Origin of the sequence: Bacillus sp. FF-1, from assembly GCF_028548245.1 — a bacterium.
Taxonomy (GTDB): Bacteria; Bacillota; Bacilli; order Bacillales; family Bacillaceae_G; genus Bacillus_A; species Bacillus_A paranthracis.
Map to the genome: position 1 here is coordinate 57672 of NZ_JAQQGG010000011.1, position 57671 is coordinate 115342.

The 57671-nt window shown below is 31.8% G+C and carries 54 protein-coding genes and 3 pseudogenes (1 of these 57 only partly in view); 16 read left to right on the top strand and 41 right to left on the bottom strand.

The genetic code is table 11. From position 1 onward, the window contains the following. The 4 genes from PQF83_RS25615 to hfq form a co-directional block, all read left to right on the top strand. Positions 1-552: the 3' portion of a Rap family tetratricopeptide repeat protein gene (locus PQF83_RS25615; RefSeq protein ID WP_046648662.1), read on the top strand. 543 nt of this gene lie to the left of the window's left edge; the window shows 552 of its 1095 coding nt (coding positions 544-1095); its start codon lies off the left edge, out of view; the stop codon is at positions 550-552. After that, positions 549-680, top strand: coding sequence for a Phr family secreted Rap phosphatase inhibitor (locus tag PQF83_RS25620; protein ID WP_086706967.1), 132 nt, complete (start codon positions 549-551; stop codon positions 678-680). Before PQF83_RS25615 ends, PQF83_RS25620 begins: the two co-directional genes overlap by 4 nt. Before the next feature lie 420 nt (positions 681-1100). Beyond that, complete coding sequence (locus PQF83_RS25625) at positions 1101-1523, top strand: hypothetical protein (RefSeq protein ID WP_046648660.1); 423 nt, start codon at positions 1101-1103, stop codon at positions 1521-1523. A gap of 264 nt (positions 1524-1787) precedes the next feature. Further along, complete coding sequence (hfq, locus tag PQF83_RS25630) at positions 1788-1973, top strand: RNA chaperone Hfq (protein WP_046648658.1); 186 nt, start codon at positions 1788-1790, stop codon at positions 1971-1973. 306 nt (positions 1974-2279) lie between these two features. On the opposite strand, the gene PQF83_RS25635 is transcribed toward hfq, so the two are convergent. The 7 genes from PQF83_RS25635 to PQF83_RS25665 all read right to left on the bottom strand — a co-directional run bounded on the left by PQF83_RS25635 (position 2280) and on the right by PQF83_RS25665 (position 9888). Then, entirely contained in the window at positions 2280-2573 is a 294-nt protein-coding gene (locus PQF83_RS25635) for an ArsR/SmtB family transcription factor (protein WP_000207870.1), read from the bottom strand. Positions 2574-2659: 86 nt separating this feature from the next. Next, positions 2660-3088: a disulfide oxidoreductase gene (locus PQF83_RS25640; protein ID WP_046648657.1), complete on the bottom strand. Its 429-nt coding sequence runs from the start codon at positions 3086-3088 to the stop codon at positions 2660-2662. Positions 3089-3164: 76 nt separating this feature from the next. Then, positions 3165-3452, bottom strand: a complete 288-nt coding sequence (locus PQF83_RS25645) for a hypothetical protein (RefSeq protein ID WP_000078380.1) — start codon at positions 3450-3452, stop codon at positions 3165-3167. A gap of 76 nt (positions 3453-3528) precedes the next feature. After that, complete coding sequence (locus PQF83_RS25650; RefSeq protein WP_044797021.1) at positions 3529-3729, bottom strand: hypothetical protein; 201 nt, start codon at positions 3727-3729, stop codon at positions 3529-3531. 33 nt (positions 3730-3762) lie between these two features. Further along, on the bottom strand, positions 3763-4407 hold the full coding sequence (locus tag PQF83_RS25655) for a thermonuclease family protein (RefSeq protein WP_000708129.1): 645 nt from the start codon (positions 4405-4407) through the stop codon (positions 3763-3765). A 428-nt stretch (positions 4408-4835) separates the two neighbouring features. Beyond that, positions 4836-7499, bottom strand: a complete 2664-nt coding sequence (locus tag PQF83_RS25660; protein ID WP_046648653.1) for a type IA DNA topoisomerase — start codon at positions 7497-7499, stop codon at positions 4836-4838. Positions 7500-8526: 1027 nt separating this feature from the next. Continuing rightward, positions 8527-9888, bottom strand: coding sequence for an RNA-guided endonuclease TnpB family protein (locus PQF83_RS25665; protein ID WP_080344570.1), 1362 nt, complete (start codon positions 9886-9888; stop codon positions 8527-8529). A 308-nt stretch (positions 9889-10196) separates the two neighbouring features. Here PQF83_RS25665 and PQF83_RS25670 point away from each other — a divergent pair, with 308 nt between their 5' ends. Together PQF83_RS25670 and PQF83_RS25675 are read left to right on the top strand one after the other, a co-directional pair. Then, positions 10197-10625: a hypothetical protein gene (locus PQF83_RS25670; protein ID WP_046648649.1), complete on the top strand. Its 429-nt coding sequence runs from the start codon at positions 10197-10199 to the stop codon at positions 10623-10625. 187 nt (positions 10626-10812) lie between these two features. Continuing rightward, positions 10813-11022, top strand: a complete 210-nt coding sequence (locus tag PQF83_RS25675) for a hypothetical protein (RefSeq protein ID WP_071713415.1) — start codon at positions 10813-10815, stop codon at positions 11020-11022. A gap of 887 nt (positions 11023-11909) precedes the next feature. On the opposite strand, the gene PQF83_RS25680 is transcribed toward PQF83_RS25675, so the two are convergent. The 7 genes from PQF83_RS25680 to PQF83_RS25710 all read right to left on the bottom strand — a co-directional run bounded on the left by PQF83_RS25680 (position 11910) and on the right by PQF83_RS25710 (position 18740). Next, entirely contained in the window at positions 11910-12374 is a 465-nt protein-coding gene (locus PQF83_RS25680; protein WP_225991071.1) for a hypothetical protein, read from the bottom strand. 326 nt (positions 12375-12700) lie between these two features. Then, positions 12701-13729: a BtrH N-terminal domain-containing protein gene (locus PQF83_RS25685; RefSeq protein ID WP_046648648.1), complete on the bottom strand. Its 1029-nt coding sequence runs from the start codon at positions 13727-13729 to the stop codon at positions 12701-12703. After that, the gene (locus tag PQF83_RS25690; RefSeq protein ID WP_046648680.1) at positions 13707-15371 is read right to left on the bottom strand and encodes an ABC transporter transmembrane domain-containing protein; all 1665 of its coding nucleotides are present in this window, start codon (positions 15369-15371) and stop codon (positions 13707-13709) included. Before PQF83_RS25690 ends, PQF83_RS25685 begins: the two co-directional genes overlap by 23 nt. Further along, on the bottom strand, positions 15361-16185 hold the full coding sequence (locus PQF83_RS25695; RefSeq protein ID WP_046648647.1) for a SagB/ThcOx family dehydrogenase: 825 nt from the start codon (positions 16183-16185) through the stop codon (positions 15361-15363). The genes PQF83_RS25690 and PQF83_RS25695 overlap by 11 nt, the downstream gene beginning before the upstream one ends. 29 nt (positions 16186-16214) lie before the next feature. Beyond that, entirely contained in the window at positions 16215-17504 is a 1290-nt protein-coding gene (locus PQF83_RS25700) for a YcaO-like family protein (RefSeq protein WP_046648645.1), read from the bottom strand. An 11-nt stretch (positions 17505-17515) separates the two neighbouring features. Continuing rightward, entirely contained in the window at positions 17516-18475 is a 960-nt protein-coding gene (locus PQF83_RS25705) for a hypothetical protein (RefSeq protein WP_046648643.1), read from the bottom strand. Positions 18476-18569: 94 nt separating this feature from the next. After that, positions 18570-18740: a hypothetical protein gene (locus PQF83_RS25710; protein WP_162837638.1), complete on the bottom strand. Its 171-nt coding sequence runs from the start codon at positions 18738-18740 to the stop codon at positions 18570-18572. Between the two features lie 321 nt (positions 18741-19061). Between PQF83_RS25710 and PQF83_RS25715 the strand changes: the two genes are divergently transcribed. Beyond that, the gene (locus PQF83_RS25715) at positions 19062-19727 is read left to right on the top strand and encodes a CPBP family intramembrane glutamic endopeptidase (protein WP_046648641.1); all 666 of its coding nucleotides are present in this window, start codon (positions 19062-19064) and stop codon (positions 19725-19727) included. Between the two features lie 448 nt (positions 19728-20175). On the opposite strand, the gene PQF83_RS25720 is transcribed toward PQF83_RS25715, so the two are convergent. Then, positions 20176-20814: a nuclease-related domain-containing protein gene (locus PQF83_RS25720; protein WP_000866032.1), complete on the bottom strand. Its 639-nt coding sequence runs from the start codon at positions 20812-20814 to the stop codon at positions 20176-20178. 16 nt (positions 20815-20830) lie between these two features. Further along, entirely contained in the window at positions 20831-21214 is a 384-nt protein-coding gene (locus PQF83_RS25725; RefSeq protein WP_071713414.1) for a hypothetical protein, read from the bottom strand. Positions 21215-21339: 125 nt separating this feature from the next. Between PQF83_RS25725 and PQF83_RS25730 the strand changes: the two genes are divergently transcribed. Together PQF83_RS25730 and PQF83_RS25735 are read left to right on the top strand one after the other, a co-directional pair. Beyond that, on the top strand, positions 21340-21930 hold the full coding sequence (locus PQF83_RS25730) for a hypothetical protein (RefSeq protein ID WP_046648638.1): 591 nt from the start codon (positions 21340-21342) through the stop codon (positions 21928-21930). Between the two features lie 19 nt (positions 21931-21949). Beyond that, positions 21950-22528 carry a hypothetical protein gene (locus PQF83_RS25735; protein WP_003305759.1) on the top strand — a complete coding sequence of 193 codons (579 nt, stop codon included), beginning with the start codon at positions 21950-21952 and terminating at the stop codon, positions 22526-22528. 50 nt (positions 22529-22578) lie between these two features. Here the strand turns inward: PQF83_RS25735 and PQF83_RS25740 are convergent, their stop codons facing one another. From PQF83_RS25740 to PQF83_RS25795, 12 genes and pseudogenes are all read right to left on the bottom strand, one after another. Continuing rightward, entirely contained in the window at positions 22579-23214 is a 636-nt protein-coding gene (locus PQF83_RS25740) for a hypothetical protein (protein WP_000817512.1), read from the bottom strand. After that, the gene (locus tag PQF83_RS25745) at positions 23214-23843 is read right to left on the bottom strand and encodes a hypothetical protein (protein ID WP_046648635.1); all 630 of its coding nucleotides are present in this window, start codon (positions 23841-23843) and stop codon (positions 23214-23216) included. The genes PQF83_RS25740 and PQF83_RS25745 overlap by 1 nt, the downstream gene beginning before the upstream one ends. Positions 23844-24178: 335 nt before the next feature. Then, positions 24179-24877, bottom strand: a complete 699-nt coding sequence (locus tag PQF83_RS25750; protein ID WP_046648633.1) for a hypothetical protein — start codon at positions 24875-24877, stop codon at positions 24179-24181. 16 nt (positions 24878-24893) lie between these two features. Continuing rightward, positions 24894-25610, bottom strand: a pseudogene (locus PQF83_RS25755) (hypothetical protein); the annotation flags it as partial. Positions 25611-25768: 158 nt separating this feature from the next. Continuing rightward, positions 25769-27667, bottom strand: coding sequence for a group II intron reverse transcriptase/maturase (ltrA, locus tag PQF83_RS25760; RefSeq protein WP_172656215.1), 1899 nt, complete (start codon positions 27665-27667; stop codon positions 25769-25771). Between the two features lie 851 nt (positions 27668-28518). After that, positions 28519-30330, bottom strand: coding sequence for a group II intron reverse transcriptase/maturase (ltrA, locus tag PQF83_RS25765; protein ID WP_046648629.1), 1812 nt, complete (start codon positions 30328-30330; stop codon positions 28519-28521). A 571-nt stretch (positions 30331-30901) separates the two neighbouring features. After that, positions 30902-33487, bottom strand: coding sequence for a hypothetical protein (locus PQF83_RS25770; protein WP_272792349.1), 2586 nt, complete (start codon positions 33485-33487; stop codon positions 30902-30904). A gap of 59 nt (positions 33488-33546) precedes the next feature. Then, a complete protein-coding gene (locus PQF83_RS25775) occupies positions 33547-33738 on the bottom strand; it encodes a hypothetical protein (protein WP_046648625.1) in 192 nt (63 codons plus the stop codon). 15 nt (positions 33739-33753) lie between these two features. Further along, positions 33754-34845 (bottom strand): DUF6094 domain-containing protein, encoded by a 1092-nt coding sequence (locus PQF83_RS25780; RefSeq protein ID WP_046648623.1) that lies wholly within the window; start codon positions 34843-34845, stop codon positions 33754-33756. A gap of 103 nt (positions 34846-34948) precedes the next feature. Continuing rightward, the gene (locus PQF83_RS25785) at positions 34949-35122 is read right to left on the bottom strand and encodes a hypothetical protein (protein ID WP_154304934.1); all 174 of its coding nucleotides are present in this window, start codon (positions 35120-35122) and stop codon (positions 34949-34951) included. Further along, positions 35106-35519, bottom strand: a complete 414-nt coding sequence (locus PQF83_RS25790) for a DUF6018 family natural product bioysynthesis protein (protein WP_046648621.1) — start codon at positions 35517-35519, stop codon at positions 35106-35108. Before PQF83_RS25790 ends, PQF83_RS25785 begins: the two co-directional genes overlap by 17 nt. Before the next feature lie 607 nt (positions 35520-36126). After that, entirely contained in the window at positions 36127-37401 is a 1275-nt protein-coding gene (locus tag PQF83_RS25795; RefSeq protein ID WP_046648619.1) for a lytic polysaccharide monooxygenase, read from the bottom strand. Positions 37402-38350: 949 nt separating this feature from the next. On the opposite strand from PQF83_RS25795, the gene PQF83_RS25800 reads away from it, so the two are divergent. Continuing rightward, the gene (locus PQF83_RS25800) at positions 38351-38770 is read left to right on the top strand and encodes a hypothetical protein (protein ID WP_000755782.1); all 420 of its coding nucleotides are present in this window, start codon (positions 38351-38353) and stop codon (positions 38768-38770) included. 69 nt (positions 38771-38839) lie between these two features. Here the strand turns inward: PQF83_RS25800 and PQF83_RS25805 are convergent, their stop codons facing one another. The 4 genes and pseudogenes from PQF83_RS25805 to PQF83_RS25815 form a co-directional block, all read right to left on the bottom strand. Continuing rightward, positions 38840-39055, bottom strand: a complete 216-nt coding sequence (locus PQF83_RS25805) for an alpha/beta-type small acid-soluble spore protein (protein WP_001167047.1) — start codon at positions 39053-39055, stop codon at positions 38840-38842. Positions 39056-39257: 202 nt separating this feature from the next. Further along, positions 39258-39701 (bottom strand): methyl-accepting chemotaxis protein, encoded by a 444-nt coding sequence (locus PQF83_RS28625; protein WP_372586867.1) that lies wholly within the window; start codon positions 39699-39701, stop codon positions 39258-39260. Next, positions 39684-40088 (bottom strand): annotated as a pseudogene (locus tag PQF83_RS28630) (PAS domain-containing protein); the annotation flags it as partial. The pseudogene PQF83_RS28630 and the gene PQF83_RS28625, both read right to left, overlap by 18 nt. A 134-nt stretch (positions 40089-40222) precedes the next feature. Continuing rightward, positions 40223-41893, bottom strand: a complete 1671-nt coding sequence (locus PQF83_RS25815) for a M4 family metallopeptidase (protein WP_000754399.1) — start codon at positions 41891-41893, stop codon at positions 40223-40225. Between the two features lie 580 nt (positions 41894-42473). Between PQF83_RS25815 and PQF83_RS25820 the strand changes: the two genes are divergently transcribed. Further along, a complete protein-coding gene (locus PQF83_RS25820; protein ID WP_046648613.1) occupies positions 42474-43286 on the top strand; it encodes a papain-like cysteine protease family protein in 813 nt (270 codons plus the stop codon). A gap of 26 nt (positions 43287-43312) precedes the next feature. Continuing rightward, the gene (locus PQF83_RS25825) at positions 43313-43948 is read left to right on the top strand and encodes a hypothetical protein (RefSeq protein ID WP_000724525.1); all 636 of its coding nucleotides are present in this window, start codon (positions 43313-43315) and stop codon (positions 43946-43948) included. Between the two features lie 544 nt (positions 43949-44492). On the opposite strand, the gene PQF83_RS25830 is transcribed toward PQF83_RS25825, so the two are convergent. From PQF83_RS25830 to PQF83_RS25840, 3 genes are all read right to left on the bottom strand, one after another. After that, a complete protein-coding gene (locus PQF83_RS25830) occupies positions 44493-45017 on the bottom strand; it encodes a C40 family peptidase (protein ID WP_046648611.1) in 525 nt (174 codons plus the stop codon). A 726-nt stretch (positions 45018-45743) separates the two neighbouring features. Further along, positions 45744-46961: an abortive infection system toxin AbiGii family protein gene (locus PQF83_RS25835; RefSeq protein ID WP_046648609.1), complete on the bottom strand. Its 1218-nt coding sequence runs from the start codon at positions 46959-46961 to the stop codon at positions 45744-45746. Between the two features lie 2 nt (positions 46962-46963). Beyond that, positions 46964-47803, bottom strand: a complete 840-nt coding sequence (locus tag PQF83_RS25840; RefSeq protein WP_046648607.1) for an abortive infection system antitoxin AbiGi family protein — start codon at positions 47801-47803, stop codon at positions 46964-46966. A gap of 879 nt (positions 47804-48682) precedes the next feature. Between PQF83_RS25840 and PQF83_RS25845 the strand changes: the two genes are divergently transcribed. The 4 genes and pseudogenes from PQF83_RS25845 to PQF83_RS25865 form a co-directional block, all read left to right on the top strand. After that, entirely contained in the window at positions 48683-50092 is a 1410-nt protein-coding gene (locus PQF83_RS25845) for a DUF3696 domain-containing protein (RefSeq protein ID WP_046648605.1), read from the top strand. Then, on the top strand, positions 50086-51144 hold the full coding sequence (locus tag PQF83_RS25850; RefSeq protein WP_046648603.1) for a hypothetical protein: 1059 nt from the start codon (positions 50086-50088) through the stop codon (positions 51142-51144). The genes PQF83_RS25845 and PQF83_RS25850 overlap by 7 nt, the downstream gene beginning before the upstream one ends. A gap of 1242 nt (positions 51145-52386) precedes the next feature. Continuing rightward, the gene (locus PQF83_RS25860; protein WP_046648601.1) at positions 52387-52665 is read left to right on the top strand and encodes an ArsR/SmtB family transcription factor; all 279 of its coding nucleotides are present in this window, start codon (positions 52387-52389) and stop codon (positions 52663-52665) included. Positions 52666-52789: 124 nt separating this feature from the next. Next, positions 52790-53347 (top strand): annotated as a pseudogene (locus PQF83_RS25865) (methyl-accepting chemotaxis protein); the annotation flags it as partial. A gap of 216 nt (positions 53348-53563) precedes the next feature. On the opposite strand, the gene PQF83_RS25870 reads toward PQF83_RS25865, so the two are convergent. From PQF83_RS25870 to mntA, 6 genes are all read right to left on the bottom strand, one after another. Beyond that, on the bottom strand, positions 53564-54436 hold the full coding sequence (locus tag PQF83_RS25870; protein ID WP_046648599.1) for an Rpn family recombination-promoting nuclease/putative transposase: 873 nt from the start codon (positions 54434-54436) through the stop codon (positions 53564-53566). Positions 54437-54716: 280 nt separating this feature from the next. Further along, positions 54717-54941, bottom strand: coding sequence for a DUF2187 family protein (locus PQF83_RS25875; protein ID WP_000683046.1), 225 nt, complete (start codon positions 54939-54941; stop codon positions 54717-54719). Positions 54942-54963: 22 nt separating this feature from the next. Next, positions 54964-55599: a recombinase family protein gene (locus PQF83_RS25880; protein WP_000681164.1), complete on the bottom strand. Its 636-nt coding sequence runs from the start codon at positions 55597-55599 to the stop codon at positions 54964-54966. Between the two features lie 415 nt (positions 55600-56014). Next, on the bottom strand, positions 56015-56425 hold the full coding sequence (locus tag PQF83_RS25885; protein ID WP_046648596.1) for a hypothetical protein: 411 nt from the start codon (positions 56423-56425) through the stop codon (positions 56015-56017). Positions 56426-56856: 431 nt separating this feature from the next. After that, positions 56857-57270, bottom strand: coding sequence for a type VII toxin-antitoxin system HepT family RNase toxin (gene hepT, locus PQF83_RS25890; protein ID WP_046647635.1), 414 nt, complete (start codon positions 57268-57270; stop codon positions 56857-56859). After that, on the bottom strand, positions 57260-57667 hold the full coding sequence (gene mntA / locus PQF83_RS25895) for a type VII toxin-antitoxin system MntA family adenylyltransferase antitoxin (protein WP_000577223.1): 408 nt from the start codon (positions 57665-57667) through the stop codon (positions 57260-57262). The genes hepT and mntA overlap by 11 nt, the downstream gene beginning before the upstream one ends. Between the last annotated feature and the right edge of the window lie 4 nt (positions 57668-57671).

Sequence of the window (57671 nt, forward strand, 5' to 3'; positions counted from 1 at the left end):
TGTACTCATTTGAGAGAATGGGAACTCGCAGAAGAGTATTTTACGAAAGCAATGGATATGTTCCAAAAAATAGACGAAGAGCAATTTATTTTAATGGTGCGTCAAAATTTAGGGTTAATGTATGCTACTCAAAACCTCTCGTCATTAGCTATTAGATATCTTTCAGAAGTAAATCAAAAAATGCCTAACAATTATAAAGCACTATTTATTGAGGCAAGGGAACATATGAAAGAAGGAAATCACTCCGTTGCAAAAGATCTCATAGTAACAGGACATTCCATTTGTGAAGAGGTTGCAAATATAGAGTATCTGCACCATTTTAAAATATTAGATGCAATGAATGGAGATTTTCCTGCCGAAACACTTGAAAAGACAGTGTTAGAAGGCGTATCATATTTTAAAGAGCAAGAACTTTTCGAATACATTAAAGAGTATGAAGAATATCTTGCTACTGCATTTTATAAAGAAAATAACCATGTTAAAGCAAGTCATTATTTCTATTCATGTTCTCAAGCAGGAAAAAAAGCTTTTGAGAAGGAGGCATTAAAATGAAAAAGACAATGCTCGGTTTAGTTGGTGTAATTACTATTTTTACTTTAATGTTTGGTGCCCAATCCCCTACAGAAACACAGAAAGCTATTGATGTTATTCAATATGCACACGGAAATCATGGTGGTTAAAGTCTTAATTTAATTCATTTTTCATAACTCATGCATTATGAAAAGGGAAGAAATTTTTCTTCCCTTTTTTAGATTATTTTATTTTGTATATGTTATTTTTCTATTTTTACTGTCTAAACTTTGTTGTCTATTTATTATAATTCTTGGTGAATCGTTAGAATTATAAATTATTGTACCTAAATCTAATACAATAGATAGATTTTCATTAATTCTGTTCATAAAATAATCATCAGGTAACCAACCCAAAATTCATTAAAGTTCCTCCTTAAGTACATTAACGTGACAAAACTAGATTTCAGCGAGAGATACATTTTGTCATTGAAGGTTGTACTTTTTTAATTAATAACACCATAAAAATTTGTTAAATTAGAGATAGGTTATTATTGCATGGATATAGAAAGATACTAGGAGTTGAATATAATGAAAAAAAAGTATATTGAATTTATCTTAGAAAATCAGGAACATATGAAAAAAATACAGGAATTAGATAATATATCTAAAGAAATTGGAGATCATTTACTTGGTAAGATCGAAAGAACTTCTAATGGCATTTTAATTTCTGAAAGTAAAGTGCATGACTTGAGCTATCTTGAAAGGGAACTTGAGCGATTAATTGAAGATAATTACTTCATGGACAACGATTGTGATTGCTTCGGTATGATAGAGCAAGGATATATGCATGCCCTTTATAACCATTTCCCATTAGATTTGATAGAAGCTATAACCACTGAACAAACGAGAAGACATACAAGAAAAAGGCATCCTAAAAAGAGTTGGGAAAAGCTAAGATCTTATGGATTGGAAACGGTAGATAAAAGGAAGAATACGAACATCGCATTTTAATACTAAAAGTTTAAATTAAAAAATGACTCCCGACAAATTAGAAAAGACAATTAAAACAAGAATGTTGTATAATGTTGTATTTTGATAAAGAAGACCTACATGAATATGTATTAGAATAAATTAAAAAATTTGTGGTTTTATTCCTTCAAGAAAATAACCGTTCAAGTGTATATGTTATAAAAAAATATAATTACACCATTCCTTATACATTTATTAGAATGAGTTAAAAAGATTGGGACATTTAGAGAGGAGGCGCAACTATTAATGCATACACAAGAAGATTTTTATAAGAAATTAATAGAGGAACAAAGAGTAGTAACGATATTTTTAATAAACGGAGTAAGAGTACCTGGAGTCATTATTGCTGTTGATAAATTTTCAGTGCTAGTCTCCAGTAACGGAAAGCAACAATTCCTTTATAAACAAGCTATTTCAACGGTTTCTTTATAAATAAAAATCTGCTTAAAATTGAATTTTGTTAATTTAAGAAGTTGTAAAAATAAAAAAAGGAATCCTTAGTAAAAGGATTCACCCCAGGAAATATAGATAAATAAAAAGAATTAAGTTTATTATAAAATAAAAGCATACTAAACATATTGAGAAACAAAAAATATTGAAGGTTGATAGCAAAGATTAATGTTTGCTATACTAAATGCGCACAAATATATGCAAAATCACAAATAAAATAAGGGCAGCTATGCTAGGCTGCCCTTATTTTATTTTTAATTTCATAATCCGCTATTTAATTTGAGGTATTTATAAACCTAGTACACTAACAATCTGACATGCTTTGGAATTTGCAATATGATAGTACATCTCTAATCCTCTTCTTTCGGAGCGGAGAATCTTGCCACGCATCTTAGATAAATGCTGAGATACAGTTGATTGAGGGACATCTAATAGCTCTGTTAATTGTGTTACATTACAAATTTTGCGGTGTTCTAGCTCCTTCACAATTTGTAATCTAACTGGATGAGCCATAATCTTTAATAATTCTACATCCGCCTCTGGGATTTTGTACATTTCATTACTTGCTTGAATAGTTGTCATTTTAATTTCTCCTTTTATAATTTCTTTTTGTTTTAATTATCTATTTTTAAGTATGTTTTTTTACTTGAGTACATTGTTCATAACCACTATATTGTTTGTTCTTTTGTCTCTGTATCAGATTTAATATATAGAAGTATTATGATGGCTAAAAATCCAATAAAAGATAGCATAGGTATTGAGATGAATCCGAATAAATTTAAGTAATCCTCTGTACAAGAAACTCCTACTGAACAAGTCTTCATCTCACTAATAGGAAACGCTTGAATTGTAATTTGATAGACAGATAACATTAAACCGATACACGCAAATGGAAATGCATACGTGCTGACGTGCGGATCTTTTCTATACATTCCTATCCCCAGTATTAATACTAATGGATACATGGCCATTCTTTGGTACCAGCACAAATCACATGGCGGCAGCTTCATCCATTCACTAAAAAACAAACTAATTAACATTGCACTAGTAGCTATCGTCCAAGCAATTGCAATGTGGTACTTACGAATCCATTCCATTTTATGTTCTCCTCACACGATTTTAGTTGCATTGAAGGTTTTATAATAAGGATGTGATATTATCTCAATTATCTATTTAGAATGTCACTAACTTATTTCCGTATTTGGAATAACCGGTTTCAATGGATAGTATCCAATCATTTAGATCTTCCCAGTCATACCCCTTATCTTTCAACTCTGGTGGAAAGCAATTCTCAAAATCATCACGCATTCCGTACATAGTTTCTAATGCTGTTTCTAGTGGACCGAATCTATATACAATATGTGTTTTCACTCGTTTGTTTTTCTTTTCTGCTACAGCCAAATATACATATCGTCTTTCCTTTGCTAAAACAAACTTCAAGAACCCTGGTATTTGACTCATCTAAAACATTCCCCTTTCGGTTTTCCTTACCCTTTTCTGTTATATACGAGTAAGGAAAACAAGCGCTTTTGCTGTATTAATTTAAGAGATGTCTCATTTTTTTGCTTTGAAAATACAAGAACACACTCATTATGACAATATTTATCACACCAGCTGCAGCTCCAATTTTTGATATAACATACACATATTCATTACCGCTAAATGAAAATAGACTCAAAAAAATAAAGAAAGTAGAAATAAAAAAAGATAAGAGCATGTTTCTTTTGTTTCCATTCATTCAAGAAACCTCCTTTTGGAATAAGTATTGATATTAAGCTGCATCATTACGGTTATAATGCCGATTCTTTTCATCTACAAATCCTTTAATGCTCCACACACCAGCCTTTAATTCTTTTGCTTTTTTTTCTGCTTCTAGCATTTCAGGTAGAAATGTAGTATTAGGTCTAGAAATATAGGCTATAATCCCATAACCAGACTTGACCATTAATTCATTAATATGTATTCCGTTACAAAATACATAAGCCAATTTCCTACCGTATTTGTCTTCTTTTTGTCCCCGATCATAAACCAAAGTGACACTTTTCCCTTCTAGCTGTTTCTTTAAAAAGGAAGAGGCTTCTTTTCCCATCTTTTGTGGTGGGATTTTTTGAGATACAGACTCAGGAGTATCCAATAACAGTAACCTTACCGTCTGTTTCTGACCCTTTACGTTCACGTCTATCGTATCTCCGTCCTTTATATGTAATATCTTCCCTTTAACAGTCTCTAAGCCTTTTATTTTCCCCTTATAAGCTTCTGGAATATCAACAATACCTTTCCCTTCCACGTGCTGTTGTATACCGTTTTGTACTGCTTGGGCAGGTCTTGAATCATTTTTTGTTTGCGTTGAATTGCTACATGCTGCCATTTGAAATACGAATGATGTTATACAAATAGCCTTAATCCATATTTTCATATCGAAATTTCTTCCTCCTAATCAAAATACGTGAATAGCCGCATCTAAAAAACAAACGGACTCTCTATTGTATTTACTTCTCGATAATTACAACATAGGCAAAACTGTATCCATTTTGGATAATCATTATAAAGCGCTCTAAATGAGCGTTTCTTACAACTTGGACATATTGAAACTATATTTTCTTCATTCTCTTCCTGACTTTTCAATTTTTCAAAAGAAACATTAGTAGATGCTATACTAGTGGTACACAATATATATCCCCCTTTTGAGTCTTGAAATTTCAAAAACAAATAAAAAAGGACACACCTATGGCATATGTATGCGTAGGTGTGTCCTTTTGCAAGATAGTTTTAGAAGTATTTTGTTACTTTTATCATATCATAGTTCTAATTAATTTTATATATGAAATTTAAGATTTTGCGATATTATTTCTTCTTCTCATATATAAACGAGACTCTCTTCTGTGAAGAGTCATATGTTAATTTCGCATCGAATGATTTTCCTGTTTTTTTCGATATAAATCCTTTTATTGTATCCGTCATATTCTTTTCTAATAATTTTTTTATTTGACTAGCTGTAATTCTTTTTTCAAGTATCATTCCTGAAACAATGAAATCACAGCCCTTCTTGTATTGTTCGCATAGATAGTTTGTTTTCCCTATTATGACTCTACTCTGGCATAATGGACATTTACCTACTGTACGATCATCTGTAGTTGGAAATTCAAAACAAATACTAAGATCCGGGTTTAATCGAATCGCAGCTGTGAATTCTCCTTTTCCCCCACTAAAACCACTAATGAAGTCTGTTACATTGTTATTAACTAGCTTTTTAATCTGGCTATCGGATAATTTCTTGCCTTTAATTTTAGCCGGCAACATAAAATCGCATCCGTTTTGATATTCTGAGCACCCAAAAAACGTTTTACGGTTTAGGATTTGTCCTTTTTGACACTTTGGACACTGACCTAGCGATAATTCTTCAACTGAAGGTAGATTAAAGCTGACTTCACCGTTAACAAATGCTAGATAAGCAGAAAACTCTTTGCCATTAGATTTAAAACCTTTTATAATGTCCGTTTTATTTTCTTCAAACAGTTTTTTAATTTGTGCTGCAGGAATTGTTTTTTCTTTTATTCTTTTGGGTAATCCAATGTTACAGTTTGGATGATTGCTACACCCGAAAAATTTCCCTCTATCTAAAATTATTCCATTTCCACAAGGACATTGGCAGACTTCTATTTGTTGCTTCCAGGTCTCTATTAGGTTGTGCGAAACCGTGTCAGGTATTCTTATAATCTCTTGTGTTATTTTTTGTACAAATGTATTTGTTTGGGCAATGAAGTCCTCATAACTCATTTCATTTTTTTCAATACGGTGTATCATTCCTTCCATTTCAGCTGTGTATAGTGGATCTTTAATTTGCTGAACAGGAAATTGTTCAATAAAGGCACGGCCAATTGGAGTCGTAGTAATTTTCCCTTTTTCAATGGCTATATAGTTCTTCTCATGTAAAGCTGGAATAAAGGTTGCTTCGGTTGCAACGGTTCCAATTCTTTTCCCCTTCATTAATTCCTTTAAATGTTCATCGTCAATTTTCCGTCCTGCTGTTTCCATGAAAGTCAGAATTGAGCTTTCTGTGTGTAGAGCTGGTTTCTTTGTTTTGGATTCCTGTAACTCAAAATCGCAAATTTGAAGTTCCTGTCCTTTCTGCATGATAGGAATTTTAAATACTTCCACACTTTCTTCCTCTATTTCCTCTTGAAACACTTCTAGAAACCCTTTTTCTCGAAGTACACTTTCTTTTGTTTGATAGTTATTTCCCATCGCGTCAATAAGCGATACTTCTCTTACCAGGTATACTGCAGGACGCATGAAATTACCCACAAAACGTTTTACCACGAGGCTATATAGTTGTTTTTCAATCTCTGGACGACCTTCCTCTTGATATTGTTTAGTCGTCGGTATAATAGCAAAATGGCTTGATACAAGCTCATCATTGAACGTTTTATGTTTCACATCAATTGCTTCAATGTCGACGGATTGTACCAGTAAAGAATACTGACTCTTAGCTAGTGCCTGCATAACACCTTTTACACGGTCCACTTGTTCTGTAGGTAAATGCCTAGAAGATGAGCGAGGGTAGGTTATGAAACCTTCTTCATACAAAGTTTGAATGTGTTTTCTGGAAGTTTCAGCATTAATTTGTAATTGCGCATGAGCATCTTTATACAGGTCTGTTAAGTTATATAGTAATTTAGGATTCTTCTTCCTGGTTCCCTCTTTAAACTCTTCTACTACAAGATATTGTCCTTTTAAATCTTCTCCTAAACTTCTTAATGGCGATGGGTTTAACACTTGGTCTTCTGTTTTCATAACCGGTTTAAGTCCTAAATCTGTTATTAGCTGCAGATGATAATAAGATTGTTCTTTATAGTTTTCAATTGCTAATTCGCGTTGGCGTATCTCATTTAATAAACACATTTGTACACGGCCGGATGACAATAAGAACTTATTTTGTGCTAATTTTGTGGTACATCCCCTGGTTATATTCATCCCTAATAGATAATCCAGATACTGCCTTGCTTTAGCAGAATACGCGAGTCCATCGTATTTAGACGCACTTTCTAATCGATTGAGAGCTGTCTCTAATTCTGCCGCTTCAAAAGAGGATTTATATACACGAGATTGCTTTTTATTCACACCTGCAAATTCATATACTTCCCTATAAATTAACTCTCCCTCGCGGTCCGCGTCACAAATGTTCACCGCATGGTCAACATCAGGGCGTTGCAGCAGTTTAACAAGGATTTGTAATTGTTCAGCATTCTCTTGTTTCACCTTATAAGCTGGCTCATAAATTAAAGGTAAGTGTTCTAAACTAAACACTTTGTACTTTGGATCCATCTCTTCTGGATTTTTTAATTCCAGCAGATGCCCACGGCACCAACTGACAATATAATGTTCATTTTCATAATAACCATAATAAGGTTTGCTACCAATGTACTTTTGTGAGTGACGGAATCGTGGCGATTTCATAATTTCATTGGCCACTTTTGGTTTTTCGGCAATAAATAATGTTTTCCCCATAACTTTTTCCTCCTTAAGCAAAAAAAGGACACACCTACGCTATGGTTATGCGTAGGTGTGTCCTTTTGCAATATGATTTTTTCAGTATTGGATTACTTATATAATAACATTTACTCTATTTATATACAAATCGAATCAATGTTCAATGAGACTCCTAAATATCTATCAGGTTGTTTAAACTTCGCAATGATTTTGTGAAGTGCCGAGCATTTCCCCAATTTCAATACATCTATTGTTATGTTTTAACCCCGATAATAGATAGATGATTAATAACGAATATTGCGACAATCCCTTGTATATCAACAATATCCTGCTTTTTTACCAGCAAATTAATGTATTATGTAACGGTCTTTGTGTTACACCCTTCAAAGCATTCAGGATGCCTTTGTATCAATGTTTTTTAACATTCGATACTACCTTATGGAGCGTATACACCTGGTAAATTTACCGTGTATCACTTCTCCATTTATGGCGTGGAAATCCGCCGAAAATTTAATAATTCACACTCCTGCACCCAGGGTTTCTTAATGATTTGTTATCTTTTTAAATACATCTATTAGTTTGTTAAACCCTAAATAGAGGGTCCTAACCGACTTATTAATAAGTATTTCAATACATCTATTATTATGTTTTACCTACCAGGTTCCTCCTTTTATATAAAAAGAGGACGCATTTCAATACATCTATTATTATGTTTTTCCTAAGATTCCTACTCATATGGTTACTTGGCTGTCCGCATTTCAATACATCTATTGTTATGTTTTATCTCGATAATATATGGATGATTAACAATAAATATTGCGACAATCCCTTATATATCAACAATATCCTGCTTTTTTATCCGCAAATTAATGTATTATGTAACGGTCTTTGTGTTACATCCTTCAAAGCATTCAGAATGCCTATGTATCAATGTTTTTTAACATTCGATACTACCTTACGGGGCGTTGACACTTGGTAAATTTACCGTGTATCACTTCTCCATTTATGGCGTGGAAATCCGCCAAACTACTTCCTACTACATTATTTAATTAATATTTTCCATCTGCTCTATATACTGTTCTTTATATTTTGTTAAATTTAATTTTTCTTGTAACTTCAATTGTTTTTGTATTACCTTCTCAATATTGTACACAGAAATGTTTTTGGCAGCATTGTAGTCTGCATGAACTTTAAAACTACATTGCTGACATTCAAAGGTAGATTGATTTTGCCGATTATTTTTATGGATATACCCACATTCACTACATCGTTGACTTGTATAGGATGGGTCAATTTTCACCACTTTAATCCCATATTGATTTGCCAGATTCTTGATTTTTTCCTGCAAATCAAAATACGTCCAATTTTTTAGGAATGTTTGTTCTTTACTTATTCCTTGTAAATCCTCTAATTGTATAGTGCCACAATTATATTTTAAGCACTGTTGCACTATATAATTGGCATACTTATGATTCGTAGCATTTCTAAACTTGGCTATTTTATCATTTAGTACTTCAATTGGTTTAATTCGTTTTTTACGGCCTTTCCCTATCCTATTTCCACTACAATACTTACCTTGGCGTAATAAACTTATACGTCTATGCTCAATTTTTTTTCGAAAAGCCTCAATTTCTTCACCACTAATTGCCCCTCTTACCAAACCTTTATTAAACGCAAAATAGAGAACATTTATTTTCCCCATATCTATGCCCATAATTAAATCTTCATCAAATTTAAGTTCTTCTTTTATATTTGACTTATAAGTAATAGATAAATACCATTTCTTTTTATGTTTATGGAGCATGCAAGCGCCTTTGGCATATGTACTATCAATTATTCTATCTAAAATTACCTTCATACTATTTTGTTTTCTTGTCGATAATTTCACTAAAATTTTACCATTGGGTAAATCGTTTTCTTTTATAAATTTTGATGAAAAAAGAGATACGCTTGCGATATAATCACCACTCTTTTCTTTTATTATCTGAATAGAGTTTCCATGAATATCAATTGGTAAATTGTTTCGGAATGAAGGAATGGACATCTCACCACTCCAAATTTCTTTTTTTCTACTATTCCAGGTCTTAATTGTCTTCTGTAGAGTAGTGGACATATTGGCTTTATTAATATCTTGATATTCTTCTTTTAACTGATCATAAATATATCCACTTATGGTTTTTTGAGTACACCCATATAATTGTTGGGCACTTGGATATTGGCCAGTATCCTTAAAGTGCTTCAATGATTGATTATCATATTCCCACAATTTTTGTATAGTTCTATTCCCAATAGTTCTAAAATGATATGAAAGTGTACGTAAATATATTTCAAACGTCTTCCATTCTATATTTACAGGACAGACTATTTGGTATTTCATTACTTTTACAGCTATGCTCAAATATGTCACCTCACCGTTATATTAATCAATACATCAATATAACCGTTTTATTAAAAAATATACTCTGTTTAGCTTTTATCCTTATTTGTGCTGCATTAAAATATATACTAAAATGTAGTACCCTGTCCCACTCGTAACGGAACTAATGTTTTAATATTTAAAGAAAAGACGATTGTTTATCATAAATGTAAGGATATTATTCTAATTCGAAAAAAATTTGCCATATAAATATCCATTCGACAATATATTACATTTTATAAATGTATATTGTGTTATGATATCGAAGGATTTATCTACAGTAGGAGGAACGCATAAATATGTTAAAAAAATTATCAGTATTTCTTATTGGTACTTTGCTATTATTTGGTTTAGCAGCCTGTGATAGCATCAAATCGGTGGCTAGCGATGTTACAGTAGGAAAAGTAATTGAAGAATTTAAGACTGCAGGACTTGAAGCAGAACAGCCTAGTGATCTACCGGAAAAAGAATTTGGGAATACTAGAAAAGATGCGAAACGCATTCTTGTACCAGCACTAGGAGAAGATAGTGGTGGTAGAATATTTGAGTTTAAAAACAAACAAGATCTTGAACAAGCGAAAAAGTACTATGACGATTTAGGTAACGGTAATCAAATGTTATTCTCTCATACTTACGCAAAAGGTAATTTTCTTTTACAAATGAATGGTGACATGGAAGATGCCCAATTTAACAAATATAAAGAAGTAATGGACAAAATAATTAAGTAAGTTAAGGAATCCGCTTTCATTTTTCAGAAAATATGATATGATTATATTTGGATGGTAGCTCGTATAAATCTTATTAAATTTAAAGTGGTTATCAAGTCGAAGAAAAGGCACTCAAATGAGTGTCTTTTCTTATGGACAAAGTAATATAAATTATATTATAAATATATAGTAATTATAAGTAAATGGGGTGTATATCATAATTAATTTCGAGCCATTAAGTCCAGTTATGAATGACATAGCAATCAAACTTGCCATGGTACTATTTATACCGTTATTCCTAGCATTAATTGTCAAAGTTATACTTATGAAATTTATGAAAGAGTCGATTGCTGGCAGAATTGCAAGTCTATCTCTATTATTTTTCATGTACTATGTATTTATATTTGTTGCAGGATAAACAGGTATCTTAGGGTGTCTGTTCCTTTTAAAAGTTAGAATCAAAGTGATTTTATAATTTCATTGGCCATTTTTGGTTTTTCTGCAATAAATAACGTTTTCCCCATACCTTTTTCCTCCTTAAACAAAAAAGGACACACCTACGCTATGGTTATGCGTAGGTGTGTCCTTTTGCAATATGATTTTTAAGTATTGGATTACTTTATATGATAACATTCCCTCTATTTATATACAAATAGAATTAAGATTCAACGGAACTCTTTAACATCTATTGTTACGTTTAACTTCCGATAATATAAGAACAATTAGCATTAAATATTGTGAAAATTCCTTAGAAAACAACAATATCTTGCCTTCCAACCAGTAAACTAATACACCGGTCTTTAAGTTACATCCTTCAAGGCATTTTCAATACTCACATATCAATAATTTTTACACCTGACATTATCTTGTAAAAGATTAGCATCTAGTGAAATTAATTGGTGTAATTTTCCATTTATGATGTGGAAATCCACCAAACTATCCCCTACTAACTTAATATTTTATTAGATTTAATTTCTCTTGTAGTAAACTATAAAATATAAATATAGCAGTTTACATTATACTTTAATATAAATGCCGTTGATTCTCTACAAATCATTAGATGACATCAAGTTTACTTGTTTATGTTAATCATACATCATTTCTACAATAATGGTTATCAGTATATCTAAGCTTTAGATGCCTATTATAATTTCTCTGTAGCTCTTTGTATCAAAAGCTCATTACTGAATCTGAAAACTTGCATTCTTGTTTATAAATCTAATTTTCTTTATCAGGTCTTCTAAATATAAAAGTTTTGTGTATCCTTGTAATTCAGTTGAAATTAGTAGCCTTGCAATAGAGCACCTATAAAAAGTATTTATAGTAACAGCAAATAGTAACAATAATACCTACTACAGCAAATAGTATACTCCCTAAACTGAATGTAGAAATTTTCATTTGAAATGTTTTGATTTCACCTATCTCTACTCCCGCATTAAAATACTTATCAGTAACTTTAGCAATATTCTCTTGATAATTAACAAAATAAGGTACTAACCAAATATAACACAAGAGGACGAGGCTTCCTATAAATAGTGCATCAATAAATGGAACACTCCAATTTAATGAAACAATAAATATTATAGTGAGCTCTATTAAAATAACAAACAATATAATTATTATATTTTTAACTTTTTTGGGAAGTGTTTTAAATAAGGTGTCATTTAGAATTTTTTCTATTTTAACCCATAAAATACTGAGTAACAAAATCAAGCCTAATAATATAAAACTTACTAAAATTTTAAATACAGCAAAGATAAAAATATACATAATCACACCTCAAAAAGTTAAACATGTTATTTTATTAAATATTTGAGTTTTTGTTCGGTATCGCTCAGAACTCATTTTTGCTTTATTTCTTTATAATTATTATTTGCTACATAGTTCAAGTTTTTTATGTTCTTAAACACTTTTTGTAAAGAAGTTATAATTTAATGCTATTAAAGAAGTTTTCAAAACTTACGTAATACTATAAATAAGAAAGTTTATGGAGCTAATCCAAAATAATCTTTATAAAACACCAGAAACCGTAAATGTTTATATTGCATATATAACTTAACAATATTTGACGTGAATTTGTACATTCGGAACCACTTTTAATTGCTAGAGTTTAGAATTAACTTGGAGGAAGTTGTTTTATTAACGATGTAAGATATTGTTTCCCAAAATTCTTTTTCTAATAAGTATATATCCTCTAAGCACTTTTGAATTTCAATTAAATTTTTTCTTTCTTTAGTTCGGCCTGTAACAAAGAATTTTCTACCAAGTAATTTGTACAACTTATTGATTTTTTGCATTTTATTAATACAGGAATACTGCTCAATTTCTTTGAAATACGAAGAAGCTTCTATTAAAAATTCTGTATATAACTTTCTAAATCCACTTCCCCCACTTCCAATTTTCTCAATCATCATATAAGTATGGAGGCAACATTCTTCCCATTCTGGTAATTCAGTCCAATAAGGTATTTCAGCTGAAAGTTTTTTAATGTTCAGAATTCCATAATTATCATTTTGATTTTGAAGCATATCATTAGCATTTTTCCACATACCTTTCAGCATGGCTTCACGAATATCTTCGATAACAAACGGATACACAGGTGCCCAAACATTTTTACGATCATATGGCACTTTCGCTTGATTAATTGCTTTTTTTAAATCTATTAGGCTTAATGAAAAATATTCACTAGATATAAAGTCAGATACAAGGAAAGTCTTCTTTCTTATATCAAAACCTAAAATAGTAAACGTATGTCCAGCGACATTTCTTCCTCCTTTAGTTCCATAAAAATCCAAATAACCAGTTTCCGAAATTACTAATATAGGGATATCATTTTCTAAAAAACTAATTATTTTATCTACGTTCAGTACTTCACCACTATACCACTTAAAATTATGATTAATAGCATTAAAAAAATTATTTTCAAAATAGGGTGTACGAGTAATTAATAACCTTGGATAGTTATTTGCAAAACTAAAATAACTAAAAAACAAACCGCTCCCAATCCCAAAAATCATAGCCTCACTTAAAGGCTGCTTATAATACATCATAATTTCTTGAATAGCAGTAGAAGAACAATGTTTTCCAACTAAAGAAGGAAAATCAGAAATTATGTGTGTGTTCACTTATACTTCCCTCCCGTACAAATTTTTCTTGTTCCAGGCTAATCACATTATCTTCTAGCGCTGGATTTGCAAAATGATCTACAACAATAATTGTTATATGTTCTTTCAAACTGTTCATTACATTTTTGATCTCGTATCTAATTTCAGAATCTAAATTGGAAAAAGCTTCATCCAGAATTAATATTTCCGGATAACTTTTCAAGACGCTAATAATAGATAATAGTTGTTTTTTTCCCCCAGATAATTCTGAAATAGTTTTACTAGGTTCTAATAAAGAAACTAGTACTTTCACATATTTATCAATTATGATTTTTTTCTCAGGGTTTATAAGCTTGTTATAATTATTTTCTTCAATTAAGTTTAATTGATCGGTAACATTTTCTGCAATAAATTCAGGCTCTTGAAATGCAACACTAATGTTTTTTCTTAACATTTCAATATCATATCTTGTTACTTCATAACTATCTATATAGATTCCACTAGATTTTATAAATTGAATTAAAGATAAAATTAGCGTTGATTTTCCAGATGCATTTCTTCCCACTAAATAATTAATTTTTCCTCTTACAATCTCACCTGTAAAATTACTAACAATATTTTTATTCCCTAGCTTTACTTGTGCATTTTTAAAAAGCACATTACCTTGCATATTTTTTTCTAACTTAACATGATTTTTTTCTTCCAAGTCCAAACATAGTAATTCATGCACTCTTTTTATAGAAATTACACTAATCTTAAAATCAATAAACAATGACATAATTCTTTGAATTGGTGAGAAAAAATTCATAGTATAAACTAAAAATGCAGACAAGGCCCCAATGCTTAAAGTGTTATTCTTCACCTCTGAAAACCCAATTATTGCAATTAAACCAATTAATAGACAAAATAGAATAGTCATTGTAATATTCATAACTGCAACTAATTTAGCATTCTTGGATTGAGTTTGAGAAATTTTAACGACCCTATCGTTATATTGTTGATCAAAACCATTTTTTCTTACATATATTTTATAATTTTTAAAATTAAGTTGAATTTTCTCTATTACATTTGATAAATAATCTCGATGTTCTATCAGTTGCATATTGATTATATTAAGTTTGCTATTAAATAGATAAAACACACCATAATATATTGGTAAAATCATCAAAATAATTAAAGTTAATTTTAGGTTAAGAGCCATTAAAATTAAGAAGGTACTTATAAATACCAAACACTGCACGATTAGGTCAAATATTATAGAATTAAGAATTCCTTGACACTGTGGAACATCATATGTAATAATCTGCGTAAGATTTTTGTTTTCAAGATTTATAAATCTAAAATAATCCGATCGTTTTAATGTTTCATTTATCTTCTTTCTTAATACTAAATTACTGTCAATTACAACTTGATTATCTAAAATTACAGCATAATATTTTATTATTAATTGAACAATTATGATAGAAATAAAGATCCAGCCATATTTTATTGCAAACCCATACAAATTACTAATTGTAACATTATCAATAATATATTTTAAAATAAGTGGGAAAGCGATTTCATTTAAAGCAAGAAAGCAGGAAAATAAGAACAATATGATAAGTTTATATTTTTGCTTCTTATACAGATTTACGAGAAACTTCCATAGCACTTTATTCTTCACTTCCTGTTTCCTCATTTTCATAATATAAATCACTATATTTAGTCCCCATTATTATTGGGGTAGGGTATTTTATTCCTCCGAAAACATGCGAAAGTAACACAAATTCGTTTTCTCCATCAATTTCTAAAAAATCATTTACTTTATTTTCATATATTCCAAAAATTGCTCTAATACCTAAGTGTTGTGCACTGCTTAATAAATAAAGATTTTGAGAAAGATGCCCCATATCTAAATGTATTAATTTATAACCCCTATCTTCATATTTACTACTTGTTTGATCAAGATTTGCAACATGAAACATAATAAAAGAAGCGGAATGAATATGTGTATTATCAACATATAGATTATTAATAACTTCTCTAAAATTTCCTTTTCTAATCATTTCTAAGGTACTTTCTTCCTTATTATAATAATATATACCTTGTTCTAAATTTTCGACGTTAAAAATCGCTATATAAATACTTATAGGATATTTCCCCCCTGCAGATGGGGTAGCATTATGCTGTTGATTAACATATCCATATGAAAAATGAAGCAAGTTTGAAAGTGTTTTAAAACCAATTCTTGTGCGGATTTCTAATTCTGCAACAGATTGCCTACTATTTAAAACTTGATAAAATTCTTGCTTAATCATAGTCTTATCTATACAAAGAGGAATGCTTTTAATACAATAATGTTGTTTTTTTATTTTTGTGGAATAGTCATATACTTTATGCTTTGAAATCCCAAATGAGCTCATGGGGGTTGCTCGAGTATTGCAATCATACATTCTGGATAATATATACTGCTTTGTATGATCTTCAAATTTATTCACAACAATTACCTCCTCTTTTTATATATTCTTTACGGGAATGGATGTGGATTCTTATTAAAAGTTTTCGCTGGAACATATCCCATATTATTGGGGGCATCTATTAATCTATTGCAACCTAACATAGGTAAAGTTATTTCCAGAAAAGCCAACTCTGGCATTAACACTCTATATACATATAAACCTAAAGAATTTATATCTTCTGTAGTTAAATCATATGAATAAAGATTTAACTCCATCTTATCGAGATTTTCTTTTAGTTCTTCAAAATTATTAACTTTCGAATAATTATTAAATGGCTTTTCAGAATTCGAAATCAAGAAATCAAAAGCTTCTTTATCGTTTCCTGCTGCATAATAAAGCATATGATCCTTGATACTCCTTATATTTTTCACGTTTTTAATATCCGAAAATTCCGCCATTTCAAGGTTAGGATCAGCTAATAAATTTAGACTTGCTAACGTTTCCATTAGAGCTCCTTTTAACGCTATAATAGGTTCATAATGTGCTTTTGCCCCTACCTGTATATAAGGGTAATTATTATAGAGATTTCTTATTAAGACAAAATATGTAGGAACTTTGATATCTGTTGTTATCTCAAAGAAGAAAACTTCAAAACCTTTTTCATTTGCAACGTTCAAATAATACTGCACAGTTTCATCTGGAATCGTCTTAGAATCTATTAATGGAACTGTCAATTGGTTCAACCATGTAATCATAATTGCGTCTCTTTCTATACATTCTAATGCTGCGTTTTCTATCGCTTGTAACCTTGTAGAACCTGTTGCTAAACCAGTAGAAATTGAATCTCTTATATGCGGAAGTAAGAACTCTTTATCAACATCAAAATACATTGTGTTAGCAGGAACTAGTATTTTTTTATTATGGATTTCATCCATTGCTTCAACCCAATAAAATATGGTTTCACCATCAATTTCTTTACAAGTATGATATGTTTCTTGATATTGTTCATTCAACGGCTGTGTAATTGATAGTGGATTCAAAGCATGAACGTTTTTTTTTACTAAAGAGTTAAATGAATCCTTTATTAAAACCTCTGAATTTAGGTAACATGAACAATAACGCTCAAGTGCCTCACCCACAGCTGATATTAATGCCGATTCAGGACAGTCATAACTATATCCTAATCCGCTATAATCCCCACGAATTTTTACTCCCTCACTAACATCAACTAATTCATTTCTAAATGCAAAATAAATGTGCATTGGAAATGGCAGTTTGAAATCCATCTTATTCTTTACATGATGTATAATTCCAGTATTTTTATTTATAATATATTCTAAAGCATTCTGCATTCCCATAATTTTTACTCCTAACTATTTAATACAAAATCTTTGATTATATTTTTATTAAAAGTTCCACATTTAGAACATCCTGGAACTTTTAATACGGGGTTTAAATTCGAATTTAAGCTAAATACATTATAGGTAAATTCTTTTCCAATTATTTCGCAAGTCATACAATTAGAGAAATATTTCATAATAAAACTTAATATTTGAAAACTAAACATCTCTATTGTCCCTGGAATTAAACTAATATGAGTTTCATTCCATTCACTATTATATCTCTTCAGATATTTATAGCTTAGGTAAGAATTTTCGCAATTCGTAATTTTCCTACTCAAAAAACAATTATAACAACTAGTTTCACTAAATATAAATATTGGACCAATACTATAATATTGCTCTTGTACTAAAGCTCTTAAAAATGGGATTCCATAAGATTTAGATAATTCATTTGCTTCACTAAATAAGTCCTCATTTTCAAAAAAGTCGACTGCTATTATTAGACTTGCATTTTGAATTTGACTCATTTCTAAAAATGAAAATTTGGTACCAAAAGCTTTCTTTAAATTCTCCTGTAATTCTCTATTTCCCATTAATACTATTTTTTTTGTATGAGTAACTTCTATATCTCCAAAAGCACTGGATACAGAACCTGTTAAATTTGAGATGAACTTTTCATATCTTTGCAAATCTTTATCCATAAATTTATATTTTTCAAGCATATCATAATTCTTTATAATGTTATTTTCATCTAGCACTTTAATTATTTCGCAAAGATATTCGATAGGTAATTCCAATTTCTTCGCTAATTGTTCTGTGCTTAATTCACCAGATAGTAACGGAATTAAATCAAGTATATCCTCAACAGAATCTCCATTAAGGGTTATATATGTATCTCTATTAAAAAAAACTATTTCTTCACTCTCTTCTTTCACAAAACAATAGCTATCTAGTATGGGTTTATAATTAAGAATTAGATGATCCATTATTCCCCTCCTATATTAGTGCTTAGGTACACGGTTTCATTAATCTAAGAGAATTTTAAAGAAAAAGGGAGGGAATCCTCCCTTTTTCTAATTGTTATCCAGAACATTTTTTCCATATGTCTTTGCCAATTGTTCCTGGTTTAGGACCCAAACAAGAAGTCGAACCACCACATCCTGCTCCTGCACAACCGGGATCATGGTTTTTTACATAATTAATTTTTCCAGACTCAGTTAATTTAATATCTAGAATTTTTTTCTGTTCCACATATATCAACTCCTTTCCTGTATAATGATAACGCCTAGGCATTTTCCAATATAGCCCAATTTTAGGGGTAAATCAACAGAAAAATAAAATTTTTTTGTTTTATATTAATATTCAGAATAATATATTGACAATGCATTAAAAAAAAAGTAATATGAAACTTCACGTTAAGTAATAAAATTCACATTAAATTTCAATAGTCTCATATTAAGGATAATTACTTTGATTACGCTAAATTAAAATTAAGTTCTTCTAAAAAAATATTTTTAAATCATTGAATTCAAAATACTCTTTATAATAAAATCAAATAAGGAGAGGACATATATGACTTCTAAAAAAAAAATCACTTGGTTACAAGTGTTTTTTATACTGATTACTTCATCTATTATAGTGATTACTACTACATTGGTAAGAAACCTAGGAAATGAAAATATTATAACATGGTTTAACTTTGAAATTTCTTTGTATTCTATTATAGTAACATTCTTATTTTTATATAGTGCATCCTATCATTATTTAAAGGGTGAGTGGAACTTATTTGCTCTTTTAAAGTGGAAAAACTATATTTTATTTTTCACAGCGATTATACTACAATTTATAATTTCCGCCTGGCTATTAAATATCCCCCTTCTTAGTACCTGGAAACTGCTTACTAGTCCCACGGCTTATTATTTTGAAGCTACATGGGCACAAAAAACTTTATTCATTATAGGAATGACTCTATTAACCGCAATAGCTGAAGAAGCTATATTTAGAGGGATTATCTTTAATAAATTACTTGAAAAATTCAATCTTTTCATTAGTATGTGTCTATCTGCTGCACTTTTTTCAATTTTACACCTTCCAATAACATTTACCGATGCATTCATTGCTTTTCTGCTTGGAATTTTAGCTACATCTTTATATCGCTTTACTAGGTCACTTTCTATACCAATTATTTTTCATAGTATTTGGAATTTATTTATCATCTTTTACAGTAACTATTTGTAATAGAATAAATAGTTCCGTTGTAAAAGTGGTTATTAGGAACATAGAATAGCCAATTTTTCACATTTCCATCTTATAAAACTAAGACAAACAATTTATGAATAACTATCTTCTTTTTTCGAACAGACTTGTTTGGTAAAACACTTTATCCTTTTTCATTAAGTTGATTAATTTTACAACTTTAATCAACTACTTCACTAGGCCATTATATTGATTATTACATTAACATAGTCGATTCATTAAAAATTATAATAAACAAAAAAGGCATCTCTACTGATGCCTTTACTTTTTCACCACTATATATAATATAATAATAAATTCACTTATTTTTCTTTCTCACCAAATCTTTTGGATCCCCTTTTAATTTGTAATACTTCATGTTAAGACGAATAGATACTACAGAGATTACAATGAACCCTATTACATATAACATTATTCCTTTCTCCATTTCTTATTGTTTTGCAAACTTATTGTGTAAATACTTCACATGTTTCTTTTCGATATCCTTATCCATAATGTCCGCTCGCAATATTGTTTGGTAGATGTGCTGGACCTCATCATTTGTTAGTTGCGTTTCAGTATATGATTCAATACATTTTTGTAGATCGTTATAATACAGGACATGTTTATCTTTAGATTGAACATTTACTCTTTTTAGACTGCATTTTGGATGGAACGCTACAATAGAGATACACGGCAGCTGTTGTTCTATTAACCATTCAATTGCTTTTATATGTTTATAGTTTTGTCGAAATGGATTTTGAAAAGAGGATTTTTTTCTAAAAATACCCTGTGTCCACCTTGCAGATTTCTCATTTCCATAGATCCATCCCTCGTAGTTCTTCGTCTCTATAACAAATACACCGGTTTCCGCGATAACAATATGATCAATTTGCGTTGTATCACCATACTCCGTATGAACCGTAACATCATGTAACACATAGTAACTTTTTGGATCCAATTTACTTAATATACGTTTTACTAATTTTTCTCCCGCTTTCCCTTTCCATTTTGGGACATGTTTTTTTACAACAATATTCAACGGAATCAGAATCGCAATGAGAACTAATTCAAATATTAATACTTTCATAATAGCCCCCCCTTTTTTACACCCTTGCGTTTCTGCGCATTAAACGATATACATGCGTTTCTAATCCTAAAATAAAATATGAGATACATAGGCCTTTTATCACCATCTCTACGAATCCTAATGCTAATGAAACAAGGAGCCCACCTCGAAACTGAAAAGGTCTGGTCACCCTTCTATTTACTGGTTTTTCAATGACGCCAAAGTTAGCCCAGGTAGGCAAACGTTTTTCCACATTTTTCACGGTACCCATTAATCCGTATTTTAACGATAGAATGAAACATCCGATTAATAAATAAACAACAGAAGAAAAATAGATAGATAAGCCTATTACGATGCATGTCAGTAACCAGCCTATTAATATAGAATTTCGCAAAGCAATATATTCTCGATTTCTTTTCAAAACAAACATTCCTTTCAAAATAAATTAGGGTATTTTTAAATGGAAAATATTTACATTTAAAAATAAGCATGATATGATACGTCTATATTAAATTTTGAAATAGCCTATAAAGGATTGTGATAGATATGTTAAAACTTGTAGTAGATAATACCGTAACAGAACCAGAACCAAAAACAGATTCAGCTTTTTCAAACTACTTCACCTGCAAAGACTGCGTATATTATCTTTCAAAATCAGATTCTTGCAGTCTACAATTAGCAGCTGATTCAAATAGTCCCCTTATTCCTTATGAGTGTGGGAATTTTGAGGAAACCTATGAAATCGGAACGGAAGATCCATTGAATTCACATATTCATCAACGACTTCGTGAAGAAAAAGCACAAATACTAGATGAAAGCTATCCAGCACAACCTGCTATCGATCCAATCCATAAAGACGCAATATGGTATGGGTCAGTAAACTATGGTTGTTGGATTATAAATGATTCAAAGAAACGTTTTGTACTTGCAGAACAGGTACCTTTCGGTGATAATAATATGTCATCTAAAAAATACGCATCTCCTTTTCCTTTACATGACCATGATGCAAAAGAAGGTATCCGGCACTATATGTGTTGGTACGTAAATGAAAAAGGAATTGGCGAATACCATCTTCTTATTGGTGGTGTCATCATGAAAATTGCAGAAGGAGTTAAGAAACTTGGATTCAATTACTAATCGTATCTACAAGAAAAGAATGTTAGAACATACCATACTATTTAGTTTGGTACAGCTGGTACCACTGCTCGTATCTACCGGTATCATATATATATTGCTAGAACTTACTGATACGGAGTGGAAAACCTGGTTTAGTTATGAAGGAATCTTTGCAACTATTTTTCTTATAACGAGGTTCCAGGTGTTTCAGAATAAAAAAAGTATTATTTCTTTAAATCAACACGAAAAGTGGTTTTCAAAGTTAAATATTTTCTTGGTCTCTATATTTCTAGTATTATTTGCATCCATACCAACTCTATTAAAGATTGCTTTCATTCTACAAATGACTGTTATTCTATTTCTACTAGAGTACCTTTGTTTGTATATTGATCGTTTACCGATACATAATTTATATAGAGTAAAAGAGATCATTTGTGATAAAAAACAACTCAAAATTGAACGAATTATTCCAAACAATGAGGAACACGGTACTCATACAATTAAAACAAGGGATGAGCAATACTTTTTATATACCGCTGTGTATTTGAGCGGCATACTATCGCCAATTTCAGAAGAAGTCTTTGAAGAATATGAAAGAAACAACCTAATGGGTAGATAAAAGGTACTGAATGCAGATTCAGTACCTTTTCTATCTTTACATATGGTTCTTTACATATTAGCAAATAGCCATGGAGCGAGTACGGCTAACATACACAGCAAACAAGATCCCGTTATGACACGATTTGCCCAACGGTAATATTCCGGCTGTTTCGTACTCTCATGAATTCTTCTTAAACGAATACCTGCGATTAACATAAATGGTGTGAAAATAAGTGCTGTTGCTTTAAACAGGTCTAAAAAATCCGTAAAGATGTTCATAAATGAAAATACATCGGAACTAAACAAGAAGTATACACTTAGTCTCATCGACATCATGCTGATAAATGAGAAAATCATACTTCCAGTTGCCCACTTCATCCATTGACCATTCTTTGTAATTAATGCCATAACCATGACAATAACACCCAATACGAATGAAATAGAAAAGATATTGACTCCTACTTTAAAAGCCGGTGCATACAATCCTTCAATCTTTTGTATGATTGATGATCCAAAGGAATCATCTTTCTCTGTTGTTTTCGTTCGATTATTTAGTCCATTTTTAAATGATGACGAAACATCATTTCCTTTTAATTCATTAAAATCTACTTTTACAGAAGCTTGAGCTGCTTGTAAGGGTACAAGTAATAAAATCATTAAAATAAGCGTGCATAAGACTCCTATCATTCCTTTATCTCGTTTCATCACACATCACCCGCTAATTTTGGTTTGATGCTCTTTAATTTGATTTCATTTCCTACTGCTGCATAATAAAGATCTGCTGCATAATAGATATTTGCTTTTGTATATGCCCCCATAATTGCATTTGCAATTTCTTCTTTTTCTACTGCCACATATGTTTCATTTTCATTGTAAAACTCAATTTCAATTCGATTAATATTATTATTTAATACTGTAATATGTAATTCTTTTAAGCTATCTAATCGATTGCCTAATCCACACACTAACTTAAATACTTTATTTGCAATTGTTGGTGGTTTGACATACGTCGTATTAAAATGAATTGTTTCATCATCTATCACACCATCTTCCTCGACTTCACACGTCATGATGAAAGAATGATTTTGTTTTTCAATTTCTTGTTGACTCAACTTGCGATCAATGACATACTTCACGCTTGTTGACAGGTTTTCTATATATTCATCCAGTTCGGTATTTGAAATTTTAACCTCTGAGAATTCCGGAAAAATCATGTAAGCATGTACATTTGAACTACTTTTACTTACACGTAATACCTGGATTTGTTTCTTTTCATAGCGCACCGTTTGTTCTAATTTTTCTACTACGTTGTTGCTTATATGATCGATTGCCATATATTATCACTCCTATTTACTTTGATAAAATAATTCTTCATACACTTCTCATGATTTGATGCTATCTATTTAAAGCATTGTAATATTACGAAGAGTTCTCAATTCTCCTGTTTTAAGACTGTTAATCACCTGAATCTCAAAACATTTTAATATTACAATGACGTACAATGTCTCATTATAGTCGAATATCCTTATATGGTGAATCATTCTGTCCCACTCATTTGTACAAAAATAAAAAAATATTTTATCCTTGTACAAATGAGTGAGAAAATGCTGTATTTCATGCTATTTAACCAAGAAAATACAACTAGGAAATACATTCAGCTATTTCCTAGTTATCTTTCACTCCATCTAACTAGTGTATAGGAATACAATGAATCAATTTGTAATTCTATATACAACAGTTGATTTTCTGGTAATATTTCTCCCTCTGTATGAATCCAATAACGCTTGTTATTAGACATATTAAGTACACGTGTCAGTCCTTGTTCTCGCCCTATTACTTTTGCGATCCATTTTACAAAATCCATATCATCTACCCCTGAAATTCCTTGTTGAAAAGTGACGATATGCTCTGTTTCTTGTGGGATCGGCAACTGTTCTAGTTCCAGAAATGTCTCCTCATATTCTAGTAATTCCTCTGGTATATCCTCATCGCTAGGAAAAGGGATATTATATACTGCTTCAGAAGCAGGAGTATGGTGAAAATCTTCAACATACTCCACTTCCTTTGCAACGTCCTTGTTCTGTTCTAACGTTTTTTCTTCTTCACCTACATTCATTTGAATCGATGCAGCAACTAAATCATATATATTTGCTACATCCTTTTCTAAGGTAATTTCTCTCGTTGGAACAGTAACACGTTCTTGTTCCCTGCCAATAGGCCTATTTTCTCTTGGACACCAATAAACAGGTCGTTCCACCGGTTCTGGTCCTTTTTCTTTACTTTTCTCTTCTATCAACATATTTCTTTTTGTTTTGTAAACTACAAAACATATATAGCAAATTAATGCGATAAGAAGCATCTTAAACATGATTTTCCCCTCTCATTTAACCAAATAAATCAAACTCAAATTGTCCTTCAATTACTTTATTTTTTTGTTTCCCTTTCCCTTTCTTTTGAGAAGTATCTACTTCCACAATCAATTCATCCCACAGTGTAATGTCTTGTTTTTGTACAAGCATACGCTTATCTGTATTCAGTGTTGTTAAAGTTCGAATCACATCTTCTATTTCTCCATCTATTTCAAGTACATTCTGCTTCATTCGAACACCAGGTACTTGCTCTTTTTTAATACATTCAACAGCTTTTTGTACAAATTTAGCCTCTTTCATAAATGCTACGTTCATTGTTTTTGGCAATTTTTCCACCCAATTCATAAATTGAATTTCAATTGGTTCAAATACAGTCTTTATTACATTGCCAAAGTTTTCAAGGACGCGTTTAGATTCATCAGATGCTGCTTTTGTCCATTCCTCTGTTGAACCTTTTAATTGATTCCCTCTCTTAATGTTTTGAATTAATAGAGTCTGTAGATCACCAGTATCACCAAGCATTGCATTCAGTCCGTCGCTTGTTGCATCACCGTTCATTGCTTCAGCAGCTTTGTTCTTTTGGGCAATTAATTGCGCCAGTTGTTCTTGGAACGTTTCTCGGTAACCAAGATAGAAAGTTCTGCACTGCTTTGTTTGACCAATACGCCAATGTCTTCTTGCAGCCTGATTTAACGTAAATAAGCTAAATGATAATTGATAATATCGATAGGTAAGGCTTTGAGGTAATCTCCACCTTTTCCCCCGATCCACACCGTACTTGCGCCTTTCAACACATACGGCGCTCCCTCGTATCTAATAAAATATCTGTTTCCCTCACAACAATTTAATTTGGATAGTTTGCTTTTCCTAACATCTTAGGTGATTAGGTTTTAAATTTTGTCATTTCCTGCTTTTTTCCTCAATTTATTAAGCTTGTCCAGTTGCTCGTCATTTAATTTCAGAGCCTTTAGATATTTCTTAATAACTTCAAGGTTGGTTGCATGAATTAGTGCGTGGACTTCGTAACTTACAATTACAAGGTTTTTATACGAGTCATCCTTCGTTTTATGGTAAGGGTTGACGTGATGACATTGCATGGTTTCAAGGTCTAATTCGATTCCAGTAATAGCGCATTTTCCACCCTGAGCTATGAATTTGGATATTCTATTATCTGCAAATTCAATGGATACCCTATTGTTTACTACAGGATTTTCTCGCAGCCACTTCAATTTCCATTCAGGAATGATTGACTGATTTTTGTGAATTCCTAATCTACCTTCTTTTGTATACTTGTTGATCGAAACTTTGGCATTCATTGGACTTTTGTGTTGAACATAAGAAATGGGCAAGATGGGATATTTGCGGTAGTATCTCACACCGGATGATTCCATATATGCGAGAATGCCTTTATGCTTCCCTTCATATTTCCCTATCTTACTAAGTCCATTTAACCTGTTATATAAGGTTATTAGGATGTGACCCCCTAGTGTGCCGAAATCTCTTGATACATGAGAAGCTAAACGGTAGTAGTTGTGAATACCGTTTACCATGCTGTTGTATTTGTTCATTTCTGCTAGGGCTTTGTATCCTCTATTTGCCTTTTGAATTTTCTTAATTTGGTCGCGTAATTGGTTATGAATTCGTTTTATGGCTTTTGGTGAGACATTGGAGCGTATGACGAATTTTGTTTCGCCTGATGCTCTTTTTCCCTTTTGCGCCATTCGGAATGTGAAACCTAAGAATTCACTGGGTTCTCTTTTGAGGTTAGTTATTCTTGATTTCTCACTGGAAATGGTTAGTTTCAACCTTTCTTCCAACCATAATTTAGCTGCATGATATGTTTTGACCGCTTCCTTTCTGGTTTGACAGAAAATCTTAAAGTCGTCTGCATATCTTACAAGGTAAATTTCTTTAAGGTTGGTCGATTTCCTTAGCTTCACATTTTCATTTTTACGATTTCTTCTACCATCTTTGCGATATTGCGGTGTAATTTCTTTTAGATTTCTTTCCTCCCATTGGTTGGCAATCCACCAATCAAATTCATTTAGATTGATGTTTGCTAGTAGGGGTGAAAGAACCCCACCTTGCGGAGTACCTTTTGTTGGGTAAGTGATCTTACCATCGGGCATGACGATTGGTGCTTTTAACATCCGTCTGATTATGACCAATAGTTGTTTATCTTGTATTCCTAGTGACCATATTTGACGCATTAGCTTTGTATGGCTCACGTTATCGAAAAATCCTTCTATATCAATATCAACGACATATTGCATGTTGCTACTATTGACTCGATGTGAAACATCGGCAAAGGCTTGTTCGGTTGAACGGAATGGTCGGAAACCGTAGCTGTGTCTATTGAATTTAGCTTCACAAATTGGCTCCATTACCTGCAAGATACACTGTTGAGCGATTCTATCCCATATTGACGGTATGCCAAGAGGTCTTGTTTTACCGTTACTTTTAGGAATATCTACTCTTCTTACCTTTCTTGGTTTGTAGAAATTAAACCGTTTTTTAACCATTATAAGAAACTCATTAGTCTCGATTTTCTCTATATCCTTGATAGTGATTCCATCAGTTCCAGGTGTCGGGCTACCAGTGTTTCTTTTGATATTCCGATAGGCGAGTATGATGTTATTGTCAGATGTTATGAGTTTCATTAAATTCTTGAAGCTCTTACCATCCTTGCTATCTTGGTATAGTGCATCAAATTCGCTTTGCATATCGTAATACTCTGCGTGGCGAAGATTAGCATTTTTTCTTGCTTTGTTCTCCAAATTGAATCTCATGGTTTATCACACTCCTTTCTGGATCTGTGACCTTTTAAGTCTTACGAGAATCCATGAAGTGTGAGGTTTCAATTCTATTAGGTACGACTTGTGGCTGTTCCTCCATCCTCATTACAAGGACTTCAACGGTCGTGCCACTACTTTCACTATGATTAAACAAGGTTATGAATTCCCTTGTACTGCTTCAACGGGTGTGTTCCCTCCACATCCATAGCTTCCAACGTTCCTTTATTCCTATCAGACCTAGACTTAGGCGCTTGCTTTAACCCCGTATCCTTGATGTAGCCTATAACTACATATGGTTTTTCCTAATCTTCAATCGTACTAAACCACAGATACCACGCTTTTGTTGCGTGCCATACAGTTTCTATATGGTCACTTCAGGAGCCGTACATTCGCAAGTTCGTCAGTGTTTCCACACATTCTCGCCATATCTAGTTTTTTATGACCCCCGGCATATCATCTACGGACACTGCCTCCAGCGCCTTTTCGCATTTCATTTATAAAAATGAATTTACGGCAAACTTCTGCCGACCTTAACGAGCCTCGTACAAAGAAATAAACACATCTTTCAATGCACGTCGTAGCTTTAGGGGAAGCGTTTCGGGGCGTTACTCCGTCATTCCACTTCTCGGAATAAAAGTTCTCCTATCTTTCTGTGTTGCTATTCACATAGAAACTTCTGATTGATAGTGCATCATCTTTTCAATGATGAACGTTTCGCACGAAAATCAATGTTGGCGTTGCCAGCAGTCGGGTAGGTCAAAGATGTTACCATCTCTTTCCCCCCTAAGAACCGGACTTGTACCTTTCAGCACATCCGGCTCAAGCCCTCTTTCATCCGAAGACAATTAGTATGCAAACTTCTTAAATGCATCCATCATATATTTGACCGCTTGTTTACTGTTTACATCCACATTATTTCTTTTAAGGTAAGACTGAACTTTTGGTAATTGCTTACCGTTACCATATCTCTCTAATAATGCATGATGTGTTTTATGACAAGACTTATGAAGTAACTCAAGGTTCTCATAAGTGTCACGACCACCTATAATTTTCGGTATTATATGATTTGCTTCTAATGGTTCGTCTCCAACAAGCGATTCATGGCAGACCCTACATTTGTATTTAGACTTTTTAGCAAGTTTTTGTTTCGCTAAAGTGTTCTCCTTATCGAACTCTTTTTTATCTCGTCGCTCGAAATACTCTTTTAGTGAAGCGTCAAATGGACTGTTATATTGTTTGATTTTAATATGTCTTTCGATTTTTACCCAACTCATTTTCATGAGTTGTTTTGTATTATCATGTGGACACGTAAGAATCCATTTGTCCTTGCTCACACCAGTATGGTCGGGTTTGAAATATATCTTTCTAATCCATTTAATTGATTTACGATGATGTCTATGTTTCAAGTAAATTAGCGTTCTTTTCAGAATATAACTATCTATATCTCTGAAGATCTTCTTGGCAACCGTAGGAGACCAATAGTTCGTTATTCCTCTAACGACACGATTTAATCTATCAATTAGGACCGACGTTTCTCTACCTTTACCCCATTCGAATATTTCTTTAATCTTTTGTTTAGCTCGTTTGACACTATCTTTGGAAGGCTTAATGAACAAGCGCATTCCGTCTTTTGTTGGATATTGTCTGAAATTAAATCCTAAGAAGTCAAACCCTTTACTAATGTGTACTACTCTTGTTTTGTCTTTCGCAAGATTTAATCCACGTTTGTTCAGGTATGGTTCTAACTTATCGTACATGCCATATGCTTCTTCTTCTGTAGGACAGACAATTACAAAGTCATCAGCGTATCTAACAACACCGACTGAATTTGAGTACAATGTATCTCCTTGTCGTGTTGTATGGATGTATCTAACACCGATTTCTTTCTCCATTCCATGTAGTGCCACGTTTGCTAACAATGGTGAGATAATTCCACCTTGTGGCGTTCCTTTTGTTGTCTCATTGAATACATCATTGTCTACATATCCACTTTCGAGCCAGTCTCGAATTATTGATTTATTAGGGAAGTTATTAATACAACCCATAATGTAATCATGATTCAAATTGTCAAAGCAACCTTCAAAATCCCCCTCAAAAATCCATCCCTTAGCACTACCTTTGCTTAATTTAGTGAATAAATCACTCATTGCATCATGCGTACTGCGTTTAGGTCTGAATCCATAAGAGGTCATTTCAAATTTTGCTTCCCATTGTGGCTCTAATGCGTTTTTGAATACATTTTGATATACTCTGTCAACTATAACTGGAATACCTAGTGGACGAAGTTTACCGTTCTTCTTAGGAATATAGGTTCTTCTAGCTGGTTTAACCTTGATATTTCTAACACTATATCTGCTTAATTTGTTGAATAAATCAACTCTTTCTTGAGGCGTGTTAGAGATATAACTGTCTATACCTGCTGTCTTTTTACCTTTATTCTCTTGAGTGACTCGTCTAATACTTAGAAGTAGATTAGCCTTGCTTCTTAAAAGTAATCTTTGAAGTTTTCTTACTTTCCTTGTTTGGTTTAACTGTTCGGCACGATAGATTCGTTGTTGAAGTTTCCTAACATAGCGTTGAATTTTCACCCAATTAATTGAGTGCCAATTCTCCACTAGTGGGGAAACAGCCGACTTAACACTCTCGTTAGTTTTCATAACATATCTCCCTCTCTATAGGATTATTCTTTTCGCTTTCTTTCGTGTTGAAGACCATGTGGAAGTCAGCAACCTTTCAGTTCGGGTATTGCCCTATCCAACGACTTATACAAATGAGCTTTCGTCTGAACTTTCGTTCTGTTGGCATTCGCTTTTTCCACAATCCTTTACCCTCTGTATGTTGTAAGTCTCTTACGATTCTCCTACCTCGAATGAGAGGAATACATAGGGCTTACCAAGTTTCACTAACGATAGATACGATTGGGTTAGGCATCCTTCTTTCCTCCGGCGGATCTATGGGTCGTCGCACAGTCCCTCGACCGTAGAACTTTTCCTATCCGCTTCTACAGACTTTTTCTACCACAGTACGTCTGCTGTCGGTGACGGAGTCTACAAAGGTTCAGCTTCGCTTATACCTTCTCAATCTTTCCCTAGCTCTGTTGAGCTTCTGTGTAAAGTCCTCCATTAAGCATTTAACCCTCATGCAACCCAACAATTCGATTACTCGAAAAGCAGTTTTGGGCGGGAACATCTCTAACGACTAAGATGACTTCTTATGAAGCACTATCTGTTAGCAACTTCTTGTCGCACAGTCCAATCCTACCTTTACCAATTCTTGTGAACAGATGATAACATTCACACCACTATTTACTTGTTCTTTTAACCATTCGCTACGTTTTGGCGGAGTAACTGTATTGGTACGTAAAATTGCTACTTTCGCACCAGGTACTTGCTCTGCAACTTTCTGTAAACGAGGCTGAATGTCTCGTTCCTTCACTGTAGATCCTGTATCTGATACATAAATGATAGTAGGTCGGCTCTCAGAAATTTCAGTACACAATATCTCTTGCAACTTCTTTTCTTTAGGCTGTATACAATCCTCATCGAATCTAAATTCTCCATTGGACCAAACAACATCTTTTTCATTACCATCTAAGTAATAGTCAGGATAATGATTCATGTTATCTGGGTATGCATTGCCTGTACGGATGTAAGAAAGCCATAATTTGCCGACATCAGGTGTACCTTTCGCTGCTTCAATTGCTTTTTCAAACGACTCTTTCATATGCTCATATGCTTGTTTTTGCTCATCTGACATATCAACAAGAATCGTAGGTACATTGATTAATTCGACTGGATTTGGCCATACATCTTTTAAGCGTATATTTATTGTTGTATCCATTAAAAATTGAGTAAACACATAAGGTGAAATACCAGGAACAACTTTTGTCTTATCCAGCATTCCTTGCGCACCACGTGAAGCTACATTAGATACAACTTCACCATCATGGTAGTACGTTCTCTCAATATTTCCGTAGGTTTCATTCCAATCCATTAAAGAGCTATATTCAAACCCACTTTTAACCATCTTGGAAGGATATAAACGCCATAACGTATAAAATACATCGCTTGCCTTCCCTCCAAATAGAGTTCCTGTTCCACCTACGAATTTCTTACAAACTTTAACTAAACTCCCTAGAGCAGTTCCTTGTGCAGTTTCGCTTTTCAGTTCATGTATTTCGTCAGCGATAAGAGCATCGAAGAAATGCTTCATTTTCCTACGAATATACTCAACTGTAGCTACTTTTCTATATGCTCTTCCTGAGTGTTTTGCACTATAAGGTTTGTTGCGATTTTCTAACTCTAGTTGTTTTTGTAAAGTTTTATTTCCCTCTTTAATTGCCTGTACTAATTTATTCTCATATTTTGTCCACTCTTTAAAACTTGCATATTTTGTTTTTACCTTCGGGCTCCAAATATTTGAATTACAATCGGCACATACACTATTTTTATTGGTTTTAGAATCTAAGTCACTTCCTGTAAATTCTTTATACTGACAGACTTCCTTTTGTTCGCCATTAGCTTGTTGAACCATAATAGAAGACACTTTTTTACGTAACCTAGCACCACAATCTGGACAGTAGTATCCATTCTTATAATATCTTTGCACCTCTTCCTCCGATTTCTTGGAAAGTGCAATTTTCTTATAGCGTAATGGCATGTGTTTAATAGAATCCCCTCGCATCGTAGTAAAACTAATGACAAAGTAGGTTGGTTTTTCTGGTTTTGGTCTTCCAGATTGAATCCATGATTGATGAATGCCAATTAAATCCTCTGTACGTTTAATCAGATGTACTTCTGCTTCTGGTATTAAGTGTCGTATTTCTTCTTTTGCCCACTTCTCAGTAAGAGTAGGTGGAACAAATACGCAGGTACGATACCCTTTTTTCCCGGTTAAATGGAAATATCCATCTACTGTCGCTGTCATAATTGCACTTTTGCCGGACGACATTTCCCCCTGTATAATGATTCCTTTTTGTACTTGTAATGCTTTTGCTGCACCTGTTGCTACATGTGCCTGTACAGGGAATAATGGTCTTTTGTATGTATCAAAATGAGATAATGCCTGATCTTTCATTGGTTGATGCAATGGCTCATCTAATTTTGTTACCTTATCAAGCATGGCAGGTGAATATTCCAATAGATATTCATTTAAATCTTGTATTTTATTAATTTTTTCACCTGTACCCTCTTGTGGAAATTGACATTTTCCAGAGCGAATCATTTCTGATAAAAACTCTTTACAATCCTTTTCTTTTAGTACGACTTGTGCAATAGATAGAGAAGAAAATTCATTCTTATCAAAATATACCTTTAATGGCTGTAATAGATTTCTTGTTAGCATCTCCTCATAAATTGGCTTCGCCCATTCTTCTAAAATTGGCAAGCCGTACGGAGGAGCCATTAAGAAGTCTCTCACTTGCATTTCTGGTGCTTCGTCAATTGCAACAATGTATTTCGTCTCTAATTGTTTAGAAAACGCAATAATTGCTTTCTTTTTATTGATAGTTTGCGTATTAATAAATTCAAATTGTCCTTTTGAGATCACATTCACTTTTTTATCTAATGTGTAATGTGATTCTTCCCTTTTTCCTTCTCCAAAATACAAACGGCTAGTTCCCATCGATATGGCAGCCCTAAATGACTTTAATGTACTATCATTCGCCCCTAGTACTGCAAATTGTATTTCACGATGATGATTTATTGCCATAGCAAAGCAGAAGGCTGAATGGGAAGCAGTTCCCGTCTCCAATTGCAACATCGCTGGTGTTTGTCCCTGATCAAATGTATCTTGTTGAATCATTTCTTGTAACATAAGTTTCCCTCCTAAAATAAAAAACGCATCTTATTCGATACGTTTCATGTCCTACTCATTCAATTTATTGGCTGAAAATCTATAAACTGTTTCCACTCTGGTAATGACTGTTCAGCCGCATGTAACATATCACCTGCACCTAATTGAGAAGCACATAAACAAATGACTGTAAGTACAATAGCAATACGAAACATACGATTACTAAATTCCCATACGATAAATAATGCTCCTATTCCTAATAGTACATACATAGCCTTCTTCCTTTCCTAGACAAGTTCTTTGACTTCACCTTTTGGCGTTGCAATGATAAATTTAGCGCGACGTTTTTGTAAAACAACTTCTTTTGTTGTTTTTTCTAATTGCTCAAATGAATGTTCATAATACACATTTTCAGATCCACGAACTGCATGGAGTGTATCACCTTCACCAAGCAAACCATCTGCCACACCTGTTATCAGCAATAGTCCTAATTGTCCAGAAGCAATTGGCATCTTTGCTCTCTCTGCAGCTGTTTTCTCGCCTTGTAGTGAGTAACCATTCCCTCTATTTAAACGCTTTTTGAGCGACGAGATACCTTCCGATTTCCCTACTCCTTCATAAGCACTTTTATAATCCACTCTTGATGTAAAAATGATTTTTTTCTGATGATGCAATTCAGGTATAATCCAACTTTTACGATTCACCATTTCTGCTAATGTATTCACATTTTTTTTGACGAAAATAAGGTCTGACATATTTTCACAAAAATTAGCGAACCGATCGTTAAAGTATGTATCATTTTTCATAGCTTCACGCTTACGACCGATGAAGACACACTGTTTAAATGCATCGAACTCCTTATTTTCATCACCAAAACGCATTAAGCCTATTTCCTCATAATTCTTAGCCAAGAAATAACTGATATCGTCTCTAGCAAATCTGTCATATAGAATTACATATACCATAATCCCACCTTCTGCTAAATAATGGTGAGCACGTTTTAGGAAGTTGAACTCCATTTCCTCTGATTTTTCATTATCTATACGAAGCTCCGTATTATAAGGTGGATTTAAAAAGATTAGTGGAAAATAGTCATGACTAATCATCATGCTTTCAAAGCTCGAGCGTACCACTACATCTAATTGCTCTTTTGCTTTGTAATATCGAGTTGCATCTAATTCCACACCATATGTATCAAGTTGTATACCAACTTGTTTCACCTCATCTGCAAAACTTCGTAAAATTGTACCTTCTCCACAACACGGGTCAAAGCAAGCATAAGCTCGCTGTGATTCCATTTGTAATAATTGTACTAAATGTTTCCCTTCTGTTAGTGGTGTTGGATAAAATCCAGCCGCTAAATCATTTCCGATTCTCATTATATTTTCCTCCAAGTTCTTTTTTTATAATAAAAAAAGGAAGATCCAAGTATATACATTACTTAGTTCTTCCTTTTACCCTCTATACACTACCTCGACATAATTAGAATGGTAGTTCTTCATCTGTAATCTCCGGTAGTTCATCCACACCAGCGAATATATCATCCGGTTCTTGAGATGGCCCTCTTGTTTCCTGCTCTTTTGGATCATCTAATACTGTCCAAATGTTATCTTTTTTCATATCTATCCCTCTATCTTCCTTATTTTTCAGTCTCATAAACAACTTCCTCGTAGTCAAAAAAATAATCTTTCAGCTTACGCATAATTTTACGAAACTTCGGTTCAGCTACGACCTTTGTACCCTGGAAAAAACTTTGTTGCCCGACAAAGCGCCATAAGATAACATAGCCTCCTTTTGCTTCCTGTACGCCTTCAATAAATAATGCAATTTCTTGAATGGCTTCCTTTTCATGAATGGCGTTTGGTTTAAAATATTGCATTTTACCATCAGGTAATATGATTTCTGCCTCTAAACAACCTCGCAATTGATTAATTCTCGATCTGGATTCGATTAACATTGCTGATGCAGCATATGACTTCCGGTTTTTTTCCATTCGTTTTTTATGTTCCTCTACTGTTGGTATTAGTCTTAAGTGTCTACAATCGTTTTTCATTTTTTATCTCCTCTACTTTTTAATTTGTTATTTTATAAATCAAAAATAACCCCGCCTGCAAACCTGAAAACAACACAAAAAGGGCTTCTTCAAGTCGATTAAAAATGTGTATAGCAAAATAAGCTATATATACACTAATCGGCTCAAAGAAGCCCTTTCACAATTGAAACAAGACGCAACTTGCTTCTACAACTCAACCACAACACATAAGGTGTGGGAATAAACGGAATCAAATAAACTAACAATATACCTATATATTATATAATATTGTTATACATTTCAAGAAGGTTTTAATTAAAGTTAACGCATTACCAAAAGAATCCTTTTCCCTCAAGATTATGAAGGACGTTAGTCAAATAGTATATGGGTAATGCGTTAAGGCTTAATAAAATACTATCAAGTGTCTTATCAATTTCAATCCAAACACCTACTAAAGGTGTGACTCCCATACAATTCCTTTAGACGTTTAGCACTAGCGATCTCAATTCACGCACCTATATAAGGTGCGACAGTACTTCTTTCAATTTCATAGTATTCTTTAAGATTTCAATCCACACACACCTATATAAGGTGCGACTTTTTGTTTTTTCACCTGTCTCTATATCCGTCACATTTCAATCCACGCACCTATCGCTTTACGCGCATTCCATTGTTCATAAGAGTTTTCTTGTCCTTTTGTTGTAACTGTGATGGCATCACTTTTCATTGATTCATTACCAGATGTATCGACAGCAGATACTACATACTTATATACTGTATTCGCTTGCAAATCTTTGTCCATAAATGAAGTTGTATTAGCAGTACCTATTTCTTTCATGGCCCCTCCAACTTCTCTGTATACAATATAATGGCTCACATCTACATTATCCTCCGATGGACTCCACATTAAATCAATACTACTCGTAGTAGTTCCCATACTGTGTAATCCTTTAGGTTGAGTTGGTGCTTCTGTATCTGGTTTTTCCTCTGTTGTTTTAATAACTAATGCTTCACTTTTCTCAGATATATTTCCTGCAGCATCTACTGCTCTTACTGTATACGTATATTCTGTGTTTGGGTTTAATTTTTTATCAATTACACTTGTACCGACTACAGTATTAATTAGTTCTCCATTACGTAGCACTTGATATTCTTTCACTCCTACATTGTCTGTTGCGGGTTTCCAATTAAGTTCTACACTATTTGAGGTAGTTTTTACTACTTGTAGTCCAGATGGCTGAGCTGGTGCTTCTGTATCTGGTTTTTCATCATTTATTAGATTCACATCGATTACATTATAGAAAGCGTTTACAGTATCAGCTACATCCCAAACAGCTAAAATAACATGGTACCCACTGCGATCAGTTGGTACATTGATTTTATGTGATAAATTATTAGATGCTTTAGAACCATCGTGTTTTACAGTACCAATTGGCTCAAAATCTGCTCTTGTTAAAGGTTTATTTGGATTCCATCCCTTTTTCGTGATGTAATAGTGCCATTGACTTGTTGAATGAGGAGCTGTGTATTTCCAAGTAAAGGTGTTTTCTCCGCCTTTAATCGTATTCTTAAACCATCGATCAGCTGTTTGTTGATCAAGAATCCCACCAAACAGGCCTCCTGCTGAAGCAATTTTCCCGTCTGCTGGTCCACCCTGTGGGAATCCTTTAGGAGCTTCTAAACTTTGTGGTTCATACATTATATTTCCACAATTTGAATTTAGCGCCCCATAATTTTGACTGCATAAAGCTGCACGGCTACCTGGCTTTTCAACAAACCCATGTGCATAGGCATTTTGAGGAATAAGAGTTGTACTCATAATTCCCACTGCTACTGCAGCAGCACTTAATCCTTTTTTATTTGTAGCCATTTTTCTAAACTGCCCTAAAATTTTTTTATTCATACTACTAGTCCCCTCCTATTGAATTTCTTACTATATTAAGAGCATGAATGTAAGTGAAGGCTAAACACGTATAACTAAAATTAACAATTGAATACAAAACCTTATAATTTCATACTCAATTATTCATTTACCTTTATCACATTCAAATAACCCTATAGTTAAATTATCGCATATCAATTTATTAAACTCGCACAAAAATTATGACAGTTATTGGACTTTTTCCTGTAGCTCTCTTTTGTCTTAAAAGTTCTTCTTACTGTAATTTTAGAGCAACAAACATATTTCCTCTTACATTTACCTATAGGAATTTAAGAAATAAATAATTTAAAAGGAAAAATAAAAATATTACACCAATAAATTTCCATTTATTTCTTTTTGTTGGTTTCCCAGCATGTAGTATATAAAAAAACAAGGCAATACATGCCATCGTAAATAAAAAAATTTGATAATAATCCATCATCCGTATTCCCCCTCTATCAAAAAAATAAGAAGCCTCTTTTTGAGAGACTTCTTATTTTTTATACAAACGACATACATAGGTTAAATATACACAATAAGATTAGGATGTTGAACCTTATTGCAGCTTTATTATAGCATATAATCATTTAATTTTGTTTAATAATTCCATATTATACAACTTTATCAACATTTGAGTGTTTATTTACATTATATACAATGCACGATAGAAAACAACAAAATATTTACTTATAGAACCAACGTATATAAAAACCAGCCACCATCTCATTCATAGTTTTGAAAAATTGTCCTCTCCTTCTTTAAGAATACTTTAAACTTCGGATAGATTACCCTATATCGACACCTTATGTATGCAGAATTACATATCAAATCTCATTGAAAATCATTCTCGTTGTAACTATAATGGTTTCAAGGAGTGATATTTTCACTCCGGTTTCAAATCTCACAGTATATTAAAGGAGGAACTAGCATTATGAAAAAAGTTATTTTAGCAGGGGCATTAGGAATTGCAGTACTATCAGGTATGAACTTACCAGGAGCAGAGGCACCTAAAGCGAGTGCGGCAACTACAAATTTAGATATTCAAGAAGTTACAAAATATTACTCTATGAGTTCCTATGAAGTTTCTCAAAAAGAATCATTTAATCTTAATAAAGGGGAAGAGCTTACAGTCTTTGTACAAAATTCAGGGTTCCCAATTTCTTATACAGTCTTTGATGCAGATAATCAAGTAATTGGCACATACAATGCTAATTCACCATACGGTCGCGTCTTCAAAGCACAAAAAGATGGTAATATTTCCGTTCAATTTCAAGCAGGAGTAAATTCTTCTTACATGAAGAAAATGAATTTCACAGCTAAATTTGCAGTATCTAAACTAAACCAACAATAAAAAATTGAACAGCCCTCTTTAAAAGCAAATTAAAAAGGTATATCCCTTGAATGGGATATACCTTTAACTTTAGTGAATTTTATATTGACCAGATAACTGCTCTTGCGCCATACGAACTAAACGTTTTGTAATTTCTCCACCTACTGAACCATTTGCTCTTGCTGTTGAATCCGGTCCAAGTGTAACACCAAACTCCTGAGCAATTTCATATTTCATTTGTTCAATTGCACTTGCTGCAGCTGCTATTAAAATTTCGTTTGAATTATTATTTTCGCGAATTTGCATTTTTTAAACACCTCCGTTGAATTTGGTAATATCATGCTCTATTACCAACAAAATATGCAAAAAAATTATTTAGCCATTATATACCTAAGCTTTCATCCCTCTTTAGAAAATAGTAATCACTTGAAAGGCATGTAAGACATGCCTTTCTTTTTTATGTATAATTTATAGCTTAACTTCAAAAGATAGTTCTTTATGCTTATATTCACCCCACAATATTTTCGAACTTTTCCATAGTATTACTAATTTCAATTTGATTATTAATCACTTCTCTTTGTAATTTTTCAGTCACATTCCTAACAATGGTTACACCATTTGTGATACTCTCTACATTTAAATTTATTTTTTTTATTGCACCATCAACATTACTTGCCAATCTTCTTACCTCTTCTGCTACTACTGCAAATCCACGTCCATGTTCTCCTACTCTTGCCGCTTCAATTGCTGCATTTAAAGATAAAATATTAGTTTGGGAAGAAATTTCCTTAATCATTTGAGCAATTTCACTTACTAAGTTAATCTGTTCTTTTAAAGATTGTAGAGCTTTCATATTTTCCTTAGAATTAATGTCGACTTTACTTCCTAAATCTATAGATAAATTCTTTAAATGTGAAACAACTTCTCTTGTTTGATTTTCACGATTTGTAATATCCGTTGCAATTTTTAGTACAGCATCTACTACCCCTTGTTCATTTTTAATTGGAATATAGGTAGCCTCAAACCAAGTTAAATCGCCTTTTTTACCAACTCTTTGAATTTTCTTTTGAAACTTAATTCCCTTTTTTAAATTCTCCCATAACTGATTATATTCTCTACTATTTATAAAACTATGGGGACAAAATTGTTTATGTACCATGTTCTTCATTTCACTGATTGTATAACCTAAAGCTTGTGCAAAATGATCATTTACCCAAATTACCTCTGTATCTAAATTAAATTCTATCATTGCTAAATTGGATTCCAGTCCAACCAAAATCATTGTTTGATCTAGTACCTGATTGCTTACACTTGATGAAAGATTCATAATAACCTCCATTTATCGTTTACACATATTATAACATTTAATAAATATAATTAATACAATAAAAGGACCTACTTGTATTAACAAGACATAGGTCCTTTTATGATTTAAATGTTAAAAACATAAAAATATTATAAACGAATTTTAATTTACTTTACGCCCACTTGATTCCAAGCATTTTCTACTGCTTTATAGGTTGCACTACCATAGCCATCATAATCAGCTGCGGATTGTAATAAAGCTGTACGAGCTTGTTTAAAATCACTTGTTGGTGTTAAATATGTTGTTAACGCGCGATAATAGATCTTTTCTGCTTTCTCTTTACCAATAGCATTGATTGTCAGATATGCAGCCTTATTCGGAATACCACTATTAATATGTACCCCACCGTTATCGCCTTCTTCAGTTGCAGGAAGGTATTGATAATCCCTCATATGAGAAGGTTGGCCATATTTTTCAGGATTTGATAAACTGCGAAGTGCATCTCCAGAAATACCAGGCGTATATACAGCTTCTCCTAAATCCCAATTTGTTGGATCAACAAAATATCCAAATACATCAGAGAAAGATTCATTTAATGCACCTGATTGATTTACATAACGAAGATCAGCTGAATACTGTGTCACAGCGTGAGTTAATTCATGCGCAACAACATCAAGGGAACCTGAAAGTGGAGAGAATATGCGCCCATCACCATCTCCATAAACCATTTGCTGCCCATTCCAAAATGCATTATTTACATTTACTCCATAATTTACACCAGAGCGAATTGTTTTTCCTTTTCCATCAAAACTGTTACGATTGTGAATATTTTTATAGTAGTCATAGACTTTTCCAGCATTATAATGAGCATCGACCGCAGGTCCTTGATCTTTATTTATCCAAGCATTATCATTATCCAGTAGACGATAGTTAACTGGATAATCTGCATCACTATGATTTACCGTAAATGTTTCAATATAGCCTCCATTCATAGGCTTTGTTGTGTCTTTTAAATAGTATTTTTTCTGTACACTATCAAATGTTGTATTCAGTTCTTTTCGATCCCCTAATACTCCATATCCATATCCTTTTTGAGCGCTATCTGCGTCTGTAACTGCATTATATGAATCTATGATTGATCCATCTTCTGCATTCACATAAATTTGCCAGTTAGCTCCATAAGGTTTAATAAATTGCAGTTGCACTTTAAACGTTAGATAATACTTTCCGTCTTTTTCATATACAACTAAGTCCGCTTTTTCATTTGTAGAATCTAAGTTTTCTTTTACCTGGTCTAATGTGTTTCCATCTACTTTTACTAATGTATCATTTTTTGTAAGTTTAATATGTTTCCAAGCATTTGAAAGCGCTGTTTCTTTTGTAATCTTTGCTTCTGTATCACCTTTTAAACTTTCTGCAGCAGCCGGATGAACATCTCCATTTACTGTTTTTACCTTGCCCTCTTTATCTGTATGAACAATGAATTGTGCACCATCAACAGGCACCTTATTTACAGACCTTGTATAAACATAATGTTTCATACCTAAATCATCCGATTTCACTTCTTTCAGTGTCAGATCCGTTTGTGGATTTACCTTAAATAGTTCTTTATTTTCTTCAAGAAACTCTTTCACTGCTTTTTGAGTTTCTACCTTTTTATCAGATAATTCACCTGAAAGAAATGATGGACTTCCTTGTTCCTCATTCCAATTCTTTTGTTGCACTTCCATTTTATCCATTACTTCTTTTTGGGATGCTTGTTCTTCTGCAAATGCAGTTGAAAAAGGCGCACCTAACATTGTTCCTGCAGCAAGTAATGTAATAACAGTTTTTTTCATACATCTTCCCCCTTCAATATAAGTCAAATAAAAAGTATAATTACAAACTTAAATATACAATTACTTTTAAAATATTTATATAAATATGAATAATTGCATATTTATATAAATAAAGTGGTGTCTATTTCTAAAACAAACTCAGAATATTGGAACTAATGAACGGAAGGTAGATTTCTAAAAAATGAGTTAAAGGTATGTTTTTGAAGACTTCATCTATAAAAAACGCCTGCGATTTCTCTAGGGGTATTTTTATGATTTATTATTGATTGATTCCTTTTCTATCTACTATTTTCTTATAACAGCCATATTTGACTACCTGTCTCACATTTTATGCTCCTATTTGCTAGCTAGGGAGCATTCGAGAACCAAATTTTAATTGTGTCATATTTTTTACATATTAGAATTTCAAGAGGAATTATGTGGATATTAGAATAAATTAAAATAGTATAGAAATAAAATGAAAGGGGCGTTACATCATGGGTTATAAAAAAGTAGTGTGTACTTGAAATTTTAAAAAGTTAAGTAACTTAATTTTTCGTTTTAATAGTTTTTTCAACATATCATATGAGGATGTGAGAAGATGAAGCTTGCACAAAGAATTTTAATTATAGTTGTATTTATTTTATCTCTGTGGAATTTTACTAATGTCAATGATGTGTTTGCCGAAGAAGTTGAATTTTCAGGTGTAACTGCTCCTATCGGGGTAAATGTGCGCGATAATAAAGATTCGACTGGAAATATAATAGATGTTCTTCAAGGAAATCAAACCGTTTACTTCAATGGTTGGGAATATGGAGAGGGTTTAAAAGATTATTGGACTGGAAGTATAGATAATCGCTGGTTTTATTTTTTTAAAAACGGGAAAAAAGCATATGTTGCTTCGGCATTTATAAATGGAAATCCACCTAATTCTACAACAACTATTAAACTAAATGTTCCTAACATTAAACAACAGCAGTCTAATTGGTGTTGGGCAGGTACTTCAGTATCTGTTTTAAACTATTTTGGGCAACCAACTACACAACAGCAATTTGTAGGATATGTAAAGGGAGGCTTATACAATTATCCAGCTACTTCTAGAGAAATACAAAATGGCCTTATTTATTTTGGTTTAACTTCAACAATTAATAGAGGAACTCTTTCTTATGATGAGTTTAGAAGCCAAATTAATAGCAATAAACCAATGATTACACTAATTAATTGGAAAAACGGAGGGAATATTGGTCATTTTCTTGTGTTAGATGGTTATTTTAAAGGTATGAATAATATGAACTATATTACCTATATGGATCCTTGGTATGGAGATCATTATCAACATAACTTTGAATCATTTAAAAATAACGATAGATTTTGGTGGAATGAAACAGTTCAAGGTATTAGTAGAGGATATTAAATGAAAATAAGGAGGAAAATAAGTTTATGAAAAAAATAACGAGAACTATAATTTTAGGCGTATTTTTAAGTATTGCATTAATAAGTATGAATAAAATTGCTCAAGCAACAGATAATTCTAAAGAGTCACCTGAAAAGATAGCACTAAAAGATTATCAAAATAGTAAAAGTGCTCTATTAAAAGACGGCAAGCAACTTTATCAAAATCATAATTTTACGTCTAATTCAACTTTAGAAATATCCACATTTTTTTTCCATGTTTATGAAATACAACAACAAAACATTATAAATAATGACTCCAAAAAGCTATCTGAATATTTATTGCCCACAGATGAAAAATTATGGTTTATTTTAAATAGAAACAATCCAGAGGGATTAATTTTTACAAATGAACAAGAGCCTATACGTATGGGGGGAGAAAAACGTAGTAAAGATTTATATGAAATCTATAGGTCTATACAAACAAATGTAAAACAAATTAAAAAAATTATATATATTGAATTTGAAGGACAAGGGTTATTTATTGTTTCTCACGAAAATGGAGAAGAAGTATATGCCAGTGAGGGGGCTTCTGCTATTTTAGGAGTTCCATCAGCCAAAAAAATTAATTCTGATGAAATCATTTTAAAAATGAAGGAAAGAATTCTCTTATCTCAACAATAAGATTGATGAAGGGACAACAGGGTCTCATTTAGGAAGAAATTTCTTTATTAAAATACTGTTAGTAAAGTAGTTAAAACAGTAGCTGACATAAAAAAAACGAAACCCTTAAAGAAGACTGCAAAAAACTAATTTTACAAAGTATTCTATAGGTTTTCATCAAGTTAAATTTCCTCCTTCATTTCTTTTATGAACATGCTAAAATATTTTTGAAAGCATATCATTATTTATACCCTTCACCAATACGATCACTCATCATACTTCCCCCTTTCTATTGCTTTGTAGCAATGGAAAGGGCTTTTTTTGTGAAGCAGCTTTTACTTTCTTATATGGCATATTGAAGCGATTTTAACTTTTTTCCTTTGTAAAGAACTATTCATACAGATACACCAATTTTATTTTATTGCTTCTCTTGTCTTATAATTTTTCTCCACTCTGAGATGAAAAATTTAATAAATTATTGAAGATTGATAGTTTAAAGCAAATGATTATCAAAAAGAACTGAAGTCAAAATGAACTTCAGTTCTTTTTATTAAATCTTATATTTTTATTTAACTCGACCGTATCCTGCAATATATTTACTCCAATAAGAACTATTTAAACTAGCTTCACCAACTCCAGAATTACTAGCATTATAAAACTTGTTGTTGCCAATATACATACCAACGTGAGTGATACCTGACTTGCCTGAAACTGTTCCTTTAAAGAAAACTAAATCTCCTGGTTGGAGAGCACTTCTAGCGATACGTGTAGTTTTATTATATTGATCTTGTGCTGTACGTGGCAATTTAATCCCTTGTGTCCCATATCCCCATTGCATTAACCCCGAACAATCAAATCCAGTTTTAGGACTATTCCCACCATATTTATATGGTGTGCCTTCATATTTTTTCATGGCTGCATAAATTTTATTAAATTGATTCGTAGTTATTGATTTTGTGGTTGAAGCAGATATTGATTGAATTGTATTTTCATTTTTAGAAATGCTATCAAGTTCATCTGCAGCAGCAAAACTACTACCAGATCCTAGTATAACTCCTATTGTTATTGCACCAACTAAAATTTTCTTCATAAATTTCTCCCCCTATAATCTATTGTAAGATTTTATTCTTATCACCTAATAGATTAATTGTTATATAAAGAGGAGAAAATATAATAAATTAGACAGTATTCTACATATTTTTTACGTTTTGTATTTTTATTAATATTTAATTTTAATGTCTTTGTTTTTTCAATACATTATGAGATTAGATTAATGATTTATGCAATAAAAGTACAAAAAATACATAATGCGAATATTCTAATATCAATTGAGAAATAAAGAGAATTATTTTATATAAAACTTACCTTAACTATAAACTTATTTTGTAAAGCTGATAATCTTATTCTTTTCATTTTATAGCGAAAAAAACCATTAATACCAAAGAAAATTATATGATATCGCTGGTTCTTATGAGTTTAACATTTTGTATGTTTTGTAAAACTCATTTTTCAATTTACAAATATTAAATACGTTCTAAAAGGTGTACCTTTTAATAGCGTACCAGAAATGTTACTTGGAAAATGAATCCGATTATCTTAAAAATCTAAAGCACGTATAACCCCGTTCTGATTTTTAAAACGGGGCTATACTAAATTCATTTAATTTTTGATGTGAACTCTTCATTATACTTAAATATAAAACAATATAGTCGTTTCTGTAGTGTTATTGTATAATCGTACCTGGTTGTTAAAGAAGTTACAATTACTATTGTTTATCTCCCAATGATGCTTTTTTTTAATAAAATTTTTTTATAATTTAATTGATTATTATTTCTTCAGCATATTGTAATTCGGTATTATTCAATTCATAATCTTTAAGCTCTTGCTCAGTAGAAAAATGAATAGATGATTGATAAGTTTTTCTTCCTTCTACTGGTTCAACCACCAAAATACTTTTACTAACATCAGCTTTATTTATTTCCGAAGATTTTATATCAGTCACTTTAAAATCAAAGTAACAGATAATGCTATACAAGTCTAAATTAACCCCAAATACTTTAACATTATCATGTTGATGAAATGACATAGATAAACCACTCTGCCCTAATAACTTCTCAACATCATTAGTACCTGTCAAAGTTAATTCACTGATATTTATATATTCTTTATAGGGTTTTTCTTCAATTAAAGTCCGGTACAACTTTTCAATCAATACTATATCTTCTATTTCAAGTTTTGACTTAGGGATAAAAGTAACCCTCAATCTCCTTTGTAACTCCAAAACTTTTTCCCAAAACTTTATCGTCTCCAAAACAGAGGTTTTCTCTGTTTCTTTAATCGCATATTCATTAAGTTCAGACCCATTAAGTTTAATATCACCTGAAACGAATGCATAATATAATTTTAGTGCTTCAACTGTTTCCTCAACTGTTTTTGTATTTTCAAGATTTAGACTAAAATTGAATTTTAGATGTTTCTCTCTCTCATCTAAAACATAAGAAATACTGAAAGTTTCATTATCAATATTTTTAAATAGTACTTTGTGCATATCAGCAAAAGGTTGTCTTTTGAAAGTAATATCTTTCTTTACTCCTTTTCCTTCAAAAGACAGCTTAAATGGCTCTGGAAAAGGTTGCGGATAAATAGTTATGTCATATTTCCCTATTTCATTTTCTTTGAAAGGATCTTTAATTACTTCATCTATTTTAAACTTATTACCATTTATAGTTATATACTCATTAGCGTCTTTACTAATTGTATATTTACGCTGAGTTCTATATAGAAACTCCAAAACTTCTTTAACATTTGAAGGTTTGAACTCTGCAAATACATCATTGTTTAAATCGAAACTAAGTCCACCAAATTCCATAGATGAACTATTTGATGTTAGTGCAACTACACCTTTCCTATCTTCTATTTCAACATAAACTAAGTCATTAGGAAGTTTCTCGTTTAATGAACCCAATACTTCTTTCGGTATTTTTGTATCCTTTTGATTATTGTTTAATAAAGCTTTGTTAAAATTAGCAAACATTTTTACCAGTCCTCTCTTAATTCATCAAAAACAATTATTTTAGAGAATAATATGTATTGCTCGTAAGTTTCACCAATATTGTTTTGGACGACAAACTCTATAAGTTCACTTCTCTCGCTCTCTTTGCTAACAATAATATGTTTAATGTGCTCAAATTCAAAATTCAACCATAAATCAGGACATTGGGCAATAGCTTGTGAATAAGTAAAATAACTTTTTGGGTTCATCTGCTCTTGACTAATAATTAAAGGTAATTCTGTTTCTACCTGCTCAATATTAGGTATATATCTCCATTCTTTTTCATCATGAAAATTCCTTATAGCTATTTCTCGGTGATTATTTGTTGGCATTTCTCCATCAAGAGGCTTCATATACAATAAATCATGTAACAAATAATTATTATAATCATTGTTTTCATCACTTTTTTCTGGTGAATCATTAATGGCTTTACTAAGAATAATACTAAAATCTTTACGTAAATTTGAGTGTTTATTAATATAATGGATTGGCTGAATTCCCTGTCTTATACCCCACTCTTTACTCAAACCAATCCCATACGAACCGTAATTCACCATATGTGGTACAAGTTTGTTTAAATGAATATCGCAAAAACAGCTCATAGGAAATGCAATTTTTTCCAATTCTTCAATTTCCAAGTAACCTATTTTTTCTTCGTAATATCGAGGTAAAATAGCCTTTTTCAATAAAATATCTTTAAGAAATTCTATTCTATTCATAAACTTAAACAAAACATTTGCACTTTGTAATGGCCTAATATAAGAAGTCTCCTCCTTGGTTTCAGGTTTTTGTTCAAGTTCAATATGTATACTTGTTTCACTCATTCGACTTCATCTCATTTCTATAAAATATTTCATCTTTAATATTAAACCCACTTATTATCATTTTACATAGCAAACAAGAAATAAATACTTTATTATTGTTTCTGCTATATTTAAAGGGCTTTTTTCTAATACAATAAGAAAAACAAAAAGAACTTGTAGAAATCACTACAAGTTCTTTTTGCTTTAAAACGAATACACGGAACACATAAATTATCTCATTATTCATAACGGGGAAACCATATTGATTCCATTATATAACAAATATTAACGTCTAGAGTTTTAATGTTTGAAAATTATGTGAATCAATAAATAAAGATCTGCCCTTCCTCTAAAAATCTCATTTATTGATTTTATATAAACCGTTTTAAATCAACTTTGATACCATAATAAATACGTAAAAATGTATACATGGGTAAGTAAAGAAGAATGTTGCAGTCTTGCAGAAAGATATTTATCTATATTTAAGAATAATATTTATATTTGTAATGTACATATAGTTAAACGTAACTATTAATCATGAGGATATCAAACCGTCTCTACTTCCGTCATCACCTTTTCTTTTTAAAGTATTCCAAATATGAATTAATGTATAATTTCTATATAACAAAGAAAAAAGCACCTACTTTCATAGATACTTTATCGTATATGAGTAATGGGGGCTTTGGCTATTTTAAAAATTCAATTAAGGGTTGCATTTACACCACCATCAAATCAAGAAATTGATTCCTCCTCAAAACAAAAATGAATTAAATTCTCGTATATATTAATTTTATAAATTACATATTGAAAAATTGTATAAAATTAAGGTCTGTTTAAGATATAATTGGAATGAATTTACTACTAGTCTTTTTCTAATCAATGTATAAGGGGGAACTTTGAATGGAACGTTTCAGATTAAAACGTATAAAGGGTTTTATTGATAGTGAGGAAATAGAACTAAAACCTTTAACATTTATAATAGGACAAAATAGCTCTGGAAAAAGTAGTATTATGCGGTTTCCATTAGTACTAAAACAAACATTTCTAGATGACTCTATGGCACCTTTGTTATTATATGGAAAAACAATAGATTATGGAAACTTTGAAGATGTGGTATTTGAGCATGACCGAAATGAATCCATAGAGTTTGAATTAATTATTGATCGTAAAGAACTTAATCGTTTTTCTCCATATGTACGCAACAGGTTTTTAAGGTTTTTTTCTGGTTTAGAAAAATTTAAACTTAATGTTTGTATTTTACAGGACGAATACGGAGTATTAAAAATCAAAAAATTTATCCTTTCCGATATAGATATAAACCATGGTGAAGTATTCTCTTTAAATTTAATAGGAGATTCAGAGTCTTATGAAGTGAAAGGAATAATTCAAACTAGCTTTAAAATCAAAGCAGAAAAGTTTGTATTTGATAAATTCATTCCAGATTTCAAAATATTACCTTTAGATGTTAAAGATGATGACGATGAACAAGTTATGGCTTTCCGCTATTTGTTTATGGAATTAATACGATATCTAAACTTTTATGCAAGTAATATTTTTTATATTGGTCCATTTAGAAAAACCCCTGAACGTTCTTATAGATATAGAGAAAATGCTGTTAACTATGTTGGACATGACGGAGAGTTTGCTCCTGCCATCCTTGGACAGGATATAAGGAAAGGAAAGCAATTAATTAATCAGGTATCAAATTGGCTGAGTAAAAATTTAAACCATAGAATAGATGTCGAAGATTTAATAGGAAGTGAATATGGCGGCAGAACTGATTTATTTCGGCTGATGGTAACGGATGAAATAACTGGTCAAAAAAACAATTTAATCGATGTTGGACACGGCCTATCTCAATTAATTCCTATTGTTGTACAAACTTTTTTACACCAGTCTAAAACATCCTATGATGCCAAGCGTAGTTTAGCAAAATTACATATAATAGAACAACCAGAATTACATTTACATCCCTCTGCTCAAGCTTGCCTAATTGACCTATTTATTGAAGGAACTAGGGAAAATTATGGTTTTAAAAACAAATTTTTAGTTGAGACACACAGTGAACATATGATTATAAGATTGAGAAGATATATAGTAGAAGGAAAAATTAATCCTGAAGAAGTTGCAATTTATTATACAGAAAAATTAAAAAGCAAAAATCATAATATAATAAGAAAATTGAAAATCGATGAATTTGGAAATATATCTAACTGGCCAGAGGGATTTTTTGAAGAAGATTACAATGAAGTCTTAAAACTTAGGAGTTCTTTACATGAGAAACAGGGAGGCAGCAAAATACCATGGTGATAAACCTTCCAAATGAATTAATGTCAAAAATAGGTGATGAAAGAGTAAAACAAATTATAAAGTTCCTTTTTTGTTACTTTGAATCAGGAAAGCATGAATGGTTTATTGATGATAAAGACGATTTAACACTTTTCGAAACAACTGCTTTAGAAAGCTATAGAGACTATATAACAAAACAGGTAGTACAAAATACTCTTTATAAATCAAAACAACATGAAGATAAGACAATAGTTCAGGTATATTCAAGTGTAGAAGAATTAAATACTCTTATTGAAAGCCAAATTGGTACAATTTCAGGAGTACAAGTGTTTAAATATTTAAATGGTCATAGGTATACTGTTATTTTAAATGGGATTAGATATGAGTTAATAACTATAGATACTGTATGGGATTTTCTAGGACAACCATTAAAAATAGTTTTAGAAAATGTAGAATCCGATAGACTTTTTATAGAGAAATGTTTAGAACTTTTAGGAGAAAGCAGATCGAATAAATTATGGATTGAGTTTGTACATGGTGGGGGAAGTGATTTATCAAAAGTTGCCCAAAGTATAAATGGAAAACATAGGACCATTTGTATAATAGATAGTGATATTATTTCTCCTCCTAGTACATATAACACCCCATCAAAAGAAAGATACATTAATAAAATTAAACGTATTTGTGAAAGTCATGGTTATATATTACATATCCTAAATAAGCGAGAAATGGAAAATTACTTACCTGATAAAGCTTTAGAGGAATATCTTGAGCAAGAAAATCGTATTTTAGAACATGTTTATTTTTCCTTTCCTGATCAATGTAAAGATTATTTTGACATGAAAAAGGGGTTAACGCTTCGAAATTGTAAATTACCAATTTGGTGTGATCTCAATATACAAGGAACTGAAGAGGTAGCAGCAACCGTTTCAGGTAAAAGTAGTATTGTAGATGGATTTGGCGAGCAGGTTTGGAAAGCTTTTCACTACGTAAAAAGCCCAGCAGAATTACTATCTAGAGATGATAAGAATGAATTAAAAGAACTAACCAAAAAAATTATTCAATTTGCCTAAATTTACTCTTTATATATCAATCACTATATAAATTTCTGATATATAGTTATGTAAACTGATTATTCATACTAAATCTGAACACCAAAAAGAACTTGTATAAATTGCTACAAGTTCTTTTTCAGTAGTAGTAAAAATTATTTTGGTATTCCTCTCGTCCCCTATTCCATTATATAAAGAAAATACCATTGAAATATTTCCAAAACGAAACCTATTAAAATATTAACTTGAAAAATTAGTTAAAAATTTATTTTTAGTCATAAAATATATAATTGATTTGATATCTAATAATCCTGCCAAATAAACCAACTACTTACAAAACCTTTTTCAAACAATTGAATCTTAATTTATCTAAAACTAATGAACTTTTATAATAGATCAATTTGCTCATCTCTTTTATAAAGGATACTTTTGTTCTTTCATTCTAATTAAATTATAAATTAAATCCCACGAAATTTTATTACACCCCTACGTTTGTAAAGGTATACCTTTACAAACGATGGGTCCATATTCATGAAACATTGAAATATCAAATTTATAAAGGTGATATAAATAATTTTATAAACGTTTATTTTTGTTGAGCACCTTTATAAAGTAACCCTTTTATTTGTTTTTCTACCTGTATGTTTAAAATTCAATGAGAGCAAATTTATAAAATGTTTCTGCAACATTCTCCTCAAGATGATAAGAAATATATTTCTTCAATACCTTCATTGACATGGGCTTTTCATCTTTGAAAGCAATCGTCTAATCCATTAAGAAACTTCAATTCCAGGATGAAATTGCAATCAAACAGCTATATTTCATCCCATGTTTACCAAATAAACCGTTGGTGATTCACGTAATTTACATAAGAAAACAAAAAAGACTATTCCCCTCAAATAAATACAATAATTGCAAAGATACTACAATCAATTTATTACAATATCCATTATCCTTATAGTTGGATTTTGTTTTATAACCATATTTTATAGGTGTTAAATTAAAAGTTCTTTAAGGTTTAAGACCTCTCTTTATTTATAGAAAAGGAATCAGTAAATACCTTGAAGTAATTATTAAAATTCGCTCTTACTTTACAATACCAACGCTTTTTCATCCTCTACTTGATAAAGGGCAAGCACAATTTCACTTATAAAAATGTTAACATTCTATAATATATTTTTATAAAGTTATTAATCATTATATATAGTTTTATATTTTTTATTTAAACAGCAATAGAAATACACGTTAGGGAGAAAAATTTAAATGTCTATTTACAAAGAAAACGCTACCCTTTTAAAGGCAATATCACATTCAATAAGAATCAAAATAATAATAGAACTTACTAAAAGAGGTCCATGCAATGTAAATCAAATAGCAGACTTTTTAGAAAGGCCACAGTCTACCACATCTCAACATCTAGCCGTAATGAAATCACAAAAAATACTAGCTAGCAATAGAAAGGGATACGAAACTTATTATAGTGTGCAAGATAAAAGAATAAATACCCTTATAGAGGTGCTATTAGGACAAAAAATCAAATGATTATAATAATCAACAAAATAGTAATTATCATATTTAAGTGCGGAGGAGAAATTTGTGGGAAATACAATAAAAGTAGGTACAATTATTCAAATCTTCTCTAATGAAAAATTAACTGGAAGAACCTATCACTAACATTGCCAAACAAACCAATCTTCTCGCATTAAACGCTGCTATTGAAGCTGCGCGTGCTGGAGAAAATGGAAAAGGGTTTGCAGTAGTTGCAGCCGAAGTAAGGAATTTAGCAGAGAAGTCGAAAGAATCCGCAAATGAAATTAATCATTTAATACAATTGATTCAAACAGATACAAAAGATACGGTGAATGTCATGCAAAAAGGTCAACAAAAGGCTACAGAAGGAAAAGAAGCTGCTTATCAAGCAGATCAAGCATTCTCATCTATTATGGTGGCTATTAATAAAATCACTAGCCAAATTCAAGAGGTATCTGCAGCAACAGAAGAAATGTCTGCTGGTACAGAAGAAGTTAATGCTTCTATATCAAGTGTTTCTGAAACTGCAACACAAATAGCTAAAGAAACCACTCAAACTGTACAGTCAATCCAATCACAAGCGGCATCAATTGAGGAAGTATCAAATCAATCTAACAACATAAAAGAAAAAGTAGAAGCATTATCAGAATTAGTTTCAAAATTTATTATTGAAACGCAAAAAAATGGAAAATAAAATAGGATAAACATAAAAAAACTACAGGTTCTTAATCAATTACAGACCTGTAGTTTTTTATTATGATTTATCTATTTTCAACCTTGGCCCTTCTTTTTTGTAAAACGAAGTGAAAGTAGGAGTAGTTCAAATCTTTTCAAACATTAACTATACTTCCTGGTGGCGGTCACTAAAAAATAATACCTACAAGTATTTGTAGTTGTTACTTTTAATTATTTAGGCTTGTAAAATATTTCGTATTTCTTCTATACGTAAATTTGTAAACTTTGCAATATCTTCTATTGGCATTCCGTTTTTATGCATACCACGAATAAGTTGCATTTTCCCTTTTTCAATCCCTTTTTGTTCTGCATAAGCAAACTTTGCGGCTTCATCCATCAACGCTTTCTCCCTTGCTTCATACGCTTGTCGGAAAGAAGAATCTTGACTCATACGTTCCCATTTATTCATCGCTTTTTGTAAAATAGGGTCTTGGTTCATCGCAATATCCTCCAATGTTTGAGTTAATTGTTCATCCTCATTCGCTGGAAGTAATAACAACCAACGAACAAAAGAATCTTCCCAGGGATTAACTTGTTCATTCCGCCACTGTTGCATGAGTTTTGGAATCTCCACAATATGAACTTCAATATCATCACTTAACTTCTTTTGTTGTTGCCGATTCCATAAGATTCCTGTTGTATGAAATGCTTCATATTCTGGAAACATTACAAAGTTTAATAAATTAATCGTAATGGTTTTGTGAAGAGAACTATATGGCATTCCCTTTTGTAGTTGGGATGTATATAGCCTTCCCCAGTAATACAAACTTCTCTTAATCATGTCATGATTGTTATTCAGCTGTATTTCTACATTTACCTTTGTTCCTGTATCTAATGTAGCGGAAATATCTAAAATCGATAATTTATCCTCTTCATGTTCTCGGTGCAAGTGTGGATCTTCTAGTTGTAACGAAACAATGGGTGATTCTAAAGATTCTTGTAACATCGCATTTAAAAAAGCAATGAGAATATCTTCATTTCCACTTGTGCCAAATAATTGTTTAAAAGCAAAATCAATGCGTAAATTCACTAATTGTTTGTTGGACATGGGTTTTCCTCTCCCCATCTCATATGATGTTTTTCTTTCATTGTACATAAAAGAGTGATACATATGCAAATAAGCTCTTATATCTGTGGACATAAGAGCTTATTTGCTACCATACATAATTAACAGATTAGTTGGCTTTCATAGAAATTGAAAGATTGCCTACGTAAGGAAAACTCACGTTTAGTATACAAAATACGAACAAAAATGCCAATACATAAATGTATTCAAGACAGTATATGACATTTGAAAAGTTGCTTCTAGATTTCTTTAAGAGTGTTTTTCATGAAACTTTACTTTTTACTTGTTTACGGGCTATCTTATGATAACGCCCATGCTTTACTACCTGTCTAGCATCAATTAACTCCTCTTCCATCATATCTGAAACCTCTACAACAATGGTATTCGTTAAAACTCTTACCACATATCCAGTTAATTGCAAGGAAGGATTCTTACGATAAGAAAATTGAACGCAATCACCAATTTTTACTTTTGCTGTATGTTTCATATAATAACCTCCTAAATTATCATTAATCATTCAGTAGATTTTTATGTTTTGTTTCTTCATACTGCTTAGCAAGTTTGTAAAACGAAGAACGTTTGATACCATATTTCTTCATGACTCCTACTGCTGTAATACCACCAGACTTCCATTCTTTATAGGCTTCAATAAATTCGGCTGTAATTTCTACTGGAGGACGTCCTAACCGTTTACCTTGCCTTTTAGCTAGAGCAATACCCTCCGCTTGTCGCTGTTTAATATCATGCCGTTCTTTTTCTGCAAAAGCAGATAAAATGGTAAGCGTTGCTTTCTGAATAGCACTTTGAATAACATCATTTGTACTCTTACCTGTGTAATTTACATTAATGAATGGTTCTTTTATAAATTGTAAATTAATCTCATGCTTTTCATAGTATCTGAATTCCTCGAGGACATCATTCATGCTTCTTCCTAGTCTAGTTAAAGAATCAAATACAATGGTATCACCTGTACGAGCAAGACGTTTTAACATTTGATAATTTTCGCGTTGCATATTTCTACTAGATTGTTTATCGATAAAAATATCTCGATCTTCTATTCCTAAATCTTTCATATTTCGAATTTGTCGTTCCTCATTTTGATCTTTACTGGAAACTCGTACATATCCAAATGTTTTGTGTTTCATTTCATACACCTCATAAATAATTATAACAAAAACATCTGTAAATGTTTATGTAATATACAGACATCCGTAAAATTCAAAACCAAACTTTATAGACACACAAAATACTTTCCATATCTTCGAATACATAATAATAAAAACCCGTTGATCTCATGTAGACATACTGAGATCAATGGGTTTTATCAGTTAAACTTTTTCTAATATTCTAAACAACCATTTGTAATTCCGTGCATACTTTATTGATAACAATACCGTTACAGGTATGTTAAAATCCATTTGACACATTGCTTTTGGGAATACAATTGCTATTATAATCGCAATTTATTTTCGACAATAAATAGGTTAATGTGTTTTCTTTTTCCTATCTACTATGAGGGTAGAATAGCATACTAAAAATAGCTTCTTTTTTGTAAAAGTTCTAAGATTCTAGTGCAGTAATTAATTGCTGACGTTCTTTATCTCTAAAAATTTTAATTTCATGTTTAAATTCATAATTTCCTTCTTCAAATCTAACCCATTCCTTACTTGTCCAATATATAACGTCTACATTTGCATCTAAAATTACCGAACATATGTCTACTAATTCTTCTTCATAAAATGGCGCTTCTTTTGCTAGTTCAAAAGCTAGTACTTTTGGATCCTTACTTTTAATTTGAAGTTCCCTTGAAGTTTGCCCTAAATACTGCCGTGGGGAGTGTAGGGATTGCACATGAACATTTTGAATTTCTTTAAACTGTGATGGAGAATGTATTGTAGCAGCAAATGTAGGTTTGCTCACTCCTATTGTTGTGCCTAAAGCAATAGAACCAATAATAAGTTTTTTAATCATTTTTCCAGCCCCTTTAATTATTTTGGATATGCTTCATTTTTATACTACGTTCATGTTCGTGTAAATGAAGATGATTTGACATGATTCATCATTTTTTTCAAAAACTGTATATTAATTAATCGCTATAAATTTACCAAAAACAAAAAAGTTTCCGTGAGGAAACTTTTTTGTTTTTGGTATACATTATATGTATAAAAATTAGTTTTAAAAATATTTACTTATTTGTTGATAAAATTGTATGTGGATATTGTTCCTACTATTAACTACACACATCTCATGCAAAGCCTCGCTACAACATAAACAAATTCATCTTATGACTGCGTTTCTTCTTACGAAAGTTTCTTCTTACGAAATTAAGTAATTGTTTCAATAGCTGGTTCGGGAATCATAGAATTACTTTCTTTCTCAGTCCTATTATTCTGTTCTTTTGCCTAAAATTCCAATATCCCCATTACTTCTTTCGTAAATAGTTTAAAATCAGTTAAATGTTTTTCAATAATTTGACGAACAATATCTAAATTTACACTTTGATAATCATGAACAGCAATATTACGAAATCCAACCATTGCTTTTAACTTATTTGCTAGATCAACGCTAAGTAATCCTGCTGTAACCAATAAATCAAAAGCCTCTCGACTAGATTGGGGTAGTCCTAATTTTTTCCCTGCAACAATATGCATTGCTAAATCAATACTCGCTTCACAAGCTCTTTGTATGTTCAATATTATTGAATCTTGTTTTGTAAAGTCCTCTAAATTTTCAGGGTTATTTCCATATACATCTTGGATTCTTTTTATACAACGCTCTATTGTAGAAATTTTATTTAAAATAACCTCATTCTTCATATATAGAACCTCTTTTCTTTATATCATCAAATACTATCTGTCTTTCTTCGTTCAATTTTGAATACATTTTTAAGGTTTTCATTTCAAAAATGACCTTACGTTTTTCATCTGAACAAAATATTGTCTTTCCTGTATGTATAATCTGAGCTTGAAAAACTGTAGAAGCTTCGGATAAATCAACTAAATCAACATCTCTATGAACAATGTTAGCTAACTCCTGTGCTAATAAAAAACGTTCATAGTTCCCTAAAGTTGTGTCACTTAAATAAGCTATATCAATATCACTATCTTCTCGTTCCCTGTTCTCAGCCGTTGATCCAAACACAATTATCCAATAGGGATTCACCGTCTCTTGTAATTTTTCTATAATAGCTGTTATCATACTTTGAAAAATCATCTCA

Bases quoted from the DNA above. Each gene is read 5' to 3' on its own strand.
- PQF83_RS25790 (WP_046648621.1), bottom strand. From the start codon at position 35,519: ATGAAAAACGATTGTAGACACTTAAGACTAATACCAACAGTAGAGGAA.
- PQF83_RS25745 (WP_046648635.1), bottom strand. From the start codon at position 23,843: ATGGCAATCGATCATATAAGCAACAACGTAGTAGAAAAATTAGAACAA.
- PQF83_RS25750 (WP_046648633.1), bottom strand. From the start codon at position 24,877: ATGTTTAAGATGCTTCTTATCGCATTAATTTGCTATATATGTTTTGTA.
- ltrA (WP_046648629.1), bottom strand. From the start codon at position 30,330: ATGAAAACTAACGAGAGTGTTAAGTCGGCTGTTTCCCCACTAGTGGAG.
- PQF83_RS25820 (WP_046648613.1), top strand. From the start codon at position 42,474: ATGAAGCTTGCACAAAGAATTTTAATTATAGTTGTATTTATTTTATCT.
- PQF83_RS25635 (WP_000207870.1), bottom strand. From the start codon at position 2,573: ATGACAACTATTCAAGCAAGTAATGAAATGTACAAAATCCCAGAGGCG.
- PQF83_RS25825 (WP_000724525.1), top strand. From the start codon at position 43,313: ATGAAAAAAATAACGAGAACTATAATTTTAGGCGTATTTTTAAGTATT.
- PQF83_RS25720 (WP_000866032.1), bottom strand. From the start codon at position 20,814: ATGAAAGTATTAATATTTGAATTAGTTCTCATTGCGATTCTGATTCCG.
- PQF83_RS25705 (WP_046648643.1), bottom strand. From the start codon at position 18,475: ATGGATCATCTAATTCTTAATTATAAACCCATACTAGATAGCTATTGT.
- PQF83_RS25795 (WP_046648619.1), bottom strand. From the start codon at position 37,401: ATGAATAAAAAAATTTTAGGGCAGTTTAGAAAAATGGCTACAAATAAA.
- PQF83_RS25875 (WP_000683046.1), bottom strand. From the start codon at position 54,941: ATGAAACATACAGCAAAAGTAAAAATTGGTGATTGCGTTCAATTTTCT.
- PQF83_RS25835 (WP_046648609.1), bottom strand. From the start codon at position 46,961: ATGTTTGCTAATTTTAACAAAGCTTTATTAAACAATAATCAAAAGGAT.
- PQF83_RS25850 (WP_046648603.1), top strand. From the start codon at position 50,086: ATGGTGATAAACCTTCCAAATGAATTAATGTCAAAAATAGGTGATGAA.
- PQF83_RS25880 (WP_000681164.1), bottom strand. From the start codon at position 55,599: ATGAAACACAAAACATTTGGATATGTACGAGTTTCCAGTAAAGATCAA.
- PQF83_RS25840 (WP_046648607.1), bottom strand. From the start codon at position 47,803: ATGAGTGAAACAAGTATACATATTGAACTTGAACAAAAACCTGAAACC.
- PQF83_RS25870 (WP_046648599.1), bottom strand. From the start codon at position 54,436: ATGTCCAACAAACAATTAGTGAATTTACGCATTGATTTTGCTTTTAAA.
- PQF83_RS25845 (WP_046648605.1), top strand. From the start codon at position 48,683: ATGGAACGTTTCAGATTAAAACGTATAAAGGGTTTTATTGATAGTGAG.
- PQF83_RS25785 (WP_154304934.1), bottom strand. From the start codon at position 35,122: ATGAGACTGAAAAATAAGGAAGATAGAGGGATAGATATGAAAAAAGAT.
- hepT (WP_046647635.1), bottom strand. From the start codon at position 57,270: ATGAAGAATGAGGTTATTTTAAATAAAATTTCTACAATAGAGCGTTGT.
- PQF83_RS25730 (WP_046648638.1), top strand. From the start codon at position 21,340: ATGTTAAAACTTGTAGTAGATAATACCGTAACAGAACCAGAACCAAAA.
- PQF83_RS25885 (WP_046648596.1), bottom strand. From the start codon at position 56,425: ATGATTAAAAAACTTATTATTGGTTCTATTGCTTTAGGCACAACAATA.
- PQF83_RS25800 (WP_000755782.1), top strand. From the start codon at position 38,351: ATGAAAAAAGTTATTTTAGCAGGGGCATTAGGAATTGCAGTACTATCA.
- PQF83_RS25775 (WP_046648625.1), bottom strand. From the start codon at position 33,738: ATGTATGTACTATTAGGAATAGGAGCATTATTTATCGTATGGGAATTT.
- PQF83_RS25650 (WP_044797021.1), bottom strand. From the start codon at position 3,729: ATGAATGGAAACAAAAGAAACATGCTCTTATCTTTTTTTATTTCTACT.
- PQF83_RS25715 (WP_046648641.1), top strand. From the start codon at position 19,062: ATGACTTCTAAAAAAAAAATCACTTGGTTACAAGTGTTTTTTATACTG.
- PQF83_RS25620 (WP_086706967.1), top strand. From the start codon at position 549: ATGAAAAAGACAATGCTCGGTTTAGTTGGTGTAATTACTATTTTTACT.
- PQF83_RS25625 (WP_046648660.1), top strand. From the start codon at position 1,101: ATGAAAAAAAAGTATATTGAATTTATCTTAGAAAATCAGGAACATATG.
- PQF83_RS25645 (WP_000078380.1), bottom strand. From the start codon at position 3,452: ATGAGTCAAATACCAGGGTTCTTGAAGTTTGTTTTAGCAAAGGAAAGA.
- PQF83_RS25815 (WP_000754399.1), bottom strand. From the start codon at position 41,893: ATGAAAAAAACTGTTATTACATTACTTGCTGCAGGAACAATGTTAGGT.
- ltrA (WP_172656215.1), bottom strand. From the start codon at position 27,667: ATGAGATTCAATTTGGAGAACAAAGCAAGAAAAAATGCTAATCTTCGC.
- PQF83_RS25805 (WP_001167047.1), bottom strand. From the start codon at position 39,055: ATGCAAATTCGCGAAAATAATAATTCAAACGAAATTTTAATAGCAGCT.
- PQF83_RS25670 (WP_046648649.1), top strand. From the start codon at position 10,197: ATGTTAAAAAAATTATCAGTATTTCTTATTGGTACTTTGCTATTATTT.
- PQF83_RS25660 (WP_046648653.1), bottom strand. From the start codon at position 7,499: ATGGGGAAAACATTATTTATTGCCGAAAAACCAAAAGTGGCCAATGAA.
- PQF83_RS25700 (WP_046648645.1), bottom strand. From the start codon at position 17,504: ATGGGAATGCAGAATGCTTTAGAATATATTATAAATAAAAATACTGGA.
- PQF83_RS25655 (WP_000708129.1), bottom strand. From the start codon at position 4,407: ATGAAAATATGGATTAAGGCTATTTGTATAACATCATTCGTATTTCAA.
- PQF83_RS25735 (WP_003305759.1), top strand. From the start codon at position 21,950: ATGTTAGAACATACCATACTATTTAGTTTGGTACAGCTGGTACCACTG.
- PQF83_RS25860 (WP_046648601.1), top strand. From the start codon at position 52,387: ATGTCTATTTACAAAGAAAACGCTACCCTTTTAAAGGCAATATCACAT.
- PQF83_RS25680 (WP_225991071.1), bottom strand. From the start codon at position 12,374: ATGTATATTTTTATCTTTGCTGTATTTAAAATTTTAGTAAGTTTTATA.
- hfq (WP_046648658.1), top strand. From the start codon at position 1,788: ATGCATACACAAGAAGATTTTTATAAGAAATTAATAGAGGAACAAAGA.
- PQF83_RS25770 (WP_272792349.1), bottom strand. From the start codon at position 33,487: ATGTTACAAGAAATGATTCAACAAGATACATTTGATCAGGGACAAACA.
- PQF83_RS25740 (WP_000817512.1), bottom strand. From the start codon at position 23,214: ATGAAACGAGATAAAGGAATGATAGGAGTCTTATGCACGCTTATTTTA.
- PQF83_RS25830 (WP_046648611.1), bottom strand. From the start codon at position 45,017: ATGAAGAAAATTTTAGTTGGTGCAATAACAATAGGAGTTATACTAGGA.
- PQF83_RS25640 (WP_046648657.1), bottom strand. From the start codon at position 3,088: ATGGAATGGATTCGTAAGTACCACATTGCAATTGCTTGGACGATAGCT.
- PQF83_RS25780 (WP_046648623.1), bottom strand. From the start codon at position 34,845: ATGAGAATCGGAAATGATTTAGCGGCTGGATTTTATCCAACACCACTA.
- mntA (WP_000577223.1), bottom strand. From the start codon at position 57,667: ATGATTTTTCAAAGTATGATAACAGCTATTATAGAAAAATTACAAGAG.